Raw genomic sequence first — 57671 nt, 5'->3', positions numbered from 1 at the left:
GAGGATGCCGAAGGTGGCGTACTGCAGCAGGAAGTACATCGGGAACGCGATGACCAGCGTCGTGAGCGCTCCGAGCCAGACCACGCGGGCCGAGCCGATCCGGGTCGCCCAGAGACCGAACAGCGGGATGGTCACCAGCTGCAGCAGACTTCCGATCGTGGTCGCGGTGAAGACTTGCGTGTAGTCGAAGCCGAGCGACGTGACCCCGTAGTTCGTCGTGTACGTGTTCATCAGCGCGTAGGAGCCGATGCCGAGCAGCGCTGCGCCGATGGCGACGATCAGTGCGACCGGCTGTCGGCGGAAGACGTCGAGCACCGGCACCCTGTCGAGCTTCTTCGCAGTGGCGAGGTGCGAGAACACCGGCGTCTCATCGATCGAGATGCGCAGGTACAGCGACACGGCGAGCAGCGGGAGCGCGATCAGGAACGGTATCCGCCACCCCCATGCCGCCATGTCGGCCTGGCTCAGGGTCGCGCTCAGCACGAGGAAGAGCACTGAGGTCACGATGGTGCCGATCGGCGAGCCCAGCTGGGGTATCGCGGCGTAGAAGCCGCGGCGCTTCGCGGTGGAGTGCTCGACGCCGACCAGGATCGATCCGCCCCACTCGCCTCCGAGCGAGATGCCCTGGATGACCCGAAGCGTCACGAGCAGGATGGGCGCCGCGATGCCGATCGTGGCGTATCCGGGCAGAAGGCCGATCAGCGTGGTGGCGACACCCATGATGCCGATCGTCCAGATCAGGGTCGCGCGGCGGCCGATCCGGTCGCCGAGGTGCCCGAAGATGATCGCGCCGATGGGGCGCACGAAATAGGAGGTCGCGAGCACGAGGAAGGCGTAGAGCTGCCCGGCCACCTTGTCTTCGGTCGGGAAGAACACGGCCGCGCTGAACACGGCGCTGAAGTAGCTGAAGACGTAGAAGTCGTAGGACTCCAACGACGTGCCGACCAGAGAGGCGAGGGTCACCCGCCAGGCGTTCCGGTCTGCTGTTCGAGAGGCGATGGCTGTGGAATCGGTCACGGGCTTCAAGTGTGGTGCCTGTGTGGCCTCGGGTGGTGGATGTTACCTCCAGCGTTACGTTCGCGACCTTGTGGATGCCAGCACCGTGGAACTCCTCGGCGTCGAGTCATCAGCCGGCGGAGTCGAGCCACGTGAGCACGGCGAGCACTCGGCGGTGGTCTGATCCGGAGTCGTCGAGGCCGAGCTTGACGAAGATGGCCGACACGTTCTTCTCCACGGCGCCGACGCCGACGTGCAGCCGATCGGCGATCGCCGCGTTGGTGCGTCCCTCCGCCATCAGCTGAAGGGTCTCGCGCTCCCGCGGGGTGAGGGCCACGAGAGGATCGGCTCGCCGGTCGACGAGTTGGGCGACGACCTCGGGATCGAGCACCGTTCCTCCCGCGGAGACCCTGACGACGGCATCCGTCAGCTCCTCGAGAGAGGCGACCCGGTCTTTGAGCAGGTACCCCATGCCGCCTGCGCCGGTGCCGAGCAGCTCCCTCGCGTAGGTGGTCTCCACGTACTGGCTGAGCAGCAGCACGCCGCAGGACGGATGCGCCGCGTGCAGCGCCAATGCAGCGCGCACGCCCTCGTCCCTGAACGTCGGCGGCATGCGCACGTCGAGCACGGCGACGTCGAACGCAACGCTCTCGGCTGCCGTGAGCAGAGCGTCGGCATCGCCGAACGCGCCTGCGGTGACGAAGCCCGCCTCCTCGAGCACGCGGATGAGCCCCTCACGCAGCAGCACGGAATCGTCCGCAAGCAGCACACGGAGGGGCTCGGTCACGCACTCACGATAACGGCACCGCGATACTCACCGTCGTTCCGGTGGCGTCGGAGGCGAGCTCGGTCGTGCCGCGCATCGCCGTCACCCGCTCCCTGATGCCGGAAAGGCCGTGGCCCTCAGCGAAGGTGGCTCCACCCCGTCCGTCATCCGAGACGGTGAGGAGCACAGAGCCGCCGACAGGGGCGATGCGCACCGAGGCGGAAGACGCGCCGGCATGCTTCGTCACGTTGGCCAGCAGCTCGGCTGCGACGAAGTAGAGGTTCCTCTCCACCTCCGACGGCAGCGGCGGCCGTTCTGCGAGGGAGTAGTCGACGGCGACCGGCACGGGGCTGCGCGCAGCGAGGGAATCCAGCGCCGCCTTGAGGCCACGGTCCTGCAGGATCGGTGGCGCGAATCCGCGGGAGAGCGCCCGCAGCTCGTCGAGAGCGTCCTGGGCCGTCGCCGAGGCTTCGTCGAGCAGTCGTGTCGCGGCATCCGGGTCATCGCGCAGGCGTCGCTGAGCGGCCGCGATGTCCATTCGCAGTCGGATGAGCCCCTGTTGAGGACCGTCGTGGATGTCCCGCTCGAGACGCCGCAGCGTGCGATCCTCTGCGGCGACGGCCGCCGCACGCGACTCCGAGAGCTCTGTGACCTCCCTGCGGAGTTCCTGCGACGACCAGGCGCCGAGCAGGCCGCGTGCGACCGCCCAGTTCAGACGGATCAGGCCGCGGGTCACGAACGGAAGCGTGAAGAGGAAGATCAGGCCGACGACGCCGAAGAGCACGATGTTGCCGAGGCGAGGGTCGAACGTGGCAGGACTTCCGGTCGCCCACTGCCACACGATGTGCGAGATCCACACCGGACGGTTGCCCGTCGGAAGGAACCCGCCCCAGATCCAGTAGGTGACTCCGCTCAGCGAGGTCGAGACCCAGGCGATCATGATGCCCCAGGTGACGGTGGTCACGACGATCTCCGCGACCATGGCGTCGAACAGATACAGCCAGTAGCGACCGTCGGCGAGGGGACTGAAGACGCGTCCGATGAAGCCCGTGCCCACTCGTCCGCGCCACTCGGGCCGCGGAATGCGCGGCTGTCCCGTCGCCTCCAGAAGCGCGATGGTGAGCGTGCCGTATCCGCGTGCGATGTAGAGCGAGGCGAGCACGAGGAAGAAGCCCACGATCAGCACCAGCAGACCCACGCCCGTGAAGAAGAGCGACCACAGCACGCTCACGGCGATGACGGCGAGCGGGAACGCCACGAAAAGAACGCCCACTTCGATCGGAACGCGACGCCAGAGTGCACCGTAGCGAGCCCAGAACCCCTGAGGGGACGAGGGAGCGACGTGCGTCAGCGCGCGGTCGGTGGTCATCGCTCCCATGATCTCAGCCATAGTGCATCTCCTCTTCTCGGTCGCAACAGGGCCCTTGCGCTCATCAGCCAGACTCGCCGGCGGGGGTCGGGCGCTCCATCCGGTGGCTTCCCGAATGCGTTCGGGGGTTATCCCCACGGTGACGATCCGGACCCCGCCGACGAGTCGCGCCGTTTCATTGCCACGGCAGGGACGCGTCGATAGGCTGCCCACAGAATCCGCGCAGCTCGTGAGACCGTGAAGGGGTCGGCATGGCTCAGCAGTTCAAGGGACACATCAACGTCGACATCCGGGATTCCGAGCCCGACTGGTCGCCGTACGAACCTCCGAAAGCCCCGAGTGGTGCGCCGAGCGTCGTGATGGTCGTGCTCGACGATGTGGGGTTCTCGGCGATGAGCTGCTACGGCGGCCCGATCGAGACCCCGAACATCGACCGCCTTGCCGGAACGGGTGTGCGGTTCACGCAGTGGCATACGACCGCGCTGTGTTCGCCGACTCGCGCTGCTTTGCTGACCGGTCGGAATCACACGCGCAACTCCATGGCGTGCATCACCGAGGCGGCGACGGGTTTTCCCAACGCGAGCGGCACCATCCCACAGGAGAACGGCATGCTGTCCCAGATTCTCGGGGAGAGCGGCTGGAACACCTATGCGGTCGGCAAGTGGCACCTTTGCCCATCGGACGAGATGAACCTCGCGTCGACGCGACGCAACTGGCCGACCGGTCGCGGGTTCGAGCGGTTCTACGGATTCCTCGGCGCTGAGACCAACCAGTGGTACCCCGACCTCGTGTACGACAACCATCCAGTGGACCAGCCGAGCGATCCCGACCAGGGATATCACCTCACGGTCGACCTGACAGACAAGGCGATCGAGTTCATCGACGACGCCAAGGCGCTGGCACCTGAGAAGCCGTTCTTTCTCTACTACGCGCCTGGCGCCTGTCACGCGCCGCACCACGCACCTGCGGAATGGATCGAGAAGTTCCGAGACCGCTTCGACGAGGGCTACGAAAAGGTCCGCGAGGAGGTTTTGCAGCGACAGATCGCGCTGGGACTTGTGCCGGAGGGTACGGAATTGCCACCGATCAACCCGATCGGTACTCCGGACACCCGTTCGGGCCCGGATGGTGCGCCCTTCCCGCCTCTCGACTACACGAAGCCGTGGGATTCGCTGGGCGACGACGAGAAGCGGCTCTACGCTCGCATGGCGGAGGTGTACGCCGGCTTCCTCGCTCACGCGGATCACGAGATCGGCCGGCTTCTCGACCACCTCGACGAGATCGGTGCGCGCGACGACACGATCGTCATCCTGGTGTCCGACAACGGCGCGAGCGGTGAGGGCGGCCCCGACGGGTCCGTGAATGAGAACAAGTTCTTCAACGGCATCCCGGACGACCTCGACGAGAACCTCGCGCTGATCGACGAACTCGGCGGAACCAAGACCTACAACCACTACCCGACCGGGTGGGCGATGGCCTTCAACACCCCGTTCAAGATGTGGAAGCGCTACGACTACAACGGGGGAACCGCCGACCCGTGCATCATCTCGTGGCCCAAGCGCCTCGGGCACGGCGGCGAACTGCGGCACCAGTACCACCACGCCGTCGACATCGTGCCGACCATCCTCGATCTGCTCGATGTGACTCCGCCGGAGCAGATCGGCGGCTATGTGCAGTCGCACTTCGACGGCGTCAGCATGCGAAACGCCGTGCTCGACGCCTCGGCCCCCGGAGACCGTGACACGCAGTTCTACGCAATGCTCGGCTCTCGCTCGATCTGGCACGACGGCTGGAAGGCGGTTTCGACCCACCCCGTGATCAGCGGGTGGAGCCACTTCAACGACGACACCTGGGAGCTGTACCACACCGACGTCGACCGCTCAGAGAGTCACGATCTCGCGCACGAGAACCCTGACAAGCTGCGTGAGCTCATCAACCTGTGGTTCGCCGAAGCCGGCGCCAACCAAGCGTTCCCGCTGGACGACCGCTCGGCTCTGGAGATCCTCAAGACTCCGCGGCCACAACTCTCGCCGGCCCGCCATCGATACGTCTACCGTCCGAGCGGAGCAGAGATCCCCGAGACGCAGGCGGTGAACATCCGCAACCGGTCATATGCCATCGGCGCACTCGTCGACATTCCGGATGCCGGTGCCGAGGGTGTTCTCTTCGCCCACGGGTCCCGCTTCGGCGGCCACGCTCTCTATCTCAAGAACGGCCGTCTGCACTACGTCTACAACTTCGTGGGCAGCCTGGAGCAACGGATCGAAGCCGATCGGGACTTCCCCGTCGGCCAGGGGGTGATCCTCTCCGCGGCCTTCGAGAAGGACGGTGAGGAGAGCCCAGGCGTGGCGACGGGCACCTTGACGCTCTACCACGGAGACCAGGCCGTCGGCACCGGCCGCATCAAGACCCAGCCGGGCATGTTCAGCCTCGCAGGGGAAGGCCTCTGCATCGGCCGAGACGGTGGTGAGCCGGTCACCGATGACTACCCGGGCGAGCGTCCGTACCCGTTCACAGGAGGCACTCTGCACCGTGTCGCGTTCGACGTCAGCGGCGAGCCGTACGTCGACCTCGAACGCGAAGCATCCGCCATGCTTGCCAGGGAGTAGAGCAGAGCGCGCCCCGCCACAGTAGACTCGTCGGCAACGACTGCGATCCGGCCATCACCGGGGAGTCTTCGGAAGAACGGCGTCAGAGCTCCCGCTGCATCGGAGCGAGGCGCCAACTAGAACCGAACGGGTCAGCCCGTCACAGCGCAGATGAGTGGTCGCGCGCCGCCGACGGATGCCGGTGCGCGGCAAGCGGGGTGGTACCGCGTAACCGGCACGATGCTCACCGAGCCGGAGGCGTCCTCGTGCAGAAGAGGAATCCTGCCGGGAGAAGCATGCCGTACCCCAAGCCCGCCGAGAACAGTCGGCCAGACTCGCACGACGACACGGTCGTCCCTTCGCCGCGCTTTCCTCAGATCGAAGAAGACGTGCTCGCGTTCTGGAAGAGCGACGACACCTTCCGTGCATCCATCGACCAGCGTGAAGGATGCCCAGAGTGGGTGTTCTACGACGGCCCTCCGTTCGCCAACGGCCTGCCGCACTACGGGCACCTGCTGACCGGATATGCCAAGGATGTCTTCCCGCGCTACCAGACCATGCGCGGCAAGCAGGTGCACCGCCGGTTCGGCTGGGACACGCACGGGCTCCCCGTGGAGCTGGAGGTGGAGCGCCAGCTCGGCATCACCGACAAGAGCCAGATTGACGACATGGGCATCGCAGCGTTCAACGCCGCCGCGCGCCGGTCTGTCTTCACCTACAGCACCGAGTGGCAGGAGTACGTCACCAGGCAAGCGCGCTGGGTCGATTTCGAGAACGACTACAAGACGCTCGACGTCACCTTCATGGAGTCGGTGATCTGGGCGTTCAAACAGCTCTACGACAAGGGTCTCGCTTACGAGGGCCACAAGGTGCTGCCGTACTGCTGGCGCGACCAGACGCCGCTCTCGAACCACGAGCTGCGCATGGACGACGACGTCTACAAGACCCGTCAGGACCAGACGGTGACCGTCACGTTCCCCCTGGTGGGGGAGAAGGCCGAGGCACTCGGTCTCACCGCGGTGCGCGCACTCGCGTGGACCACGACGCCGTGGACCCTGCCGACCAACCTGGCGCTCGCGGTCGGGCCCGACATCGCCTATGCGGTGGTGCCCGCGGGGCCCAACGGCACGCCGGATGCCGAAGTAGACCGCGAGGGTGCGCCCTCCGCTCGCGAGGGAGCCGAGGTGCTCGGCGCCGAGTACCTGCTCGCGCTCGACCTGGTCGGCTCGTACGCGAAGGACCTCGGCTACGACTCAGCGGAGGATGCCAGAGCATCCGTCATCCGCACGGTCACCGGTTCCCAGCTGGCGGGCGTGCGCTACGACCGGCTCTGGGACTACTACGCGGATGCCGCAGCATTTGGCACGCAGAACGCGTGGCAGATCCTGGTCGACGACTACGTCTCCACCGAGGAGGGGACCGGCATCGTTCACCAGGCGCCCGCATACGGTGAGGATGACCAGCGCGTGTGCGCGGCTGCAGACATCCCTGTCATCCTCTCCGTCGATGAGGGCGGTCGGTTCCTCGCCGACGTCTCGGACGTCGTCGGACTGCAGGTCTTCGAGGCGAACAAGCCACTCACGCAGGCGCTTAAGGCGCAGGGGCGGCTGTTGCGCCAGGCGTCGTACGAGCACAGCTATCCGCACTGCTGGCGGTGCCGCAACCCGCTGATCTACAAGGCGGTGTCGAGCTGGTTCGTGCGCGTTCCCGAGATCCGCGATCGCATGGTCGAGCTCAACCAGCAGATCGACTGGGTGCCGGAGAACGTCAAGGACGGTCAGTTCGGCAAGTGGCTCGCGGGTGCGCGCGACTGGTCGATCAGCCGCAACCGGTACTTCGGATCGCCGATCCCGGTGTGGAAGAGCGACGATCCGAACTATCCGCGCATCGACGCTTACGGCTCGCTCGCCGAGCTGGAGCGTGATTTCGGGCGGCTGCCGCTCGGGCCGGACGGCGAGCCCAACCTGCACCGGCCGTACATCGACGACCTGGTGCGACCGAACCCCGACGACCCGACAGGGCAGTCCATGATGCGGCGCATCCCCGAGGTGCTCGACGTGTGGTTCGACTCCGGTTCGATGCCATACGCGCAGGTGCACTATCCGTTCGAGAACCGCGAATGGTTCGACACGCACAGCCCCGCCGACTTCATCGTCGAGTACATCGGTCAGACCCGCGGCTGGTTCTATCTGCTGCACGTGCTCTCGACCGCGCTGTTCGACCGTCCCGCGTTCCGTCGGGCAGTGAGCCACGGCATCGTGCTGGGCAGCGACGGACAGAAGATGTCGAAGTCGCTGCGCAACTACCCCGACGTGGCCGAGGTGTTCGACCGTGACGGGTCGGATGCCATGCGCTGGTTCCTCATGTCGTCCTCCGTGCTGCGCGGCGGCAACCTCATCGTCACCGAAGAGGGCATCCGCCAGGGCGTGCGTGAGGCCCTGCTGCCGCTGTGGAGCACCTGGTACTTCTTCTCGCTGTACGCCAACGCGTCGAACTACGACGCGAGGCGCAGCACCGGGTCGACCGACGTTCTCGACAGGTACCTGCTGGCCAAGACGCACGAGCTCGTCGAAGCGGTGACGACAGACCTCGACAATTTCGATTCGACGCTCGCGTCCGCGAAGATCCGCGACTTCGCCGACGTGCTCACCAACTGGTACGTGCGCAGGTCGCGCGACAGGTTCTGGGAGGGCGTGACGCCCGACGGCGGCAACGCCGAGGCTTTCGACACCCTGTACACCGTGCTCGAGACGCTCACGCGGGTCGCGGCCCCGCTGCTCCCGCTCGTCAGCGAGCGCATCTGGAGGGGCCTCACCGGCGGGCGCAGCGTGCACCTGACCGATTGGCCGAAGGCGAGCGAGTTCCCGCGTGACGACGAGCTGGTGGCCGCCATGGACCGCGTGCGCCAGGTGAGCTCCGTCGTGCTGTCGCTGCGCAAGCAGGCCGGTCTTCGCGTTCGGCTGCCCCTCGCGGAGCTCACCGTGGTCACGGATGCCGCAGAGTCTCTCGCGCCGTTCGAGGGCATCCTTCGCGACGAGCTGAACGTGAAGGCCGTGCGGCTGGTCGGGCTCACCGAGAACAGCCCGGCCGAGTACGGCATCAGCAAGCGGCTAACGGTGAACGCTCGTGCAGCGGGCCCGAGGCTCGGAAAGACCGTGCAGGTGGCGATCAAAGCCGCGCGCGATGGCGACTGGATCGAGGCCGACGGCGTCGTCACGGCGGGTGGCGTTGCTCTGCAGGACGGCGAGTACGACCTCGTCCTCGAGGCGACCGATGCCGCGGCATCCGGTCGCGCGATCGCGCTGCTCCCCGGCGCCGGCTTCGTGCTGCTCGACACGGCGACCACCGACGAGCTCGAGGCCGAGGGTCTGGCCCGCGACGTGGTGCGGGTCGTGCAGGAGAGCCGCAAGCAGGCGGGCCTCGACGTGAGCGATCGCATCCGGCTGCGTCTCGTGCTCGACCGGGTGGGTGTCGACGCGGTGCGCGCCAACGCCGAACTGGTCGGGTCGGAGACCCTGGCCGTCGAGCTCGATGCGGATGTCGATGACCTGGTCGCCAGGGCGGAGGACGCCGTCGCTGTCGGAGCCGCGTCAGCGCTGCTCGTCAGTCTCGAGAAAGTGGAGGTGGTGAAGTGACCGACGAGGACGAGGCCTTCCGCGACGCAGCGGACGCCGTCTACGAGGCGCTGCTGGAGAGGCTGGGAGAGTCCAGCCCGCGCCCACGGCTCGCTCCGACGAGGCGAGCGGTGGAACTGCTCGGCGATCCGCAGCGCGCCTACCCGATCATCCACATCACCGGCACGAACGGCAAGACGTCGACGAGCCGCATCATCGAGAGCATCCTGCGCGCCTACGGGTTGCGTGTCGGCCTGTTCTCCAGCCCGCATCTGCTGCGCTTCAACGAGCGCTTCATGGTCGACGGCCAGCCGATCAGCGACGAGGCACTTGCCCGCAACTGGGAAGACATCGAGCCGTACGTGGAGATGGCCGACGCGGAGCTCGAAGCGGATGGCGAGCCTCGGCTGACCTTCTTCGAGGTCGTCACGGTGCTCGCGTTCGCGATCTTCGCCGATGCCCCCGTCGACGTCGCGGTGATCGAGGTCGGGATGGGCGGCGAGTGGGACTCGACGAACGTCGGCGACGGTCAGGTCGCCGTGTTCACCCCGATCTCGCTCGACCACACCGCTCGACTCGGCTCGACCATCGCGGAGATCGCCCGCACCAAGAGCGGCATCATCAAGCCGGCGGCGACGGTGGTCAGCGCGGCGCAGACCGAGGAGGCCATCGCCGAGCTGCGCAGAGCGGCCAAGCTGCGGGAGGCGTCCATCGCGTTCCAGCCCGACGAGTTCGATGTCGAGCGCGACGCGGTGGCGGTCGGTGGCCAGCTGGTGACGATTCGTGGCCGGTCCGCGACCTACGCCGACCTGTTCCTTCCGCTGTACGGCGCGCACCAGGCGCAGAACGCTGCCGTCGCGGTGGCCGCCGTCGAGGCGTTCCTCGGGGGCGGTGAGAAGGCGCTGCGCGAGCCGCTCCTCGAGGAGGCCTTCGCCACAGTCACCTCGCCCGGCCGCCTGCAGCTCGTCGGCACGGAGCCGACGGTGCTCGTGGATGCCGCGCACAACCCTGCCGGAGCGCTCACCCTCGCCGCCGCACTTCCGACATTCTTCGACTTCGACGAGTTCGCATTCGTGATCGGCATCCTGCGGGACAAAGACGCCCACGGCATCATCGACGCGCTGGCACCCCTTGCCGCGCGCATCTTCGTGACGCAGTCCCACTCCGAGCGCTCGACCTCGTCGGACGAGCTCGCCGATCACATCGAGGAATGGACCCACGAGCACGTCGAGTCCTTCCCCGACCTCGGCGACGCTGTCGAGGCTGCGCGAGAGTGGGCGAGCGCCGAGCAGCGCCGCGCTGTCGTCGTCACCGGGTCGATCGCGCTCATCGGAGAAGCGCTCGGGCTCGCACAGGAGCGCGAGTGGAAGGCGACCGAATGACCGAGCCCGCGACCGATCCCCAGCCGCGGCAGCGCAGACAGCGGTCGGCGCAAGAGAGCCTCGGCTCGATCGTGCTGGGCTTCGAGCTGGTCGTGGTCTTCCTCGGCGCGCTCGTCGTGTTCGGGCTGCACGCCCTGCCCGCCGTGGAGGCGCTCGGCGGTGGCGCGATCCTCATCGTGTTGATGATCGTCGCGATCCCACTGCTTCGCTACCGTGTCGGCTACTGGATCGGCTGGTTCGTTCAGCTCGTCGTCATCGCCTCAGGATTCCTGGTCGGCATGCTGTTCATCGTCGGCGCCATCTTCACTGCCATCTGGGCCTATGCGATGATCGCCGGCGCCAGGCTCGACCGACGCACTGCGGCCTATCGGGCCGCGGTCGCGAACCCCGACACCTCTGCCACTCCAGACACCTCTGCCACCCAAGAGACCACCGACAAGGAGAAGGAATGACCACCATCGAAGAGACCCTCGTGCTCGTCAAGCCCGACGGCGTCGCCCGCGGCCTCACCGGCGAGATCCTGCGCCGCATCGAGGCGAAGGGGTACGCGCTCGTCGACCTCAAACTCGTCGAGGCCGACCGAGACCTCCTCGCCAAGCACTACGAAGAGCACCAGGGCAAGCCGTTCTACGAGCCGCTCGTCGAGTTCATGGAGTCGGGCCCGATCGTGGCCATCCGTGTCGCAGGCAACAGGGTCATCGAGGGCTTCCGTTCCCTCGCCGGCGCGACCGACCCGACGACAGCGGCCCCCGGCACCATCCGTGGAGACCTCGCCCGCGACTGGGGTCTCGCCGTGCAGCAGAACCTCGTGCACGGCTCGGACTCACCCGAGAGCGCAGCTAGAGAACTAGCACTCTGGTTCTAGTGGGCGCCGGACCCCGCCCGGTGCCCGCAGTCGGCCGGGCGGGTGGTCGGGACCGGCGGCGGCACAGCCCCCGCCTAACTAGAGCGTCTCTCGCGAGTTGACTGCTCCCGCTGGTCGAGTAGCGCGCGCCGAAGGCGCACGCGTATCGAGACCCGACGACCCGGATCTGGGCAGGTCTCGATACGCGTGCCGCCACGCGGCGCGCTACTCGACCAGCGGTAGAACGGCTATCTGAAGGCGTTCGGGATCCACTGCACCTGGATCTGCGCGAAGACCGCGACGATCACATAGCAGATGAAGGTGATCAGCGGAATCCAGGCGTAGGCGGCGTCGAAGAACGCGCGCGTGCGCTCGCCCACCGGGATGTTCCCCTCTTTGAGGTTGTAGAACGTCACGACGAAGAAGGTCGGGATCGTCACGATCCACGTGATCATGCAGTACGGGCAGAGCACGTAGAGGTCGTAGAGGCTCGAGTAGATCAGGAAGATCACGAGCACCAGCGCGCCGAGCACGCCGAGGTTGAACAGCATCCAGAACCAGCGCTTGAACCGTGCGCCCGCCAGGATGCCGACGCCGACCGCGATCGGCGCGACCCAGCACGCGATGCCGATGATCGGGTTCGGGAAGCCGAGCACCGCTCCCTGCCAGGAGGCCAGGTTCTTCGCGCACCCGACGAGCGGGTTGATGTTGCACGAGAGGTTCGCGTTCGGATGCTCCAGCACCGTGAACTTGTCGAGCGTGAGCGCGAAGGCGGCGAGCCATCCGATCACCCCCGCGACGATGAGGAAGATCGCCAGCCCGATGGGCCGCTTGGTTTCGGTGGGGGAGTCGAGCGACACCATCGCATTATGGCAGAGCGAGTAAGCGCCCCAGCTGGGACATCCGGTCGTGTGCATCCACCCGGTGGTGCGCGCCTGGCGGGGTCGCGCAGGCACTCGTGCGATAATGGAGGACGATCGCGCGGGCTGGCTCGCACGGTCGCAGAGAAGCTTGCACGGGTTCCGCAGACGCGAGCCCGGTCGTCGAGTCGCGCGCGACTCGACGGAACGAGACGTTATAGACAGACGTGACAGACAGGGACGAGCGAACGAAAGCGAGAGCCGCGAACCTCTTCATCGCAAGATCTTCTGAGCCGCAGGGCGGACCGGAAGTGACCGACGTCGAGGGCCGAGCGCCACGAAGCGCACTGCACATCGCGCACCCTTTCGAGCGACGAGCCGAGGATTGGCGGGTGCGTGCCGAGCGCGCCGCCCGCATGAGTACAGCCGTACGGGACGCGCGTGTCCACGGTGCGGCCGAGGAGTGCACCAGCGATGGTGGAGAACGATCAGAATGCATGGGACGAGTCGGGACGGAACGCAGACGGCAACGCGCCGCGTAAGCGCAGCAGGCTGTTCGGAGGGCGTCGCGTAACCCGCAAGGCGGGTGCGGCCAACGACAGCGCTGCACAGCAGGCGTCGGCGGTCGAGGTTCCGGCCACCCCGGCCGCCGAGCAGCAGCAGACGGCTACGACCGGGGCTCAGCCGGAAGCACAGGCACCGGCCACAACGCCCGTCGAGCAGGAGCCGGCTGGGGCATCCGACACCACGGTCGAGCAGCCCGCCGTCGCGACGCAGTCCGGCGAGGCACCCGCCGCCGCGACGCCCACTGCGCACGCCGACGAGCCGCAGGCCGCTGAGGATGCCGCGCAAAATCAGACCGCTGTTGCACCGACCGCCCAGGAGCAGGCAGCCACGGCGCACGCGGCACAGGCACCAGGACTGCCGAGCACCGCGCTGTTCTTCCAGGCGCCTCCCGTGCTCCCCGCACTTCCCGCCGCTCAGGGTGACGACGACACTCAGACCGCCGAGGAGACCACGACCACCTCTCGCCGCCGCACGCGCAAGCGTGGTGGCTCCGGAGACGGTGCTCAGGACGAGTCGGGTCAGCCTCGCCAGCGTCAGCAGCGCGAGCCCGAGCTGATCACCGAGCCGCAGAAGGTCAAGGGTTCGACGCGTCTCGAGGCGAAGAAGCAGCGCCGTCGCGACGGCAGGGATGCCGGGCGTCGCAGGCCGGTCATCACCGAGGCCGAGTTCCTGGCGCGACGCGAGGCCGTCGACCGGCAGATGATCGTGCGCTCGAAGGGCGGACGCATCCAGATCGGCGTGCTCGAAGACGGAGTGCTCGTCGAGCACTACGTGGCCCGCTCGCAGGAGGCATCGCTCATCGGCAACGTCTACCTCGGCCGCGTGCAGAACGTGCTCCCGAGCATGGAGGCAGCGTTCGTCGACATCGGCCGCGGCCGCAACGCGGTGCTCTACTCGGGCGAGGTCGACTGGGATGCCGCGGAGACCGGCAACCAGCCGCGTCGCATCGAACTCGCACTGAAGCCCGGCGACAAAGTGCTCGTGCAGGTCACGAAGGACCCCGTCGGTCACAAGGGCGCAAGACTGACCAGCCAGGTCAGCCTGCCGGGCCGCTATCTCGTGTACGTGCCGAACGGCTCGATGAACGGCATCAGCCGCAAGCTGCCCGACACCGAACGCGCCCGCCTGAAGAAGATCCTCAAGGAGGTGCTTCCCGAGAACACCGGCGTCATCGTGCGGACGGCCGCCGAGGGAGCCACCGAGGATCAGCTCACGGTCGACGTCAACCGTCTGACCGCTCAGTGGGCTGACATCTCCAAGCAGACCGAGACGGTTCAGGCGCCCGCGCTGCTGCACAGCGAGCCCGACCTGCTGATCAAGATCGTTCGGGATGTCTTCAACGAGGACTTCCAGAAGCTCATCATCGCCGGCGATGACGCGCGCTCCACCATCGAGAGCTACCTGCGGCAGGTGGCGCCCGACCTGCTGGATCGCGTCGAGCCGTATGACGGCGCGCGCGACGCCTTCGACGAGTTCCGCATCACGGAGCAGATCGAGAAGGCGCTCGACCGCAAGGTCTGGCTTCCCTCTGGCGGTTCACTGGTGATCGACCGAACAGAGGCCATGACGGTCATCGACGTCAACACGGGCAAGTTCGTCGGATCGGGCGGCAATCTCGAAGAGACCGTCACGAAGAACAACCTCGAGGCGGCGGAGGAGATCGTGCGGCAACTCCGCCTGCGCGACATCGGCGGCATCATCGTCGTCGACTTCATCGACATGGTGCTCGAGTCCAACCGCGACCTCGTGCTGCGTCGACTTGTCGAGTGCCTCAGCCGTGACCGCACGAAGCACCAGGTCGCAGAGGTGACCTCGCTCGGCCTCGTGCAGATGACCCGCAAGAAGCTCGGTCTCGGCCTGCTGGAGACCTTCAGCGAGCCGTGCGAGGTATGTGCAGGGCGTGGCGTCATCGTGCACCACGACCCGGTAACCAGGCACCGCGCTCCGCAGCCGCCGGAGCGTCGCCGTGGCGCCAAGGGCGGCAACGCCCCCGCGCAGCCGGGCAACGGCAACGGGAATGGCAGCGGCAACGGCAACGGCGGCCCGCACACGGGCACTCACGCCATCACCGACGACGCGAAGAACGCTCTCGCGCAGATCGCTGCGAGCACGCTGCACCCGCACCACGAGTCTCCGGACGTTCAGGTCGAGGCGCCGGCAGCCGAGGTTGCACCCGTCGCGGCTGAGCCAGAGTCCTCCTCGACCGAGCAGTCGCAGCAGGCGCCCAAGTCGGACACGCCACGCACCCGGCGCGGGAGCCGCGGCCGTGGAGGCTCGCGTCGCGCTGCCGAGCATGAGCCGTCCGACCAGGGCGCCACATCGGTCGAGCCGGCTCCGGAGGCAGTCGCACCGGTCGCCGCTGAGACGTCGGATGACGCGACGGGGCGTGACGAGGAGGCGGGGGAGCAGCACGTCGAGAACGTGGCGGTGTCCATCCTCGACATCCCGTTGGAGGCGCACTCCGAGGCGAAGCCGAAGGTCGATCTCGTTCAGGCGCAGGAGCTCCTCGGCTCGGTGCTCGACTCTCTCCCGGAGCCCAAGCAGCCCGGACAGGGTCGGTCTCGCCGCCGTGTGACGACCGCAGGACTCACCGGGGGCGTCATCCCGTCTCAGGACGACTCGCAAACGGGCTGAGAGTCAGCGCGCCTTGCGCTGGGCTGCGGTGACGCGAAGCCCGCTGGCTCTGAGTCGCTCGACGAGTTCGCGGCCGGTGACGGGTATGGCACCGGCCGCGATGAGATCGTCGTGGCGAGCGGCAGGCACGTCGTAGTGGTCGAGATCGAACGCCCGCTCCGGCACGTCATGGAGTGCGGCGAACTCGTGCAGCTCGGCCAGCGATGCGTCGCTGACCAAGTGAGACCAGAGGGTGCCGTGGTTCGGCCACATCGGGGTGTCGATCAAGACGGCCATGACCGCGAGTCTACGGCCGCGGCCCATTTGACCCCCTCCGAGTCATCCGGTAGGCTAGACCGTCGGTGTGCGTCGTCTTATCGCGGCTTTCGCCCTTTCGTTTTCTGGCTCGAACCCTTCTCCCACTTGGGGGCGTGACCAGCGACAATCAACGTCAGTTACGGGATTTCATCAGTCCCTCCTTCAGATAGGTACGAGTAGTGGTTTACGCAGTTGTGCGCGCCGGCGGTCGGCAGGAGAAGGTCGAGGTCGGCACCATCGTGACGATGGACCGCGTGAAGTCGGAGAACGGCACCATCGAGCTCCCCGCGGTGCTCCTCGTCGACGGTGACAAGGTCACCAGCGACGCGAAGTCGCTCGCCAAGGTGAAGGTGACCGCCGAGGTGCTCGGTGACCTCCGCGGCCCGAAGATCGTCATCCAGAAGTTCAAGAACAAGACCGGTTACAAGAAGCGCCAGGGCCACCGTCAGGAGCTCACGCGCGTCAAGGTCACCGGCATCAAGTAAGCGCGAGGAGAGACACTCATGGCACACAAAAAGGGAGCGAGCTCCACTCGCAACGGCCGCGACTCGAACGCGCAGCGCCTCGGCGTGAAGCGCTTCGGCGGCCAGGTCGTGAACGCGGGCGAGATCATCGTTCGCCAGCGCGGTACGCACTTCCACCCGGGCGCGAACGTCGGCCGCGGTGGCGACGACACGCTGTTCGCCCTCGAGGCGGGCGCGGTCGAGTTCGGCACCAAGGGCGGCCGCAAGGTCGTCAACGTGGTGGCAGCGAACTGACCGTTCGTCAGAACGTAAGCCGATGGGCGGGCCGCGTGCCCGCCCATCGGCTATTTCAGCTCCGGTGCCGACTCGCGGCATCCGGATAGCGTAGACAGAAGCTCGCAACGCGGGCGGTGAGGAGCATCGTGGCGACGTTCGTCGATACCGTGACGCTGCACCTGCGTGCCGGCCACGGTGGCAACGGCTGCGTGTCGGTGCGTCGCGAGAAGTTCAAGCCGCTGGCCGGTCCCGACGGCGGAAATGGCGGCGACGGCGGCGACATCGTTCTCGTCACCGATTCGGGTGTGACGACTCTGCTCGGCTATCACCGTCATCCGCACCGTTCCTCCGAGAACGGAGGGTTCGGCATGGGCGACCACCGCAGTGGCACCACCGGTGAAGATCTCGAGCTGCAGGTTCCGATCGGGACCGTCGTCAAAGACGCGTCGGGCGAGCTGCTCATCGACCTCGATCAGCCGGGCATGCGATTCGTCGTCGCGCCCGGCGGCCAGGGCGGGCTCGGCAACGCCGCACTCGCCTCACCCAAGCGCAAGGCGCCGGGGTTCGCCCTGCTCGGCACGCCCGGCTGGGAGGGCGACGTCGTCCTCGAGCTGAAGACCGTCGCGGATGTCGCACTCGTCGGCTTCCCGTCCGCAGGCAAGTCAAGCCTGGTGGCCGCACTCTCAGCAGCGAAGCCGAAGATCGCCGACTATCCGTTCACCACACTGCACCCCAATCTCGGCGTGGTGCAGGCCGGCGACATCCGCTACACGATCGCGGACGTGCCCGGACTCATCGAGGGAGCGAGCGAGGGCAAGGGGCTCGGGCTCGAGTTCCTGCGTCACGTCGAGCGCTGCAGCGCGCTGCTGCACGTGCTCGACTGCGCGACCCTCGAGCCGGGGCGCGACCCGATCAGCGACCTCGACGTCATCCTCGCCGAGCTCGCCGCCTACCCGGTGCCGGACGGCCAGGTGCCTCTTCTGGAGAGGCCGCAACTCGTCGCGCTGAACAAGATCGACGTTCCCGATGCTGCAGAGCTGGCCGCGTTCGTACGCCCAGAGCTCGAGTCCCGCGGCTATCGCGTCTTCGACATCTCGACCGTGAGCCACGAAGGGCTTCGCCCGCTGTCGTTCGCGCTCGCAGGGCTCGTCGAGGATGCGCGTGTGAAGGCCGCGGCTGAGGCCGAGGTCAAGCCGCGCATCGTCATCCGCCCGCGCGCCGTCGACGAGGCCGGGTTCACCGTTCGTGTCGACGGAAGCTCGGACGGCCCGATCTACCGCATCATCGGCGGCAAGCCCGAGCGCTGGGTCGCGCAGACGGACTTCGCCAACGACGAGGCCGTGGGATTCCTCGCGGACCGGCTCGCGAAGCTCGGCGTCGAGGACGAACTCGTCAAGGCGGGAGCCGTCGCGGGTTCCACCGTCGTGATCGGCGCCGACAACGGCGTCGTGTTCGACTGGGAGCCGACGCTCACGTCCACCGCGGAGCTGGTCACCTCGCCGCGCGGCACCGACTCGAGGCTCGACGCGAACGGACGCGCTACTCGCGGACAGCGGCGCATCGAGTATCACGAGCGCATGGACGCGAAGGCTGAGGCGCGTGCAGAACTGCTCCGTGAACGCGACGCAGGGCTCTGGCACGACGACGGTGAGTTCGACGAGGACGACGCGTAGATGGTGATCACGGACCGTTCCCTGGTGCCCTCTGCCCGCCGCATCGTCGTGAAGGTGGGGTCGTCGTCGATCAGCGGCGAGAACGCGCACCAGATCGGTCCGCTCGTCGATGCGCTGGCATCGGCGCACGCTCGTGGAACGCAGGTCGTGCTGGTGTCGTCGGGTGCGATCGCGACAGGCATTCCCTATCTTTCGCTCACCGCGCGTCCCACCGATCTCGCTACGCAGCAGGCAGCAGCAGCGGTCGGTCAGAACGTGCTCATCTACCGCTACCAGGACAGCCTCGATCGCTACGACATCGTCGCCGGACAGGTGCTGCTGACCGCGAACGACATGGACAACCCGACGCACCGCTCGAATGCGAAGCGCGCGATGGAACGTCTGCTCGACCTGCGCATCCTTCCCATCGTCAACGAGAACGACACGGTGGCGACGCACGAGATCCGCTTCGGCGACAACGACCGTCTTGCGGCCCTGGTCGCGACCCTGATCGGCGCCGACCTGCTCGTGCTGCTCTCGGACGTCGACGCCTTGTACACGAGACCCCCGCACGAGCCCGGCGCCGAACGCATCGACTTCGTTGCCGCCGACGACCCCCTGGCGGGAGTGGAGATCGGCTCAACAGGGCCGGCAGGCGTCGGCTCCGGTGGCGCGATCACCAAGGTGTCCGCCGCACGCCACGCTGCAGAGGCCGGCAGCGCGGTGCTGCTCACCTCGACGAGCCGTGTGCACGCGGCTCTGGCGGGGGAGCCGGTCGGCACCTGGTTCGCTCCAACCGTGCCCGGCGCACCCGTCGGACAGCACGGGGCGGCCGACTAAACTGAGGGGATGTCCTCCACCGTTCTCGACGAGGCGCCCGCGACCGCAGACTCGCCGGCGTTCCTCCGCAAGCTCGAGGCCGCGAAGCACGCGTCCAGGCCCCTCGCGACGGCGACGACCGCTCAGAAGAACGCTGCGCTCGACGCGATCGCCCGTTCGCTGGTCGACAACGCGCAGGACATCATCGCCGCCAACGCCGAGGATCTCCAGCGTGGACGCGACGGTGGCCTCTCCGACGGCTTGATCGACCGCCTTCGGCTCGATGAGGCTCGCATCGCGAAGCTCGCGGACGCCGTGCGCGATATCGTCGCGCTGCCGGACCCGGTGGGAACCTCGGTGCGCGGCAGCAGGCTGCCGAACGGTGTCTCCATCCAGCAGGTGCGGGTTCCGTTCGGCGTCGTGGGCGCCATCTACGAGGCCCGTCCGAACGTCACCGTCGACATCGCCGCTCTCGCACTCAAGAGCGGCAACGCGGCAGTGCTGCGTGGCGGACGTGCAGCCGAGTCCAGCAACCGCACGCTGGTGCAGCTCATCCAGCGGGCGATCGCGTCGACGGGCATCCCTGCAGATGCCGTGCAGACCGTCGACGAGTTCGGCCGCGAGGGCGGCACCCGGCTCATGCAGGCCCGTGGATACATCGACGTGCTCATTCCGCGGGGGAGTGCAGAGCTCATCCGCACCGTCGTGGAGTCCTCGACCGTGCCCGTGATCGAGACCGGTGCAGGTGTCGTGCACATCGTTCTCGACGAGAGCGCGAACGAGGCGTGGGCGGTCGACATCGTGCGCAACGCCAAGGTGCAGCGGCCGAGCGTGTGCAACGCCGTCGAAACGGTGCTGGTTCACAGCGCCGCGGCATCCAGGCTGCTCCCTCCCGTGCTGTCCGCACTCCGCACCGAGGGCGTGACGGTGCACGCGGATGACCGTGCCATGGCGATCTTCCCCGACTCGGTGCCCGTCACCGAAGAGGACTGGTCGACCGAGCACATGAGCCTCGACGTGTCGGTCGGAGTCGTGGATTCTCTCGACGAGGCGATCGACCACATCCGCAGGTACTCCACCCAGCACACCGAGTCGATCGTCACAGACGACCTGCTGAACGCCGAGCGCTTCCTCGCCGAGGTCGACTCGGCCGTCGTGATAGTGAACGCCTCAACGCGATTCACCGACGGCGGCGAGTTCGGGTTCGGGGCGGAGGTGGGCATCTCCACGCAGAAGCTGCACGCCCGTGGCCCGATGGGTCTGCCGGAGCTGACCAGCACCAAGTGGCTGGTGCGGGGCACCGGACAGGTCCGCGCGTAGCGGCGCGCCTCGTGGATGCCGCAGTGGGGCATCCGTTCATGGCTAGACTGAAGGTCTGGCATCCGCCACGGAAGGAAGAGTCGAATGTCGTTCATCGCAGCAGTCGCCGCCGCTCAGGAGTCCTCGAGCGCGGTCACCGTGCAGCCTTGGGTTCTCGGCATCGTCGTGCTGTGCGTCTTCGCTGCTCTTGCCTTCGTGACCTGGACCTACCGAGACGTCGCCAACAGGCACCACCGCAGCAACGACCCTGAGGCGGCCGTGCACGCGGCGGCCCCTGGCGCCTATCACCACGGTGCAGGCCACCCGGGACCCGAGCCGCACGAGCACTGACCCCGGGGCTTCATGCGGCCGTCTGAACCGCCTCGTCGGCGCGTCGGTGTGATGGGCGGGACGTTCGATCCCATCCACCACGGTCACCTTGTCGCGGCCAGTGAGGTCGCGCAATCGTTCGACCTCGACGAGGTCGTGTTCGTCCCAACCGGCGAGCCCTGGCAGAAGGGCAACGTCACCGAGGCGGAGCACCGTTATCTGATGACGGTGATCGCGACCGCGTCCAACCCGCGGTTCACGGTGAGCAGGGTCGACATCGACCGTGACGGGCCTACCTACACGATCGACACGCTGCGCGACCTGCAGGCCAGCAGGCCGGATGCCGACCTCTTCTTCATCACCGGTGCCGACGCGATCGCCCAGATCCTGAGCTGGAGAGACGTCGACGAGCTGTGGAAACTTGCTCACTTCGTCGCTGTGAGTCGTCCGGGACATCTGCTCGAGGTGACGGGTTTGCCCAACGGCGACGTAAGCTTGTTGGAGGTTCCGGCATTGGCGATCTCGTCGACCGATTGTAGGGACCGTGTCAGCCGGGGTTTCCCTGTCTGGTACCTCGTTCCCGATGGGGTTGTCCAGTACATCTCCAAGCACCATTTGTATCGGAGTAGTGTGGCATGACGTCGTGGCAAGACCAGCCGCCACTGACGCGGCGACAAGCAAGAGAGCATCAGCGCGCCGCGGAGGGCGTAGTCGATTCGGTTGAAGTCGAGTCCGCACCCGTTTCCCGCCGAGCAGTGACAGTGGCACCGACACCCGCGGGAGAAGTCCCCGATGTCACGACGCCGTTCTCGTCGACACAGCGTGACGCCGACTCGCGTCATCCTTCGTCGGATGCCCCGCCGATGCGACCCCGTGCCCCTCGCTACGACAGCCTCTCCTTCGATAACCTGCTTGCGGCATCCCATGCCGGCGAGCCTGCGAACGCTCCCGTGCTCGAAGACGACCGCCCGCCCGCGCCTGTGACGTACCTGCCGGGAGTGCAGCCGCCGACCTCCGAGCAGCCGGAGCCCTACCGGCCCGTCCCCGCTCCGGAGTCGGAGCAGCAGGCGTCCTCCGCACCGCAGCAGATCACCATGTCGAGTCAGGCCGTGTTGACGGCACCAGACGGACACCCGCTGACCAGGCGCGAATTGCGCGCGATGCAGCAGGCCCAGGCCGCCAACGACGCGGTGCAGACCGACGAGCAGGCATCCGGCCCCGTGCCGAACGCCCCCGCTGCGGCCGTTGAGACGCCGGAGACCGTGGTCGTACCGAGCGCGCCTGCCGTGGCGCCGAAGGTCGTCGCACCGTCAGAGCCCTCGCAGAAGGCGACGCCGGCACCGTCCTTCGCCGAGCTTCTCGACGGCTCGGCTCCCGGGGTGGCGCAGACCCAGCCCGAGGCTCCGACACGACGCGTCATCCCGCCCGCGCAGAGTGTGCAGCAGACGTCAGCCCAGCAGGCGGCGGTGCAGCAGACCCCGATCAGCACGGTCCCGGTTCAGAGCACCCCGACGCAGGCGGCGCCTGCGGCCGCGGCAGTCGCTGCGGAGCCGAGTGGTCCGACGACCGACCCGCAGCTTCTCGCTCGTTCGGCCGGCCACTGGTCGACGATGGGTGACGAGCCGGCGAGCGACACCGGGAACACACCGCGCTCATCGGTCGCCAGCGGAAGCGTCACCACCGCGAACGCCTTGATCCTGCCGTCGATCCCGTCGGCTGGAATGGCGACCACGCCGTTGACGAGCACGGGCGAGATCATCGTCACGGGATCCATCGATCTGCCGCGCTCCCTCGGCACGACGGGACAGCATCCCGACCACTTCGACTCGTCGGACATCGACCGCATCTTCGAAGAGTCGGATGCCGCTCCCACGACCTCGAGCGTCGCGCCGGTTCGCGCGAGCAAGGCCGTGGCGACGCACACGTCGACCCGTGGCATGATCACCCCGCCGAAAGCTCGCGGGAACAAGCTTCCCGTCACGCTGGCCGTGACCGCGGCCTTCCTGGCACTGGGTGTCGCCGCGCTGCTGGTGGCGGGCTACGTCTTCCATGCGTTCTGATCCACGCGGCGTTTCGGGTGCCGCCGGTGGCAGGCGCCGATTCCAAGATCACGAGGTGATGACTGCATGACCGCGTCCGAACGTGCGCGTGAACTGCTCCAACTGGCAGCAGAGGCTGCCGATTCGAAAGCCGCGACGGAGCTCGTCGCACTGGATGTCTCAGGACCGCTGCCGCTCGTCGACATCTTCCTGCTGGCGTCCGGCAACTCCGAGCGCAACGTCATCGCGATCGCTGCGGAGGTCGAAGACCAGCTGAACGAGGCGGGCTACAAGACACTCAGGCGCGAGGGCCGCTCCGAGGGACGTTGGATCCTTCTCGACTTCGGCGATCTCGTGGTGCACGTGTTCCACCAGGAGGACCGCACCTACTACGCGCTCGAGCGCCTCTGGAAGGACTGCCCGACGGTTCCGTTCCGCCTTCCGGTGGCCAACGAGGCCTGAGCCCGCGATTCGTACTCGTCCCGCGGAATGTAGTACGCTAGTGAGGTTGCTCCGCGAGAGTGGGGCGGCGCATCTGGGTCTGTGGCGCAGCTGGTAGCGCACCTGCATGGCATGCAGGGGGTCAGGGGTTCGAGTCCCCTCAGATCCACCAGGAATCCCCTGGAAAGCTCCGGCTTCCAGGGGATTTTTCGCGTCAGGCGGTGGGCAGCAGAACGGTCTTCCCAGGTGCCGTGGCGTGTCCACGGCTCTCGTAGGCGGCGCGGCCGTCCGCCAGCGGGTACGTGGCGGCGACGGCGACCTCCAGATCGCCGGCGGCGAGCAGCTCGCCCAAGCGGGCAAGTGTCGCCGGGTCGGTGCGCACGACGAAGAACCGGGCATCCACGCCGTACTTCGCGGCGAGCTCGTCCGACGGCGGCTCCTGAAGCGTGATGAGGCGTCCACCCGCGCGAACCCCGCGGTACAGCCATTCGGGTGTTCCCGCGCCGACCGTGTCGATCGCGGCGTCGTAGCTCGCCGTCTCGATCGACTCGGGTTCGCCGCCGACCAGTACGGTGTCGGCACCCAGTTCCTTCAGCCGCGCGACCGCCGAGTCCGAGCGCGAGGTCGCCGTCACCTGGATGCCGAGGCGTGCGGCGAACTGCACCACGAAGGCTCCGACTCCACCCGCGCCACCACGCACGAGCAAGCGCTGCCCCTCCGAGATGGCGAGGTGCTCGTCGACGGCCTCCATCGCGGTGAGCGCGGGAAGCACGGCGGCTGCCGCGGTGATGCCCGTGACACCGTCGGACAGATGGGCTAGCGCGGATGACGGCACCGCGACATACTCGGCGGCCGCGCCATCCCGATCGAACGGAGCGAGTCCGAACACCCGGTCACCGACGGCGAAGCCCGTGACGGAGGTACCCACCGCGACGACCACTCCCGCGAACTCGTGCGAGGGGATGATCGGGGTGCGGTCGACTCCGCCCGACTCCCACGTCTCCGGCCAGGTCAGCTCGTCGAAGGTGATCGATGCGGCCCCGACGCGCACGAGAACCTCGTCGTCGCCGCGCAGCGCGGGGACCGGCGCGTCTTCGTACACCAGAACCTCGGGGCCGCCGCGCTCATGTGCACGCAGTGCCCTCATCTGAACAGGAATCTCGACGTTGTCGGCGCTCATGTCTCCACAGCGTACGGGCTGGAGTCAGAGCCCGCTCGGGCCGCACCCGTGACGAAGCGCCGCTGCGGGGAGCTGCGGCGACCAGTCCGGAGTCGCGAGCGGTGCGCCGATCGGCGACCAGCCGGCATCCGTCAGCTCGTACTCGCCATCGGGGCCCGTCGTCACGATGTGCTCGACGGCGTCGATCAGCCGTGTGACGTCACTCATACGAGAACCGACGCCGACGCTCGCGCGAAGCGCGCCGCCACGGATGCCCAGTCGATCGAGCAACGGATGCGCGCAGAACCGTCCGTCTCGCACCCCGATGCCCCACTCGGCGGAGAGTACGGCGGCGGTGAGCGCCGGATCCAGCCCGTCGATCGTGAATCCGACGACCCCGACCCGATCGGTCGAATCGTCGAAGACGCGGATCGTCTCGACCCCAGGCACTGCTTCCAGTCCCTCCGCCAGCGCCGACCGCAGCCTGCGCTCGTGCGCGATCCACGCTGCCTCGTCTTCCGCGGCAAGGGTGGTGAGTGCCTCCGCGAGCGCGACTGCGCCGACCACGTTCGGCGAGCCGGCCTCGTGCCGGTCGGAGCCGGTGCGCCACGTGGTGCTGTCCAGCGTCACTCGTTCGACGGCGCCCCCGCCGCGCAGGTACGGGTCGGCCGCGTCGAGCCAGTCGCTCCTGCCGAGCAGCACGCCGGAGCCGAACGGCGCGTAGACCTTGTGGCCGGAGAACGCGAGGTAGTCGATACCCGATGCGGAGACGTCGACGCGACGATGCGGCACGAGCTGTGCGCCATCCACGACGATCCTGGCGCCGTGGCGGTGTGCCACCTCGGCGAAGCGCTCGATCGGCAGCACCTCTCCGCTGACATTGCTGGCTGCGGTGATCGCCAGCGCGGCAACCGGATGAGCGGCGAGCTCGGCATCCAGGCGCGAGAGCGTCTCCGCGATGGTGTGCGCGACGGGGACGATCCGGGAACCGGCATTCAGCCACGGGAGCAGGTTGGCGTGGTGCTCCAGGTCGAGCACGACCGTCTCTCCCGGCACGACGGATGCCATCAGGTTGAGTGAGTCCGTCGTGTTGCGGGTGAAGACCACGGAGTCGTCGGGGCCGCATCCCATCAGCTCGGCAACCGTGGCACGCGCACCCTCGTACGCCGCAGTCGAGACCTGGGACGCGTAGCCCGCTCCGCGATGCACGCTCGCGTAGTAGGGAAGCACCTCCGTCACGCGGTCGGCGACGCGCTTCAGCGCAGGGGCGCTGGCGGCGTAGTCGAGGTTGGCGTAGCGGATGGTGCCGCCGCGGAACAGCGGAGCCTGCAGATCGCCGCCCACGACGTCCACGAAGGGGGTGTCATCCTTCACCGTCCAGGCTTCGATGCCTCCGCGGAGGTCCTCGGCGGAGAAGCCGTGCGCGCTCAGATAGCTCGCCGCGACACCGGAGCGCCAGCCGGACTCGCAGTTGACCACGACGTGTCCACCGGCCGGGATCTCGTCGCGTCGGCGCCTGAGCTGCGCGAGCGGGATGTTCAGCGCGCCCGGAATCGCGCCCGACTCGAACTCGCCGGGGCTTCGCACATCGAGCAGGACCGTCGATTCACGTCGGCGGAGGGAGTCGAGCTCGATCGGCTCGACACGCGTGCCCGTGACGATCGGAACGCCGTACCCTGCAAGGTCGTCGGACGGCACGTAGCCGGCGACCCGGTCGAATCCGATCCTGGCCAGCTGGCGACGGCCCTCCGCCTCGAGCCCTGGAGGGGCGACCAGCACGACATCGGTCGAATAGTCGAGGAACATGCCGGCGGTCTCGGCGAACCGCCCGTCGAGCGGAACGTTCAGGGCCGACTGCAGGTGGCCGGAGGCGAAGTCGTCGACGTCGCGGGTGTCGAGCAGGATGGCGCGCGCGAGGCGCTCTGGGGTGAGGACGTCGACAAGCGGGAGCGGCTGGCTCGGGTCGAAAAGGGCGTGTCGCTCGCGGTTCAGCCGCGCATCCTCGGTGAAGTAGTCGGGCACGGGGAGCTGGCCGGTGGTGATCAGGCGGACGAACTCCGTCTCCGACATCGGGGAGCAGCTCGAGTTGGTCCTGCGCTCCCGCCCGATCGTCGATTCGCGATCCAGCGACAGGTTCTTGCCGCATGCCGATCCCGCGCCGTGCGCCGGGAGCACCCGCACGGCGTCGTGAAGCGCCATGAACCGGTGCTGGATGGTGTCGAACTGCTCGTGGGCGAGGGCGACCGGGTCCGCGCCGAAGATGGCCTGGAGGTCGACGCGCCCGACATCCCCCACGAAGAGGGAGTCGCCGGTCAGCACCGCCTCGGCGACGGTGTCGCCTGGGTGGCGGAAGACGAGGATGCTGATCGATTCCGGCGTGTGCCCCGGCGACGGCATGATCTCCAGCTCGACCTCACCCAGCGAGACGCGGTCGCCGTCGTCGAAGAGCGTTGCCGGGAAGCCCGGATTGGCGCGGCTGCCCATGCCGATCCAGGCGCCCGTCGCTGCAGCCAGTTCGAGATGTCCGGCGAGGAAGTCGGCGTGGAAGTGTGTGATGAACATCCCGACGATGCGGAGCTCGCGCGCCGTCGCCTCCTCGAGATACTGGTGCACGTCGCGCAGCGGATCGACGATCACCGCCTCGCCGCTGCTCTCATCACCGATCAGGTAGGTCGCCTGCGAGAGCGATTCGGTGTAGAGCTGCTCCAGGATCATGGGATGCCCCTTCCGGCCAGAGCGGTGCCCTCCGGCGACGTCGAAGGGCTCGACGCTCAGAACACGTCATGGTGTCTGAGAATCTAATCAGACTCCCCATGGCTGAGTTTTGCATGATCGAGGAATTGTCAGTGCGGATCTCCGATCCTCGGCAGGGTCCGAGAAGGGGAATCACTCCAGAGCCGGTTTGATGTCCCGGACGATGGACTCGAGGATGCGCGCATTGAAGTCGACGCCGAGCTGGTTGGGCACGGTGACGAGCAGCGTGTCGGCATCCATCACGGCGGCATCCTGCGCGAGTTCGCGGGCTATGACGTCGGGCGGGCCGATGTAGCTGCGGCCGAAGCGCGCCAGCTCATCGCCGATGTGGCCGACCTGGTCTTCGGAGTCCGCCTGAGCGCGCAGCCCGAAGTAGTAGTTGGTCTCGTCGTCGATGATCGGCAGGATGCTCCGCGACACCGACACCCGCGGCTCGCGTTCGTGCCCCGCGGCCTTCCAGGCGTCGCGGTACTGCTGGATCTGTTCGGCCTGCAGCTCGGAGAGCGGAACGCCGGTGTCTTCGGTGAGCAGGGTCGAGCTCATCAGGTTCATGCCCTGCTCTGCGGTCCACACGGCTGTTGCCCTGCTGCCCGCTCCCCACCAGATGCGGTCAGGAAGGCTCTCCGACCGCGGCTCGATCGCCAACGGCACGTGCTGACCCGTCATGCGTGGGTTGGAGTACACCAGACCGGCTCCGGCGATCGCCGCTCGGAAAAGCTCCGTGTGACGTCTGGCCAGGTCGGCATCCGTTTCGTTCTCGTCGGGTACGAAGCCGAACGCCTCGTACCCGTTCTCGGCCGTCTCTGGTGAGCCCCTGCTGATGCCGAGCTGCAGTCTGCCGCCCGAGATGAGGTCTGCTGCGGCGGCGGACTCTGCGGCGTAGAGCGGGTTCTCGTACCGCATGTCGATGACGGCGGTGCCGATCTCGATGCGCGAGGTTCGTGCGCCGATGGCAGCGAGCAAGGGGAAGGGTGACGCGAGCTGGGGTGCGAAGTGGTGCACCCGCACGAAGGCGCCGTCCGCACCGACATCTTCGGCCGCTTGAGCCAGGTCGATGGTCTGCAGCAACGCATCGGAGGCGCTTCGCACTTCGGAGCCGCGCGCCGGGGACCAGTGACCGAAGGAGAGGAAACCGATGCGTTTCATGACACTCTCAACCGTCGGAGGGCGGGTGTTATTCGCGCCTGGTGTTCGGACTCAGTACCAGTGCGGGTTCTCGGACATCTCGTGGTTCCAGGCGCCGCACGGTGTTCCGTAGGAACTCGAGATGTATGCGAGCCCCCACCTCACCTGCGTGTCACCGTTGGTCTGCCAGTCACCGCCCGCCGACGCCAGCTTGCTGGCGGGCAGCGACTGCGGAATGCCGTATGCGCCGCTGGAGGAGTTGTAGGCGTTCCACGACCAGCCGGACTCCATGTTCCACAGGTCGATGAGGCATCCCATCTGGTCCCCGCCCCAGCCGTAGCTGCCGAGGATGCTGCCGGCGTACGCCTGCGCCTCGCCGGCGGAGCAGCCGCCCGTGCATCCCGCGGAGGTGTCGATGTTGGCGTTGCTGCCACCGCCATTTCCGTTCGCTTCGGCTGCTGCCGCTGCCGCAGCGGCTCGTGCTGCGTCTGCCGCCAAGCCGTCATCGCGCTGCTTCTGAAGCGCTGCGGCCTTGCTGTTCAGCGATGCGGCCTGCGCTTGCAGCACCGCTCCCTGCTTCTGCTGTGTCGCGAGAGCCGCATCGGCCGACACCTTGGCCGCCTGCGCCTCCTGATACTTGGTGTTGGCATCCTGCTCGAGGCCGGTGCGCTCCGTCTCGGCGCTTTTCGCCTGCGCCTGCAGCGACGACACGACGTTCTGCTTCTGCTTGGCGTAGGCCTGCAACTGTGAGACGTGGTCTGTGAGCTGGCTCACGGTCCCGAGCTGGTCGAGCAGGTTGTCCACCTGACCATTGCTGAGCAGCAGCTTCGCGGTGAGATCGCCGCCGCCGGAGATGTAGAGCTGAGAGGCCAGCTTGCCGTACTGCGTCTTCGCGGTCGTTGCGCTCTTCTGCGCCGAGCTGACCTGGGTATTGATGGCGTTCAGCTTCGCGGTCTGTGCGTCGAGCGCGCTCTTCGCCTGCGAGTACTCGAACTCCTTCTTGAGTTCGTCGGCGGCAGCCGCCTCGGCCGCCGACTGCAACTGACCGATGAGGGCGGTGATCTTCTGGTACTCCGCCTGAGCGGCCGCGGCATTGTTCTTCGCGGCCTGCACATCGCCCCAGCTCGGGTAGTCGTCGGCGTGTGCAGGGGTGACGGACGCGAGTGGGATGACCACCGCCAGCGCAGCCCCGATGGCGGCGAGACGCCAGCGCCCGAGCGGGCGCGGCGTTCGCTCGGTGGCCCGAAGCCCGAACACAGTCACGGTCCCCACGATAAGCAGGCCCCTGCATTGGGGGCGGCGCACACGCCGAGCGATGCGGGATGCCCGGCACGGCTCTCTTCGCCGTCGATCCCGGCTTTCCTCGCCGATCGGGGCTCCTTATCGTCGATCAGACGAGCGGACGTCGGCGGTCGGTGTTTGACTGACACCGTGACCTCACTGCAACGCTCGGTCCTCGTCGTGGCGATCCTCGCGTCCCTCGTCGCCTTCCTCGACGGTTCCGTCGTGAACGTTGCGCTGCCCGCAATCGAACGCGAACTGGGCGGCGGCCTCGTGCTGCAGCAGTGGGTGGTTGACGCCTATCTGATCACCCTCGGCTCGCTCATCCTGATCGCCGGCTCGCTCTCCGACGCGTTCGGACGCAAGCGCATTCTCATGATCGGACTGTTCGGGTTCGGCATCACGTCGATCGCGTGCGCGCTCGCTCCCGACGGCATCTCGCTCGTCGTGTTCCGCGCCCTGCAAGGCGTCGCCGGTGCGCTGTTGGTGCCGAGCTCGCTCGCCCTGATCATTCAGGTGTTCAGCACCGATGACCAGCCGAAGGCGATCGGACGCTGGACGGCATGGACGTCGGCAGCCATGCTCGCCGGCCCCGTGCTGGGCGGGCTGTTCGTCGACACTCTGTCGTGGCGGCTCGTGTTCGCGATCAACCCCATACCCATCGCGGTGACGGTGGCGATCCTGTGGCGCATCAAGCTCGACCACACGCACGCGCACGGCCGTATCGACTATGTGGGAGCCGTGCTCGGGGCGGTGGGGCTCGGCGGCGTCGTGTTCGCGCTCATCGAGCAGGGCCAGGAGGGCTGGGCGAGTCCGCTGGTGTGGGGGAGCGCGGTCATCGGATGCCTGTGCCTCGCAGCATTCACCGTTGTGGAGTTGCGCACGAAGGAGCCCATGCTGCCGTTCTCGCTGTTCCGCATCCGCAACTTCGGTATCGGCAACCTCGCGACGTTCGCCATCTATGCCGCGCTCTCTCTCGGAACGCTCGTCGTCGGCATCTACCTGCAGGAGGTCGCGGGTTACCCGGCCACCCTCGCGGGTCTCGCGCTCATTCCCGCCACGATCGTCTCCCTGATTCTCTCGACGCGCTTCGGTGCGCTCTCCGGCAAGTACGGGCCCCGGCTCTTCATGGCTCTCGGCCCGGTGGTCGCCGCGGTCGGATACGCGCTGATGCTCATGATGGGCACCTCCGTCAACTACTGGCTCGAACTGCTCCCCGGCGTGATCGTCTTCGGCCTCGGCCTCTCCATCACCGTCGCTCCGCTCACCGCAGCGATTCTGGGCGCGGTGCCGCCCGAGCGCGCAGGCATCAGCTCAGCGATCAACAACGCCGTCGCACGCATCGCCGGCCTCATCGCGGTCGCGTGCGCCGGGTTGATCATCGCCGGTCCTCTCGATCAGGCGGGGCTGCAGCGAGTACTCATCGTCTGCGTCGTGCTCCTGCTCGTGGGTGGCGTGGTGTCGGCGATCGGCATCGTCAATCGAAAGAGGGCGGTCGTCTCGCCCCGTGACGCCGCGGCGTGCAGCGCCGGCGCCACCACCGTCGGTCCTGCCGTGACCGCACCGACTCCGGCGGCACCGTTCACGGGAGGAGCACAGGGCCAGCAGCGATCAGACCGATGACGATGACAACGGCGCTGGTCATGACGAGCCGCATGAGCCATCGCGAGCGGACTCCGCGGAGCGTCAGCACGATTCCAGCGATCGCGATCACCACGGTCAGCACTGCAGCTGTGATGGCGATCACGAGCGGTGGTCCCGTGAGGCCGCCGATCAGGGATGCGCCGAGAGCGACGTCGATGCCGGCCAGCGCAAGCACGACGAACGAGAAGACGCCGCCGGCGCGGGCGCCGAGGACGTGGCCGAACCCTCTTACCCCGGTCTCGCGATCGGTGTCGAGATCGGGCAGAACGTTGGTGACGTGCGCCGCGGCGCCGAGCAGTCCTCCCGCGACGATCACCCACCACGCCGGCCACTGCGGTGCCGCCAGGCCCAGGGTCACGATCGCGGGCAGGATGCCGAAACTCACGACATAGGGAACGATCGAAGCCAGCGTGCGTTTGAGCCAGACGTTGTAGGACCACGCGCTCGCAAGGGCGATCGCATGGGCGACGAGCGCCGCGACTCCCAGCAGGAGAGTGAGAACGAGAGCGCACACCAGTGCGACGGCTGCGGCGATTCCGACGGCACGACGGGAGACGAGGCCCGTCGCAATCGGTTTGTCGCTTCGGGCGACCCGCGAGTCCCTCGCTGCATCGATGGCATCGTTCGACCAGCCGACCGACAGCTGCCCGGCCAGCATGGCGGCACCGAGGAGAACGACGCGCAATGGGGAGTAGCCGACCGCCACGCTCAGCAGCACGGCGACGATCGTGACCACGAGAGCGGGTCCCGGATGACACGCGAGCGCCAGGCCCCGCAGCGCTTTCGGCATGCCGCAATGCTAGGCCAGCTGCCGACATCCTCAGTTCTTGCGGTGAACTGCAAGAACTTGCGTACACTTGGAGCATGGCGAAACGACTTGCCGAGGTCGCACGCAAGGTGGGGGTCAGTGAGGCCACCGTCAGCCGCGTGCTGAACGAAAAGCCAGGGGTCAGCGAGGCGACCCGTCAGGCGGTGCTCACCGCGCTCGACGTGCTCGGGTACGAACGGCCGACGAAGTTGCGCGGCGAGCGCGCGCGTCTCGTCGGCCTCGTGCTGCCCGAGCTCTCCAACCCGATCTTCCCCGCGTTCGCCGAGGTGGTCGGAGGCGCACTCGCGCAGAACGGGTACACGCCCGTGCTGTGCACGCAGACCGCAGGCGGCGTCTCCGAGGCCGACTACGTCGACCTGCTGCTCGAGCAGCACGTCTCGGGTGTGGTGTTCGCGGGAGGCCTCTACACGCAAGAGGCGGCCACGCACGATCACTACGAGAAGCTTCGCGAGGTGAATCTGCCGACCGTGCTCGTCAGCGCGCCGATCGACGGCATCGGCTTTCCGACGGTGTCGTGCGACGACGGGGTGGCGACCCAATTGGCCGTGCGCCACCTGGTGCAGCTGGGGCACGCGCGCATCGGTTTCGTGCTCGGACCGCGCGATCACGTACCGTCGAAGCGGAAGCACGAGGCCGCGCGGGCCGAGATGGAGCGAGCCGGGCTGGAGTTCGGCGACGACTCGGTCGTTCGCTCGCTGTACTCCCTCGAGGCGGGGCAGGCTGCGGCTACGAAGCTCATCGGCACGGGCGTGACCGCGATCGTGTGCGCGAGCGACCCGCTCGCGCTCGGAGTCATCCGAGCAGTGCGTCGCGCCGGTCTGCGGGTGCCGGAGGACGTCTCGGTCGTCGGCTACGACGACTCGGCCCTGATGGGATGCGTCGAGCCCCCTTTGACGACGGTGAGGCAGCCCATCGAGCCGATGGGCCGCATGGTGATGGAGCTGCTCACCGCGCAGATGACGGGGGAGCGCCCTGTCATCGACGAATTCCTCTTCGAGCCGGAGCTCGTGGTGCGGGCATCCACCGGTCCAGCGCCGCGGTGATGATGCTTGTGACCGATTTGTGATGTAATTCCGCGCAAGATGACGCAAGTAGATCGACATTTGTTTAGTTCTTGCGTCATTCTGTCGGCTTGGCTACTTTGACTGTGACGCCGGACGAGAGCTCGCCTCCCGCTCGGCGCGAACCAGCTCCGAGTCCGGCATCGTCGCCTTTCTGACGCGTGCCGCCGCGCCAGAAAGGCTCCATCAGTGGACCTCTCCTCCGTAGCCGACCAGCTCGAGGTCGACACCGCCGTCGACGCCACCTCAATCGAGGTCGCCGCGATCCCCGCGCCGTCGGTCTCCGACCCCCTGTGGTGGCGCAGCGCAGCCATCTACCAGATCTACCCGCGCAGCTTCGCCGACTCGAACGGCGACGGCGTCGGCGACTTGGCCGGCGTGCGTCGACACCTCGGCTATCTCAAAGACCTCGGCATCGACGCGATCTGGTTCACCCCGTGGTACGAGTCGCCTCTCGCGGACGGCGGCTACGACGTCGCCGACTACCGCTCGATCGACCCGCGCTTCGGAACCCTTGCGGAGGCGGAGGGCCTCATTCGGGATGCACTGGCCCTCGGCATCCGCACGATCATCGACATCGTCCCGAACCACATCTCCGACCGGCATCCGTGGTTCCAGGCCGCGCTGGCCGCGGGCCCTGGATCGCCGGAGCGGGAGCGCTTCTGGTTCCACCCCGGCAAGGGGCCGGATGGCTCGACGATGCCGACCAGCTGGGAGTCGAGCTTCTCCGGCGAGACCTGGACGCGCACCACGAATCCCGACGGCACGCCGGGGGAGTGGTACCTGCACCTCTTCACCCCCGAGCAGCCCGATCTCAACTGGAACCATCCCGACGTGCGGCGCATGCACGAGGACGTGCTGAAGTTCTGGTTCGACCGAGGTGTCGGCGGCGTGCGCATCGACTCGGCAGCTCTTCTCGTGAAGGACGGTGACCTGCCCGAGGTGCCGGAGAGCCCGCGCCCCGGCGGACATCCGACCCAGGACCGCGACGAGCTGCACGACATCTACCGCGGCTGGAGGCGCATCGCGGACTCCTACCCGGGAACCCGGGTGCTGGTCGGTGAGATCTGGCTGCCCGACATCGACAGGTTCGCGAAGTACCTGCGCAGCGATGAACTGCACACGGCGTTCAACTTCGACTTCCTCGCGAGGCCGTGGGATGCCCGCGAGCTGCGCGACTCCATCGATGCGACCCTCGCAGCGCACGCCCCGGTGGACGCCCCGTCCACCTGGGTGCTCTCGAACCACGACGTCACCCGCCCCGTGACGCGGTACGGGCGCGCAGACACCTCGTTCGCCTTCCTCAAGAAGCGTGCAGGCACCCCGACCGACCTCGGGCTCGGCCGGCGCAGAGCGAGAGCCGCCGCCCTCTTGACCGCCGCCCTGCCCGGCGCGCTGTACATCTACCAGGGCGACGAGCTCGGGCTGCCCGAGGTCGAGGACCTGCCGGCCGAGTTGCTCGAGGACCCGATGCACTTCCGTTCAGGCGGGGTCGACCCCGGCCGTGACGGATGCCGGGTCCCGCTGCCCTGGAGCGGCACGACTCCGCCGTTCGGGTTCAGCCCCGTCCTGTCGGACGCAGTGCCCTGGTTGCCTCAGCCGGAGAGCTGGGCATCGCTGACCGTGCAGGCGCAGCAGGCGGACCCCTCGTCGATGCTGTGGCTGTACCGGCAGGCCCTTCGCGTACGCAAGACGCTCAACGCGACATCCGACACCGGGTTCTCGTGGCGAGAGATCGGAGCGGACGTGCTCGCTTTCGACAGGGGACCGGACTTCCTCAGCGTCACGAACCTCTCGGCCGAGAGCGTCGAGCTGCCGGAAAACGGCGGAATCCTGCTCTCCAGCAGCCCGCTCGACGGCGGCAAGCTGCCCCCAGACTCCACGGCATGGCTACGAACACAGCTCGAGCCGCCGGAGATCCGCGCCTGACGCCCAAGGCCGGAAAAGCACGACACACCGAATGGAACACCTCGAAAGGAACATGACAATGAAGTCACCAGGAAAGATCGCGGTGCTCGCCACCGTGGCCCTGGCCGGCGTCGGCATTCTGAGCGGATGCTCGTCGAGCAGCGGAAGCGGCGGCGACGACAAGGTCCACATCGTCGTTGCACCTGTTCTGCCCGGCGCGACGAAGGAGGCGCTGCAGGCGCTGAGCCAGCGCGTGTCGCAGTTCGAGAAGAAGTACCCGAACATCGACGTCAAGGCGATCGAGTACCAGTGGACGGGAACGACCTTCGCGGCAGAGCTCGCCGGAGGAACGCTCCCCGACGTCTTCAACGTGCCCTTCACCGACTCGAAGACGCTCGCCAACAACGGCCAGCTCGCCGACATCACCAAGCCGTTCAAGCAGACGGCGACTGCCGACGAGTGGAACAAGACCGTTCTCGACGTCGCAACGGGAAGCAACGGCAAGGTCTACGGCATCCCGTGGGGTCCGTACGCGATGGCACTGTCGTACAACCGCGACATCTTCACCAAGGCCGGGCTCGACCCGAACAAGCCGCCGACCACCCTCGACGAGATCGAGCAGGACGCCAAGATCATCTCCCAGAAGGTGCCGGGTGTCGCCGGCTACATGCAGATGACCAGCGGCAACAACGGCGGCTGGGAGCTCGCGACGGCCACCCAGGCGCTCGGCGGCAGGCTGGAGAAGGTCGGCTCCGACGGCAAGGTGACCGTCGACACCGACAACGCCCAGACGAAGGATGCCCTGGCATGGCTGAAGAAGCTGCGCTGGGACGACAACTCCATGGGCAGCAACTTCATCTGGGACTGGTCTGGCATCAACCAGGGCTTCGCCTCGGGCAAGATCGCGATGTACATGAGCGGGTCCGACGTGATCGGCTCCCTCATGCAGGCCAACGGGTTCGACCAGAAGAAGTACGGCGTGACGACCTTCCCGATCGCGTCCGACTCGAAGGCGGGCATCCTCTCCGGCGGCAACGTCGATGTCGTGAACGTGAAAGACACGCCCGAGCAGGTCGCGGCCGCTGTGAAATGGATCAACTTCTACCGCACCGATCCGACGGTCGACAAGACGTCGGCGGTGAACAACGCCAAGACCCTCGCCGCGGGGAACCAGGCGGTCGGTGCTCCGACGCTTCCGGTCTTCAACAAGAGCATCTGGGAGCAGAACCAGGAGTGGATCAAGCCCTACGTGAACGTTCCGCCCGAGAACGTGAAGTCGTTCACCGACGGCATCTGGAACCAGCAGATCGTGCCGGAGCCGCCAGCGCACACGCAAGACCTGTACGGCGCCCTCGACCCCGTGGTGCAGGCGGTTCTGACCGACAAGAACGCCGACGTCGACGCGCTCCTGAAAGGCGTTGACACGAAGATCCAGGCGTTGATCGACGCCGACGGCCAGTAGCCAGAAAAGTCCAGAAGAACGAATCGGCATCCGTCGGGTCGTCGGCCACCTGGTCCGACGACCCGACGGCATGCCTCCATGTGAGAGCCGGCATCCATGACCGTTGACACCGCAGTCAGACCCGAAGGGGCGGTGCGCCCCGAACGCCCGAAGCGCAGGCACAACCCCGTCACGTGGGTGCGGCGCGGCGGGCTCACCACTCTGCTCTTCCTCCTGCCGCTGCTGATCATCTTCGGCGTCTTCTCGTGGACGCCGATCGTCGAAGCGGTGGTGATGAGCTTTCAGAAGACCAACCTGGTCACCCCGGCGACCTTCGTCGGCTGGGACAACTTTGTCGCAGTCTTCAACGACCCGTTGTTCTGGACGGCGATCCGCAACACCGCGTACTTCGCCGTGCTCGCCCTGCTCTTCGGCTACCCGATCCCGCTCGTGGCCGCCGTGCTGATGAGCGAGGTGAAGCGCATGAAGGGTTTCTACAGCGTTCTCGCGTATCTGCCGGTGATCATCCCGCCCGTCGTCTCCGTGCTGCTCTGGAAGATCTTCTACGACGCCAGCCCGTCGGGCGTCTTCAACTCGATCCTGGCCGTGGTGGGCATCCCGCCCCAGCCCTGGATCCAGAGCGCTGCGACCGCAATGCCCTCGCTCGTGCTCGAGGCGACCTGGGCGGGCGCCGGCGGAACGATCATCATCTACCTTGCCGCGCTCACGTCGGTGTCTCCCGACCTGTACGACGCGGCCGAGGTGGACGGGGCATCCATCTGGGGCAAGATCTGGCACGTGACGCTGCCGCAGTTGCGGGGCATCCTCTTCATCACCCTGATCCTGCAGATCATCGCGACCGCGCAGGTGTTCCTTCAGCCCTACCTCTTCACGGATGGCGGTCCGGTCAACTCGACGACGACCATCCTGCTGCTGATCTATCGGTACGCGTTCACCAACAGTCTCGGCGGAGCGTACGGACAGGCGACGGCGCTCAGTCTGATGCTCGCTGTGTTCCTCGCCGTGCTGTCCATCGTGTACTTCCGCGTCACCGCGAGATGGAGTGACAATTGACGACCACGATTCCCTCCGACCTGCCGCTCGAGGAGATCATCGAGCCCGAGCGAGCCAGACGAAAGAAGCGCAGCTCCGTCGCCGAGGAGGCCGACCGCGGCATCCTCTCCCACACCGACTGGCGCAGGCCGCACGTGCGCGTCGTCGGCACGGGGCTCAACGTGATCCTCGGCATCTGCCTCGTCATCGTCGGGCTGCTGCCGTTGCTCTGGCTGCTGAAGTCCGCCGTCACCCCGACCGAGGAGACGCTGACCCAGCCGCTCGCCCTCTTCCCGCACGGATTCACCTGGTCCAACCTCAGCCGAGCATGGAACGACGTTCAGATCGGGCAGTTCTTCTTCAACACCATCTGGATGGCGGCCGGCGAGTGGGCCGTGCAGCTACTCGTCGCGACGACGGGAGGCTTCGCGCTCTCGGTGCTGAAGCCCAAGTACGGCAAGATCATCAGCGGCCTTGTGCTGGCCACACTGTTCGTGCCCGCGGTCGTGCTGCTCGTTCCGCTGTACCTCACGATCCTGCACCCGCCGCTCATCGATCACTCGCTGATCAACACCTTCTGGGCGGTCTGGCTGCCTGCCGGCGCCAGTGCATTCAACGTGCTGCTGGTGATGAGGTTCTTCGACAACCTGCCCCGCGAGGTCTTCGAGGCGGCTCGCACAGATGGAGCGGGGACGTTCCGGCTGTTCTGGTCGGTCGTGCTCCCGATGTCGAAGCCCATACTCGGAGTCGTGTCGGTGTTCGCGATCAATGCGGCATGGGCCGACTTTCTGTGGCCCAACCTCGTGCTGACCGACATCGGCATCCAACCGCTCTCCGTGCGGCTCCCGCAGATCCAGTCGTCGACCGATCTCGGCGTCTATCTGGCGGCGCTCACCATCGCCACGCTCATCCCCGTCGTGATCTTCCTGATCTTCCAGCGCACGTTCCTGCGCGGCGGCGGGCTGGGCGGCGCGGTCAAGGGGTAAGCGCGGTCAGCGGGTCAGCGGGTCAGCGGGTCAGCGGGTCAGCGCGGTCAAGCGATGGGTGTCCCGTCGCCCGAGAACACCTCGAGCAACGGGACAGCGAGAAAGCGCGCATACCTGGCTGCCTCGCGCGCGAGTCGCTGGGCCGCACGCGACGACAGCGGAGCGAAGGGCGAGAGGATGACGCGGAGTCCGGCGGCTGAGGTCTCGGGGCGCCAGGTGCCTGCAACCACGCCGTCGAGCACGATGATGGGCTGGAACACGCCGTTGGCGGTGCCCATCACGAGCGCTTTGCGGTGTTCGCCGAGCACGGACGACCTGTCCTGATAGCCGAGAAGGTATTCGTCGAAGGCAGGGAGCAACGCCGCAGTGTTGCGGGGTTCGGGGCGATCGGCGGAGTCGACGGCTCCCGCAAGAGCCAGAAAGTCGACACCCGCGTCCGACGGGACGACTGAATCACCGGCCGCGGCAAGCGCACGCCGCGCCTCGGTGAGCGTGATGCCCAGCCACCAGGCGAAGTCCCGAACGGTCGCAGGCGATCGCAGCTCGAGGTATCGCAGCAGGATGAGGACGATGGCTTCGTCACGTTCGATCCGTGCGGTCGGCGGCAGCCACTGGTCGGTGAGCACAAGAGACTGCTGCGTACCGCTGACCGGACCCCAGACGACGAGCCCGCCGAGCGCTGCCTCCCTGATCAGGTGGTAACCCCGACCTCCCTCGGTGTTCACGCCGCCCGCATCCATCACGTCCATGGCGCGCTTGCGATCGAGGGGTCCTTGGTCGCCGATCGCGTCTTCCAGAGCGCGGAAGGCCCGCGACACCACGTCGGCGTCCATGCCGTCACGTCGCATGACGGGCTCCGCGAGATGGCGCTGCTTGTCCGCTGTGACGTTCAGCATCAGCATGGCATCCGCGGCGCTCACGATGTGCAGCGTGCCGCGCATGGTCCACGTGCGCACCAGCGTGCCGCCGTCGAAGAGCTCATTCACCTCGGCGAGGGTCGCCGTGCCGCTGCGCGCCCCGAGTGCCCATCTGGCCGGCCCGAACGCCTGAGCCTGGGTCGCGAGCAGGTGCGCTGCGACGGATGCCGGTCCGTCGTCGTCGCGCCGGGCGAGCAGGTGCGATAGCGCCCTCGCCCGCGCGACGGTCATCGCACGAGGCCGAGCTCGGAAAGCTGAGCCAGCAGTGCAGCGCCGTCCGCGCCGTACACCCACGGCACCCCGCTCACCTGCGAGTGCTTCTCCGCCGTCGAACGCCCGCCCGCGAGAACCGACTCGGTGTTCGAGAGCTGTCTGATCGCGACCGCTGCGACGCTCTGCGGATGCTCCGTCGCGAACTCGGCGTAGATCTGCTCGTCGTGCTGGCCATCGTCTCCGACGAGCAGCCACTTCACGCGAGGGAACTCGCGCGCGAGGCGCCGGAGATTGAACTCCTTGTGCTCCCTGCCGCTCCTGAACCACCGGTCGTGGGTCGGACCCCAGTCCGTGAGCAGCAGCGCACCCGGTGGAAAGAGGTTGCGAGACAGGAAACGGGTCACGGCCGGCGCGACGTTCCAGGCGCCGGTTGACAGATAGACCATCGGTGCACCGGCGTGCGACGAGGCGAGGCGTTCGAGGAAGACGGCCATGCCGGGCGTGGGAACGCGGGCATGCTCATCCAGCACGAAGGTGTTCCATGCCGCGAGCAGAGGACGGGGGAGCGCGGTGACCATCACCGTGTCATCCACGTCGGAGATCACCCCGAACGACGTGTCGTCGGCCACGACCTGGATGGGAGCCGTCGCGATGTCGCCAGCACCCTCGATGCGGAAGGAGATCCAGTGCGTGCCCGGCTCCAGCGAGACGGGAAGCACGGTGTCGATGACGCCGCCGCGGTCGGGCCGGACGCTGTGCTCGATGCCTTCGACCTCGACGATGACATCGATGTCGCTGAGCGGAACGCTGATGAAGCTTCGCCAGCCGCGCACGCTCTCCTCGCGTCTGCGGTTCGTGCGTGCGGCCCGCGACCCCGGGCGGGGACTCTTGGCCAGAACGACCCGGCCGAGCACGCGAACCCATGAGCTCGTGCCATAACCGGTGTACGACAGCACGGTGGGCAGGTGCCCGCGCTTGAGCGCTCGCCTGGCTCGGAAAGCGTGGAAGGCATCCTCGATGCGCGCGGCGCGATGCACCTTCGGCACAGGACGGATGCTGGACATCTGAACAGTCTTCCATGGGCGCAGGCGGCCCCGCGCGGCCTTTGAAAGGCGAGTGCGCGTCGGCTACGGTCTACTGCGCAGGCATTCGACTATCGTCGCGAGAGTGGTCGACGCTGATGGAAGGTAGAACGGAATGATCGAAGAGATCCTCGTCGGAGCGATCGAGGTATCTAATTCGGGAGCAGCGTTCCGTGTCGAACCGTCTCAAGAACGCAGCCTGGCACGCATCGACGCCCTGTTGGATGCCGCGGCCATCGTCGTCGACGAGGTCGGGTTCGACCGCCTGACCACCGCCCAGGTGGCGGAGGAGAGCGGCGCATCGATCGGAACCGTCTACCGCTACTTCCCCGACCGCATCGCGCTGCTCGTCGCACTGCGCGACCGGGCCGTGCGCCGCTACCGACTGGCGGCATCCGGGCAGGTCGAGCGCACAGCGCCATCGACCTGGCAGGCTGCGATCGGATGTCTCATCGAGACCTTCGCGGACATGTTCCGCACCGAGCCGGGCTTTCGCATCATGCGTTTCGAAGACGTACGCGGCGTCGACGAGTCGGGAACGACGCCGGACCACATCAGGGAGTTCGCCGCCAGGGTGGCCGAGATGCTGGTCAGCAACTTCGGCTTCAGGGCAAGCGACGAGCTCGTGTTCCACATCGACATCGCGGGGCAGATGACGGAGTCGTTGGTCGAGCGCGCGTACCTCCGGGATGCGGACGGTGACGAGCGGACTCTTGCCGAGGCACGGGTCGTCGCGACCGCCTATCTGGAGAAGTACTACGGCTGAGGGCTGATGCCCATTACGGCGTGTTTCCTGTTGATCCGGCCGAGTGTCGGTGGCGTGGGCCATAGTGGAAACCTGCGTTGCTCTCCCGAACGAGGCACAGACGTGCTTCGCTTGACGAGCATCTCGTTCGCAGCATCCGTCGACCGCATCCCTCAGGAATGAGCTTTCAGACGATGATCGAATTCCGATCGGTGACCAAGCAGTTCCCCGACGGCACCGTCGCGGTGAACGACTTCAGCCTCGTCATCCCTTCGCGCAAGATCACGGTGCTCGTCGGCTCGTCGGGCAGCGGCAAGACCACGATCCTGCGCATGATCAACCGCATGGTCGACCCGACGAGCGGCACGATCGAGATCGACGGCGACGACGTCTCGACCCTGCAGCCGGTCAAGCTGCGTCGCAGCATCGGTTATGTCATGCAGAACTCGGGGCTTCTCCCGCACCGCAAGGTCGCAGACAACATCGCGACCGTTCCGCTGCTGCGCGGTGTGAAGCGCAAGGATGCCCGCGCGCGCGCACTCGACCTGATGGACGCCGTCGGGCTGGACCGCTCGCTGGCCGACAGATATCCGAGCCAGCTCTCCGGTGGCCAGCAGCAACGCGTCGGCGTCGCACGTGGGCTCGCGGTCGACCCGAACATCCTGCTGATGGACGAGCCGTTCGGCGCCGTCGATCCGCTGGTGCGCGCTGAGCTGCAGCAGGAGCTCCTTCGCCTGCAGCGCGAGCTCGACAAGACAGTCGTCTTCGTCACACACGACATCGACGAAGCGTTCCTGCTCGGGCACCAGGTCGTGATCTTCAAGACGGGCGGCATCGTCGCCCAGATCGGAACCCCGGAGGAGATCCTGGCCGAGCCGGCAGACGACTTCGTCGCTCGGTTCGTCGGCGCAGACAGGGGCAAGCGTGCACTGTATGTGAGCAACAGGTCGGGGCGCGACGTGCTCGTCGACGCCGAAGGGCGCCCCGCAGGCGTTCTGGTCGCCGACCACGATGAGGCCGGAGCCGTCGCGGCGGCTTCGGGTGCTTCGGCGCAGGGTGATCAACCGCGGTGAACTGGCTGATCGAGAACGCCGGCCAGATCTGGCAGCTCACGCTGATCAATGCGTGGCTAGCCATTCCTCCGATCATCATCGGGTTCGTACTCGCCATTCCGATCGGATGGGTTACGAACCGCTACCGCGCCAGTCGCGGAACCGTGCTCGCCATCGTCGGCATCCTGTATGCGATCCCGTCGTTGCCGCTCTTCCTGGTGCTCCCGAGCATCATTGGCACCAAGGTCATCGCTCCCACCAATGTCGTCGTCGGGCTCACCATCTACGCGGTAGCGATCATGGTCCGAACGGCTTCCGACGCCTTCGCTGCGGTGGATGTCGACATCCTTCTCGCTGCCAGCGCTGTCGGCTTCTCCACCTGGCGCCGGTTCTGGTCCGTCGAGCTGCCGCTCGCAGGGCCCGTGCTGCTCTCCGGCGTTCGCGTGGTGTCGGTGAGCACGATCAGCCTGGTCAGTGTGGGATCGGTCATCGGCGTCCCAAGCCTCGGCTACTTCTTCCTGCGCGGATTCCAGGTGAGCTTCCCACTCGAGATCCTCGTCGGCATCGTCGGCACGATCGTGATCGCGGTGGTCTTCGACCTCGTCATCGCGGGTCTCGGACGCCTCTCGATGCCGTGGACGAGAGGCCGGTCGCGCAAACGCCGTTCAGGAACACACGATGAGTCCGTCGAGCTGGTGAGCATGGCATGAACAGCTGGAACGACGCCTTCGTCTGGATCCTCGATCCCGCCAACTGGGTCGGACCGGGCGGCATCCCCGTGCGCATCGAGGAACAGCTCGTCTACACGATCGTGACGATCATCTTGGCGTGCGCTATCGCGCTGCCGGTCGGCCTCGCGGTGGGGCACACGGGCAAGGGCCGCGGCATCGCGGTGCAGCTCTCCGGCGCTCTGCGCGCCCTGCCTACTCTCGGCGTCGTCCTCTTGCTGGCGACCTGGTTCGGTCTCGGCCTCGGCCCGCCGCTGATCGCCATGGTGCTGTTGGCGCTCCCGCCGCTCATCGCCGGGGCTTACGCAGGGGTGGATGCCGTCGACAGGCAGACCATCGACGCCGCTCGCTCCATCGGAATGACCGGCTGGCAGGTGTTGTTCAAGGTAGAGCTGCCGCTCGCGCTGCCCATCGTCATCGGGGGAGTGCGGTCCGCGTTCCTCCAGGTCATCGCGACCTGGACCGTGGCCGCCTATCTCCCGCTCGGCGGGCTCGGCCGGTTCATCTACGACGGATACGCCGTGCAGAACTACGCCGAGATGCTCGGCGGCTCCATCCTCGTGATCATCCTCGCTCTCGTCGCCGATGGCGTTTTCGCCATCGTGCAACGACTCGTCGTGCCGCGCGGGGTGGTGCTCGGAAGAGCATCAGACGTGCGCGTGCGCTCGTCCCGGTCCCTTGCCGGGGCATCGCAGTCCACCACAGCAGGCTGAAAGGCCGAAGAAGAGAAAGCGAAGCACCATGGCACTGAAATCCCGCATCATCAGCGCTGCCGCCGTTGCGGCGCTGAGCGCGCTCGCGCTTGCAGCGTGCTCCTCAGGCAACCCGCTCGACAACTCCAGCACGTCGTCAGCGAAGGCCGGCGGCCCGATCGTCGTCGGCTCCGCCAACTTCCCGGAGTCCGAGATCATCGCGCAGATCTACACGCAGGCGCTCAACAACAACGGCGTCAAGGCGTCGATCACGCCGAACATCGGTGCTCGCGAGGCCTACCTCAAGGCGCTCCAGGACGGCTCGATCGACCTGGTTCCCGAGTACTCGGGCAGCCTGCTGCAGTACTACGACGCGAAGACGACGGCGCAGTCCAGTGCCGACGTCTACGCCGCCCTGAGTGACGCACTGCCGAAGGGCTACGAGGTGCTCAACCAGTCGTCGGCGCAGGACGCTGACTCGTACAACGTGACCAAGGAGTTCTCCCAGAAGTACAACGTGACGAGCCTGTCCGACCTGAAGAGCGTGCCCGTGCCGATCACGGTCGGCGCCAACCCAGAGCTGGCCGACCGCCCGTACGGCATTCCCGGCCTCAAGTCGGCGTACGGCGTGAACGCGACACTCGACCCGATCAACGACGGCGGTGGCCCGCTCACGGTCAAGGCGCTGCTCGACAACACCGTGCAGATGGCCGACATCTACACGACGAGCTCGGCCATCAAGGACAACGGTCTCGTCACGCTGAAGGACCCGAAGCACATCATCATCGCTGAGAACGTGGTGCCGGTGATCGCATCGGCCAAGGTCGACGACAAGGTGAAGAGCGTGCTCAACAAGGTCAGCGGTGCACTCACCACCGATGACCTGGTGACCCTGAACGAGAAGGCGGCGGGCAGCTCCAAGGAGTCCGCGCAGCAGATCGCTCAGGAGTGGCTGTCGCAGAAGAACCTCTTCCAGTAGTCGACCTCGTCCCGTAGGCAGGGCGTGGACGTCGAGTCGTCGTCAGGGGAGTCGCTCGCGATGCCCGGTGCTCAGGCACCGGCGCGGAGGGAGCGCCTCCCCTTCGGCGTCGACCCCGAGCTCGTGTTCGAGGCGTTGTTCGCCGACGAGAGCCACGCGTTCTGGCTGGATGCGCGCATCCGCGACGGAGGCGTGAGCAGACTCGGAGCCGCGTCACGGCAGAGGCCGAGCTACATCGTCTCCGAGGGCGTTGCCAGAGAGGTAGTCGCCGGGCACGCCCTCGACATCGCGGTCGACCTCACGCGGGTCATCCGCGATGCGGTCGCTGCCGCCGACACCTCGGTCAACGGCTCGCCACTGGGGTGGGTCGGATGGTTCGGATACGAGCACGGAGCACGGGCTCTCGGCATCCCCGCTGCGGAGTCGCCGTGGCCGGATGTCGCACTCATCGCCGCCGATCGCGTCGTCGAGGTCGATCACGGCTCCGGCGAGCTGAGCCTGTGGTTCGTCGACGACGAAGACGGTCGCGCTTGGGCGTCGGCGACGCGAGACCTGTTGGCCTCGCTTGCACCACAGGCGTCCACGGAGGATGCGCCGTCACCGCGGGCTGAGGCGAGTGGCGCAGGGTCCCGGACTCATCCACAGGCTGCCGAACCCGTGTGGCGGCACTCGGATGCCGACTACCTGCGGATGATCGAGCACTGTCAGCTGGCGATCCGTGCCGGTGATGCGTACCAGCTGTGTCTCACGAACGCCATCCGCGTGCAGACGGATGCCCGGCCGCTCGACGTCTACCGACGGCTTCGCCGAGACTCGCCTGCGCCGCACGGCGGGTTCGTGCAGTTCGGCGACATCTCCCTGCTGAGCTCGTCACCCGAGCTGTTCCTGCACGTCTCCGACGGCGTGGCCGTGACGAGTCCGGTGAAGGGGACGGCACGGCGGTTGCCGGACCCGGTCGACGACGCGAGGCTCAGGGACACTCTCGGCCGCGACGAGAAGGAATGTGCCGAGAACCTGATGATCGTCGACCTCATGCGCAACGATCTCAGCAGGGTCGCCCGGCTCGGAGGCGTCGTCGTCACCACACTGCTCGAGGTGGAGACCCACCGACACGTGCACCAGCTGGTGAGCACTGTCGCGGCGCAGCTGGCCGACGGCGTCGATGCGCTGAACGTGCTCGACGCGTGCTTTCCGGCCGGCTCGATGACCGGCGCGCCGAAGCTCAGCGCCATGGGCATCCTGCACGGTCTCGAGAAGGGCCCGCGCGGCATCTACAGCGGATGCTTCGGGTGGCTCGGACTCGACGGGTCGGCCGACCTTGCGATGGTCATCCGAAGCATCGTGATGCAGGGCGGAGAGGCCGCGATCGGAACAGGCGGCGGCATCACCGCGTTGTCTGTACCGGAGCGAGAGCTGGCCGAGATCAAGCTGAAAGCGGCAGCGTTGCTCGCGGCCCTCGACGCCTGATCCTTTCGCCGCAACATGGGCGAAACGAACGGGTAATCTTGATACACCCCTTTTTTCCCGGACGCCGGTGTTCCAACGCCGGGGTCCGCACGCGTTTTTGCGCAGACCCTTTCCACAGAGATTGAGAGCGACGTGCCAGATCACGACGAGCGAGACGGTTCTGAAGCCCGTTACGACTTCGCTGCCATTCAGGCCAAGTGGCTGCCTGTGTGGGAGCGGCTTCAACCGTTCCGCACCGACGCTCCCGGCGACAAGCGTCCGCGCAAGTACGTGCTCGACATGTTCCCCTACCCGTCGGGCGACCTGCACATGGGTCACGCCGAGGCGTTCGGCTTCGGCGACATCGTCGCGCGCTACTGGCGTCAGCAAGGCTTCAACGTGCTGCACCCGATCGGCTGGGACTCCTTCGGGCTGCCAGCGGAGAACGCGGCGATCAAGCGCGGCATCGACCCGCGCGGCTGGACCTACGACAACATCGCGCAGCAGAAGCGCAGCTTCCGCATCTACGCGCCGTCGTTCGACTGGAGCAGGGAACTGCACACCAGCGATCCCGAGTACTACAAGTGGAACCAATGGCTGTTCCTGAAGCTGTACGAGAAGGGGCTCGCTTACCGCAAGGACGGTACCGTCAACTGGTGCCCGAACGACCAGACGGTGCTCGCGAACGAGCAGGTCATCGACGGTCACTGCGAGCGCTGCGGCTTCGCCGTGGTGAAGAAGAAGCTGACCCAGTGGTACTTCCGCGTCACCGACTACGCCGACAGGCTGCTGGATGACCTGAACCAGCTGGAGGGCGCGTGGCCGACCCGCGTGCTGACCATGCAGCGCAACTGGATCGGACGCTCCATCGGCGCCGACGTGCAGTTCACCATCGAGGGTCGCAAGGACCCGATCTCGGTGTACACGACGCGCCCGGACACGCTGTACGGCGTGACCTTCCTGGTGGTGGCCCCCGACTCCGACCTGGCCGCCGAGCTGGTGATGGATGCCCCTGCGCACGTACGCGAGCAGTTCGACGGCTACCTGCGCCAGACGCAGGCGACCACCGACATCGAGCGCCTGAGCACCGAGCGCGAGAAGACCGGCATGTTCCTCGAGCGCTACGCGATCAACCCGCTGAGCGGTGAGCGGCTGCCGATCTGGACCGCTGACTATGTGCTGGCCGAATACGGCCATGGTGCCGTCATGGCGGTGCCGGCCCACGATCAGCGTGACTTGGACTTCGCGCGCACGTTCGACCTGCCGGTGCGGGTCGTCGTGGACACGAATGCACCGATCACGGGCACGATTCCGGTCATCCCGACCGACCCGGAGACGGGTGAGGCGCTGCTCCCCGAAGACCTGCCGCCGCTCGACCCGGCGTCGACCGGTGTGGCCCTGACCGGCGACGGCCGCCTGATCAACTCGGGTCCGTTCAACGGGCTGAGCAAGAGCAACGCCATCCACCGCATCACAGAGGCGCTCACCTCGTCGTCACTCGGTCATGCCGCGCGCAACTTCAGGTTGCGCGACTGGCTGATCTCGCGACAGCGGTATTGGGGTACGCCCATCCCGATCATCCACTGCCCGTCGTGCGGCGAGGTGCCCGTGCCCGAGGACCAGCTGCCCGTGCTGCTGCCCGATGCGGACGGCCTCGACCTGAAGCCCAAGGGCACCAGCCCGCTGGGCGCCGCGACCGAGTGGTCGACCGTCGACTGCCCGAGCTGTGGCGGCAAGGCCACACGTGACACCGACACCATGGACACATTCGTCGACAGCTCGTGGTACTACCTGCGATACCTGTCCGCGAACGACCACACCCAGGCGTTCGACCCGGCCGAAGTGGAGAAGTGGGCGCCGGTCGACCAGTACGTCGGAGGCGTCGAGCACGCCATCCTGCACCTGCTCTACTCGCGGTTCATCACGAAGGTGCTGTTCGACCTCGGGTACGTGTCGTTCACCGAGCCATTCACGTCTCTGCTGAACCAGGGGCAGGTCATCCTGAACGGCTCGGCGATGAGCAAGTCGAAGGGCAACCTCGTCGAGTTCGCCGACGAGCTGCGTCAGCACGGAGCGGATGCCCTGCGCGTGACGCTGGCCTTCGCGGGGCCCCCTGAGGACGACATCGACTGGGCCGACGTGTCGGCTGCCGGAAGCGCGAAGTTCCTGGCGCGCGCGTGGCGGGTCGCTCACGACGTCACCAGCTCACCCGACGTCGAGTGGCGATCGGGCGACGTGGCACTCCGCCGCGTGACCCACCGCCTGCTCGCGGATGCTCCGGGGCTCGTCGAGCAGTTCAAGTTCAACGTCGTCGTCGCACGGCTCATGGAGCTGGTGAACGCCACGCGGAAGGCGATCGACTCCGGCCCCGGGCCGAAGGATGCCGCGGTTCGCGAGGCCGCAGAGGTGGTCACGCTGGTACTCAACCTGTTCGCGCCGTACACGGCGGAGGACATGTGGCAGACGCTCGGGTACGAGCCGACCGTTGCCGCGCAGGTGTGGCGTCGCCCCGATCCGAGCCTGCTCGTCGAGGAGTCGGTGACGGCGATCGTGCAGGTCGACGGCAAGGTGCGCGACCGGGTCGAGGTGTCGCCGAAGGTCGGCGCCGATGAGCTCGAAGCGCTGGCGCGCGAGTCGGATGCTGTGCAACGGGCCCTTGGTGACCGTGAGATCGCGAGTGTGATCGTTCGGGCGCCGCGTCTGGTGAACTTCGTCACCGTGAGGTAGCGGCCTCAGCCGGCTCGTTCTCGTTCGACGGCTCTTCGTCCCCAGGGCGGAGCGCCGTCGGCGTCTTCACGGTCCGTGGGGAAGCGAGAACGAGGCCGCCGCGGTCTCCGTAGCGTCGCGAGGGTGGATGCCGACCCTCGCGATGTGCTCTCTCCCCGTTCTCGCGCCGTGCCGCGTGCCGTGAAGCTCCGGATCGGCCTCGGCGCAGCGGCCGTTCTGCTGATCGCGGCCTTTGCGACGGCCGTGCTGGTGGGCATGCTGGCGCCGCGCGGCGACAGCAGACGGGTTCCCGCGGTGACCGTGACGGCGGCGGGTGCGAACCGGGTCGCGCCGACCCCCGTTCCGACGACGGTGGTCTACGTGCACGTGCTCGGCGCTGTGGTGCATCCAGGTCTTTACACCCTCGCGGACGGCTCGCGGGTGGTCGATGCGATCGGCGCGGCGGGTGGGATGACCGACGACGCCGAACAGGCCGGCGTCAACCTCGCCCGCCCGCTGAGCGACGGCGAACAGCTCGCCGTACCGCACGTCAGCGACCCTGTTGCCGCTCCGGCGTCCGGCGGAGTGCAAGGAGGCGGTGGTGTCGTCGACGCAACGGGAGGCAAGGTGAACCTCAACACCGGCACGGAGGAGGAGCTCGACACCCTGCCACGTGTCGGGCCGGCGATGGCGGCGAAGATCATCGCGTGGCGCACCGAGAACGGCCGCTTCACGTCGATCGACGACCTGATGAATGTGAGCGGCATCGGTCAGAAGACGTTCGATGGGCTCAAAGACCAGGTGACCGTCTGATGATCGACCTCCGACTCGCGATCCCGGCGCTGGCAGCCTGGGCGGGTGGTGGAGTGTCCCTCGCGATACCCGGTGCGCCGATGTGGATGGCGATCGTGCTGTGGAGCGCGGCGGTCGCCGCGGCCGGGGCAGCAGTCGCGCTTCGGCTGAGCCGGGGAGAGCAGGAAAGCGAGCCTCGACGGTGGAAGCGAGCCGCCGTTGTGGCTGCCGCAGTGTGTGTTGCCGGGGCCGCCGCCGCACTGGTGTGCACGGCAGCGGCAGTTGCGCTGCCCGCTCGGCATCCCGATGCCGTCGCTCGTCTGGCGCATCACACCGTGACACTCCGCGCGAGCGTGACGTCGCTCCCCGTGCCGGCCGCCGCGTCGCCATACTCCGGCGGTCGCGTGCGCTTCTCGGCGACGGTGACCGCACTGACGGCGGGCGACGTGGCGACAACGGCGCGCATGCCCGTGCAGGTCTTCACGCCGACGGAAACAAAGGTGCAGATCGGTGAGACCGTGGCGATGACCGGAACGGTGATCATGCTGGAGCCCGGCTCGGAGACTGCGGCACTGGTCTACGCAAGCGCTCGGCCGCGTGTTGTCGCACCCGCACCTCCTCCGCTTGCCGCCGCCAACGCGATGAGGAGAACGTTCTCGCAGGAGGCGAGCGCGCTTCCAGGCGATGGCGGCGATCTGCTCCCCGGCCTCGCGATCGGCGACGTTCACGAGGTGTCGACCTCGTTGTCCGACGCGATGAAGCAGGCGAGCCTCACCCACCTCACCGCGGTCTCCGGTGCCAATTGCGCCGTGGTGGTCTCCCTGGTGGCGGCTGCGGCCGGCGCGATGGGGCTCGGGCGCGGCATCCGCTCCGCGTCGTCACTGGTCGCCCTTGCGGGATTCGTGGTGCTGGTTACACCGCAGCCCAGCGTGCTGCGTGCCGCCGTGATGGCCACGGTGATCGTCTTCGGCGCCTGGTCCGGGCGACCCGGCCGGGCCGTCCCTGCGCTCTCGCTGGCGATCATCGCTCTCCTGTGCATCGACCCGTGGCTTGCCGTCGACTACGGCTTCGCGTTGTCCGTGCTCGCAACCGGGGCTCTGTTGCTGCTCGCACCGCCGATGACGGAGCGGATGAGCAGGTGGATGCCGTCCCGGGTGGCCGCACTTCTCGCCGTCCCGATCGCCGCGCAGGTAGCCTGCCAGCCCGTACTGCTGCTGCTCAACCCCACGGTGCCGTTGTACGGCGTGGTGGCGAACCTCGTCGCCGAGCCTGCCGCGCCGATCGCCACGGTCCTCGGGCTCGTCTCCTGCGTGCTGACGCCGTTGTGGCCACTCGGCGGCTCCCTTCTCGCGCACCTCGCGTGGCTGCCTTCTGCCTGGATCGCCGCAGTGGCACGCGTGACGCAGACCCTGCCGGCGAGCGGATGGGGTTGGGTGGACGGCGCCGTGGGCTTCGCCTTGATGCTTGCGGTCACGCTGGCGATCGTGTTGGTCGTGATGCGCCCCGCCAGACGTGCGAGTCGTCTCGCCAGGGTGATCGCGCTGGCGGCATCCGGCGGCCTGATCGTGTGCTCCCTCGCTGGGATGGTGGGCGGGCGCGTCGCCGAGGCGCTCGAACGCCCGTCGAACTGGAGCATTGCGGCATGCGACATCGGACAGGGGGACGCTGTGCTGCTTCAGAGCAAGGGCGCTCACGCGCTGGTGGATGTCGGTCCCGACGCCGCGCCGTTGAAGAGCTGCCTGTCCGAGCTCGGCATCTCGCACATCGACCTGCTGGTGCTCACTCACTACGACCAGGACCACGTCGGCGGTGTCGGTGCGGTGATCGGCAAGGTCGGCGTTGCGATGGTCGGTCCGCCCACCGACGCCCACGGGCAGGCGGTGGACGCGGCCCTCAGCAGAGGCGGTGCTCAGGTCACGGTGGCGCAGACCGGAGACTCCGGGCGGCTCGGAGACCTCGACTGGCGCGTTCTGTGGCCCGACGCCGACCCCGGAGGCATGGATGACGGCAACGAGCGCAGCGTCGCGGTGGCCTTTGACGGGGACGGGCTGCGGTCGATCTTCCTGGGTGACCTCGACGAGCGCGCCCAGTCGGCCCTCCTCGCCACAGATCGCGTCCAGCCGGTGGACGTGGTCAAGGTCGCACATCACGGTTCTTCGGACCAGGACGAATCCCTGTACCAGCGGCTCGATGCCGCGGTCGCGCTCGTCTCGTGCGGCGCAGAGAACGACTACGGGCATCCCACCGCGCAGGCCCTCGGCATCCTGCGACGTGCGGGAACCCAGGTGATGCGCACCGATGTGCAGGGGATGCTGATGGTGACCGCCGCGTCCGATGGGAGTTTGCGCACCTGGACGCAGAAGCACGCTTCGACCAGGCAGCTCGCCGCTCCCGGGCGTTCTCGTGGTGTCGGCGGCGCCGATTAGGCTGATTGCGCTCCCAAGATTCGGCCACCGTGTGGCGGCCTTGGGCGGTGCAATTCCAGACGTCGTGCCTTCGGCTCGGCCCTGGCTATCGAGAGGAACGGTGTGGCGGCGACGGCGCGGAGTGCAGGGGCGCGATCCACCGGCGGACGGGCGTCGGCATCGCGTGGCGGCTCGACGCGGGGCGGTGGTCGTGCCGCAGCAGTGAAGACGGTCATCCCGCAGCTGAGCTGGTACGACGTGCGTGCGGCCCCCGTGGTGCTGGTGAGCGGTCCGGAGACCGTGCTCGCCGACAGGGCCATGCGCATCCTGCGCGATCGACTGCGAGAGACCGACCCGAGCCTCGAGATCACCGACATCATCGCTTCGGAGTACGTGCCGGGCGAGCTCGCCTCGGTCGCGAGCCCTTCCTTGTTCGGCGAGCCGCGGCTCATCCGGGTGAGCGGGGCCGAGAAGGCGAGCGACGCCTTCATCGACGACCTGGTGACCTACCTGGAAAGTCCGGCGGACGACACCACGGTGCTCGTGCGTCACGGCGGAGGGCAGCGGGGCAAGCGGTTCCTCGACGCGATCCGCGGCGGGTCCGGCGGGGGAGTTGAGGTGGTCTGCGCCGAGCTCAAGCGCGAGTCGGACAAGTACGACTTCGCGCAGGCGGAGTTCCGCATGGCGGGCAAGAAGGTCACGCCTGGTGCGTTGCGAGCCGTCACCGGCGCGTTCGCAGACGACCTCGCCGAGCTCGCGGCGGCCTGTCAGCAGCTCATCTCGGACACCGGAGCGGAGGTCACCGAGTCCACCGTCGATCGCTACTACGGCGGTCGCGTCGAGACGAACGCCTTCAAGGTCGCGGATTCGGCGCTGGCCGGTCGCTATGGCGAGGCGTTGATCACGTTGAGGCATGCGCTGGCGTCCGGCGCCGACCCGGTACCGATGGTTGCGGCCTTCGCCAGCAAGTTGCGCACGATGGCGAGGCTTTACGGAGCTCGCGGCAGCTCGGCTCAGCTGGCTTCCCAGTTCGGTCTGGCCCCATGGCAGGTGGATCGCGCCCGTCGCGACCTGCAGGGTTGGACGGAGGACGGGCTGGCGCGCAGCATCCAGGTCGTCGCGGAGACAGATGCCAGCGTCAAGGGCGCGGGCAGAGACCAGGTTTTCGCACTCGAGCGCATGATCGAGATCCTGAGCGCCCGTGGGGCGACGTCGCGCGCCTGAGTCGGCGGCCATTCCTCATTCGCTGGTTGAGGAGCTCGCGGCGTAGCCGCGCGCGTCTCGAAACCTGCAGCCGCAGACTCTCGGGTTTCGAGACGCGCGCCTTGCGGCGTGCTCCTCAACCCACGGTGAAGATGCCGGCGTCATGTACTTTCACGGGCAAGAGAAAACCCCGCCGGCAAGGGCGGGGTTCTCAAAGGTGAGGGCAGCTTCCGCAATCGCGGTACGTAACACGCTCCACGAGGCGGCGGCTATGCCGGCGCCGTACGCGACCAGGCGCGATGCCGACAGCGGCGCGCCCGGTAGGGACGGGCGCGCAAGGCGGCGCCGCGGGCGCGCAAAAACTACAGCGCTGCGACCTGCTTGGCGATGGACGACTTGCGGTTCGCTGCCTGGTTCTTGTGGATGACGCCCTTGCTGACGGCCTTGTCGAGCTTGCGGCTGGCGGTGGCCAGGGCGGTGGTCGCCTTGTCCTTGTCGCCCGCGGCGACGGCCTCGCGCGTGGTGCGGATGGCGGTCTTGAGCTCGCTCTTGTAAGCCTTGTTGCGCTCGCGCGCCTTCTCGTTCGTCTTGATGCGCTTGATCTGCGACTTGATGTTTGCCACGAGTGGTCTTGTCTTTCGTTCGAGGTGGAGTGTCAGGATGTGCCGCCGGACGAGAGAGGGCGTCTGACGGCGACGTGCGGCTGAGACCACACGCAAGCCAGCAAACAACTCTACCAGACGCCATTCGCTTCTCCGACCCGGACCCTGCTCCCAGGTGCCGAGGGGAGGCCGAACGCTCGCGCCCACCTGCCTAGGGTGGAAAACATGAATCAGGGAGAATCCGTCGCCGTCGTCGGCGCATATGTCGTGCCCGTCGCGGGCGAGCCCATCGAGAACGGGACAGTGGTCGTCGAGAACGGCGTGATCACCGCGGTCGGAGCGGACGTTGCGGTGCCGGAGGGCGTTCGGGTGGTGGATGCCGGGGGTCGCTGGCTGCTGCCAGGATTCATCGAGCCGCACGGCCACGTGGGCATCCACGAGGAGGGCGGCGGCAGCGCGGGCAATGACACCAACGAGATGACCGACCCGAACACCGCAGGGGTTCGCGCCCTGGACGCGATCGACATCGACGACGAGGGCTTCAGGGATGCCCTGAGCGGCGGCATCACCTCCGTGGTGGTGAAGCCGGGCAGTGGCAACGTGATCGGCGGACAGACCGTCGCCATCAAGACGTGGGGCGGCCGCACGATCGACGAGCAGCTGATCAGCGACTCGGTGAGCGTGAAGTCCGCCCTCGGTGAGAACCCGAAGCGCGTGTACGGCGAGAAGAAGCAGACGCCGAGCACGCGGCTCGGGGTCGCCTACGTGCTCCGTCAGGCGTTCGCGGATGCCCAGCACTATGCCGCGACCCGTGACGCGGCATCCGCCAAGGGCGAGCCCTTCGCGCGCGACCTGGCGAAGGAGACCCTCGCTCGGGTGCTCGCCGGCGAGCTGGCTTTGGATCAGCACGTTCACAGGCACGACGACATCGCGACAGCCATCCGCCTGGCCGACGAGTTCGGCTACCGCCTGGTGATCAACCACGGAACGGACGGGGCGAAGCTCGCCGATGTGCTCGCCGAGCGGGACATCCCGGTGATCTATGGGCCGATGTTCACCTCGCGATCCAAGGTCGAGCTGAAGGATCGCGCGATCGCCAACCTCGGCCGGCTGGCCTCCGCCGGCGTGCGGGTGGCGATCACGACCGATCATCCGGTGGTGCCGATCAACTTCCTCGTCTACCAGGCGGCTCTCGCCGTGAAGGACGGACTCGACCGCACGGTCGCTCTCGAAGCGCTCACCGTGAACCCCGCGTCGTTCCTGAGGCTGGATGACCGAGTCGGGGCCCTGCGCGTGGGACTCGACGGCGACCTCGTGCTCTGGTCGGGCGACCCGCTCGACGTGATGAGCCGGGCCGAGCAGGTGTTCATCTCCGGCTCCGAGGTGTACCGCTGGGAGAACGGCCGCGGCATCGTTGTCGAGCGCGCCGAACGCTTCGACCGCTAGCGCCTCGCGACGCGAGTCTGCACGCCCACGCCGAGACTGCGGGCGGAACCCTCTGCTGTGGCGTGGGGATGCAGCGTCGCGGGGTCGCGGTGAGCAGTGGCGCCGTCTCGTTCATGGGAGAATTGCCGAACGATGTCACCACGTGCCTTGACCGCTCTCGAGCCAGCAGCGACCGATCCGGCGCGCATCCGCAACTTCTGCATCATCGCGCACATCGACCACGGCAAGTCCACGCTCGCCGATCGCATGCTGCAGCTGACCGGTGTCGTTGAAGAGCGCGCGATGCGTGCCCAGTACCTCGACCGCATGGACATCGAGCGCGAGCGCGGCATCACGATCAAGAGCCAAGCGGTGCGCATGCCGTGGCAGTACGAGGGCGACACCTACGCGCTCAACATGATCGACACGCCAGGTCACGTCGACTTCACCTACGAGGTCTCACGCTCGCTCGCGGCCTGCGAGGGCGCGATCCTGCTCGTGGATGCCGCCCAGGGCATCGAGGCGCAGACCCTCGCGAACCTGTATCTGGCGCTGGAGAACGACCTCGCGATCATCCCGGTGCTCAACAAGATCGACCTGCCGGCGGCCGATCCCGAGAAGTATGCGCGCGAGCTGGCAGACCTGATCGGTGGCAGCCCGGATGACGTGCTTCGCGTCAGCGGAAAGACGGGCGACGGCGTCGAAATGCTTCTCGACCGCGTCACCGAGCTCGTCCCCGCGCCGGTCGGCGTGAAGGATGCCCCTGCAAGGGCCATGATCTTCGACTCCGTCTACGACAGCTATCGCGGTGTGGTCACCTACGTCCGCATGGTCGACGGACAGCTGACGGCGCGGGAGCGCATCCAGATGATGTCGACGAGGGCGACGCACGAGCTGCTCGAGATCGGCGTGAGCTCACCGGAGCCGACCCCGACCCGCGGACTCGGCGTCGGCGAGGTGGGGTACCTCATCACCGGCGTGAAGGACGTGCGTCAGTCGCGCGTCGGCGACACCGTGACCAACGCCGCGAAGCCGGCATCCGACGCTCTCGCCGGCTACACCGACCCCAAGCCGATGGTCTTCTCCGGCCTGTATCCGATCGACGGCAGCGACTATCCGGACCTTCGCGAGGCGCTCGACAAGCTCAAGCTGTCCGATGCAGCTCTTGTCTACGAGCCCGAGACGTCCGTCGCGCTCGGCTTCGGCTTCCGCTGCGGCTTCCTCGGCCTTCTGCACCTCGAGATCGTCACCGAGCGTCTCGAGCGAGAGTTCGGCCTCGACCTCATCACCACGGCTCCGAGCGTGATCTACGAGGTGACCACCGAGGACGGCAAGTCGGTCACGGTGACGAACCCGAGCGAGTACCCGACGGGCAAGGTGAACACGGTCAGCGAGCCGGTCGTTCGCGCGGCCATCCTGACTCCCAAGGACTACGTCGGCACCGTGATGGAGCTCTGCCAGTCGCGCCGCGGCACGCTGCTCGGCATGGAGTACCTCGGCGAGGACAGGGTCGAGATCCGCTACTCCATGCCGCTCGGCGAGATCGTGTTCGATTTCTTCGACCAGCTGAAGAGCCGCACGCAGGGCTACGCGAGCCTCGACTACGAGCCTTCAGGCGAGCAGGAGGCCGACCTGGTGAAGGTCGACATCCTGCTGCAGGGCGAGCAGGTGGATGCCTTCAGTGCGATCGTGCACCGTGACAAGGCCTATGCGTACGGCGTCATGATGACGGAGCGGCTGAAGAAGCTGATTCCGCGCCAGCAGTTCGAGGTGCCCGTGCAGGCGGCGATCGGTGCGAGGATCATCGCCCGTGAGTCCATCCGCGCCATGCGCAAGGACGTCCTGGCCAAGTGCTATGGCGGCGACATCACCCGCAAGCGCAAGCTCCTCGAGAAGCAGAAAGAGGGCAAGAAGCGCATGAAGATGGTGGGGCGCGTCGAGGTGCCGCAGGAAGCGTTCATCGCCGCTTTGAGCGGTGACGTCGAGAAGAAGTCGTAGGGCGCGCGCCAGCGGCCCGTTCAGGCCTCGTTGAGGTCGCCTTCGACGAACTCGGCTAAACTCGCTGGGCGAAGAGGGGGCAGATCGCAGGCGGCGGAACCGGAGACGGCGCGCCCGGCGATCGCACACGAAGGGTCGGACCAACGAACGTCATGCGGCGCAGTACCTTCACCGATCAACCGGTGACGTATGCCGCTGTTGGCGCCAC

Annotated in this window: 47 protein-coding genes and 1 tRNA gene (2 of these 48 only partly in view); 35 read left to right on the top strand and 13 right to left on the bottom strand. The window is 67.4% G+C overall.

Features of this window, described 5'->3' with window-relative positions; genetic code table 11:
• From ACYVDN_RS05295 to ACYVDN_RS05285, 3 genes are all read right to left on the bottom strand, one after another.
• Nucleotides 1-1017 carry the 5' portion of an MFS transporter gene (locus ACYVDN_RS05295; protein WP_460569149.1) on the bottom strand. 342 nt of this gene lie to the left of the window's left edge, so only the first 1017 of its 1359 coding nucleotides appear in the window; the start codon lies at nt 1015-1017; the stop codon falls past the left edge of the window.
• Nucleotides 1018-1126: 109 nt separating this feature from the next.
• Nucleotides 1127-1783, bottom strand: coding sequence for a response regulator transcription factor (locus ACYVDN_RS05290; protein WP_460569147.1), 657 nt, complete (start codon nt 1781-1783; stop codon nt 1127-1129).
• Between the two features lie 4 nt (nt 1784-1787).
• Nucleotides 1788-3152 carry a sensor histidine kinase gene (locus tag ACYVDN_RS05285; protein WP_460569145.1) on the bottom strand — a complete coding sequence of 455 codons (1365 nt, stop codon included), beginning with the start codon at nt 3150-3152 and terminating at the stop codon, nt 1788-1790.
• Nucleotides 3153-3382: 230 nt separating this feature from the next.
• On the opposite strand from ACYVDN_RS05285, the gene ACYVDN_RS05280 reads away from it, so the two are divergent.
• The 5 genes from ACYVDN_RS05280 to ndk all read left to right on the top strand — a co-directional run bounded on the left by ACYVDN_RS05280 (nt 3383) and on the right by ndk (nt 11580).
• Nucleotides 3383-5740 carry an arylsulfatase gene (locus tag ACYVDN_RS05280; protein ID WP_460569143.1) on the top strand — a complete coding sequence of 786 codons (2358 nt, stop codon included), beginning with the start codon at nt 3383-3385 and terminating at the stop codon, nt 5738-5740.
• 275 nt (nt 5741-6015) lie between these two features.
• Nucleotides 6016-9354, top strand: coding sequence for an isoleucine--tRNA ligase (gene ileS, locus ACYVDN_RS05275; protein ID WP_460569141.1), 3339 nt, complete (start codon nt 6016-6018; stop codon nt 9352-9354).
• A complete protein-coding gene (locus ACYVDN_RS05270) occupies nt 9351-10715 on the top strand; it encodes a bifunctional folylpolyglutamate synthase/dihydrofolate synthase (RefSeq protein WP_460569139.1) in 1365 nt (454 codons plus the stop codon). Before ileS ends, ACYVDN_RS05270 begins: the two co-directional genes overlap by 4 nt.
• The gene (locus tag ACYVDN_RS05265) at nt 10712-11167 is read left to right on the top strand and encodes a DUF4233 domain-containing protein (RefSeq protein ID WP_460569137.1); all 456 of its coding nucleotides are present in this window, start codon (nt 10712-10714) and stop codon (nt 11165-11167) included. Before ACYVDN_RS05270 ends, ACYVDN_RS05265 begins: the two co-directional genes overlap by 4 nt.
• The gene (gene ndk / locus ACYVDN_RS05260) at nt 11164-11580 is read left to right on the top strand and encodes a nucleoside-diphosphate kinase (protein WP_460569135.1); all 417 of its coding nucleotides are present in this window, start codon (nt 11164-11166) and stop codon (nt 11578-11580) included. Before ACYVDN_RS05265 ends, ndk begins: the two co-directional genes overlap by 4 nt.
• A gap of 227 nt (nt 11581-11807) precedes the next feature.
• On the opposite strand, the gene ACYVDN_RS05255 is transcribed toward ndk, so the two are convergent.
• A complete protein-coding gene (locus ACYVDN_RS05255) occupies nt 11808-12419 on the bottom strand; it encodes a vitamin K epoxide reductase family protein (RefSeq protein WP_460569133.1) in 612 nt (203 codons plus the stop codon).
• A 474-nt stretch (nt 12420-12893) separates the two neighbouring features.
• Between ACYVDN_RS05255 and ACYVDN_RS05250 the strand changes: the two genes are divergently transcribed.
• On the top strand, nt 12894-15620 hold the full coding sequence (locus ACYVDN_RS05250) for an Rne/Rng family ribonuclease (protein ID WP_460569131.1): 2727 nt from the start codon (nt 12894-12896) through the stop codon (nt 15618-15620).
• Nucleotides 15621-15623: 3 nt separating this feature from the next.
• Here the strand turns inward: ACYVDN_RS05250 and ACYVDN_RS05245 are convergent, their stop codons facing one another.
• Entirely contained in the window at nt 15624-15896 is a 273-nt protein-coding gene (locus ACYVDN_RS05245) for a DUF4031 domain-containing protein (RefSeq protein WP_460569129.1), read from the bottom strand.
• A gap of 200 nt (nt 15897-16096) precedes the next feature.
• Between ACYVDN_RS05245 and rplU the strand changes: the two genes are divergently transcribed.
• From rplU to ACYVDN_RS05195, 10 genes are all read left to right on the top strand, one after another.
• Nucleotides 16097-16402, top strand: coding sequence for a large ribosomal subunit protein bL21 (rplU, locus tag ACYVDN_RS05240; RefSeq protein ID WP_460569127.1), 306 nt, complete (start codon nt 16097-16099; stop codon nt 16400-16402).
• A gap of 18 nt (nt 16403-16420) precedes the next feature.
• Nucleotides 16421-16675 carry a bL27 family ribosomal protein gene (gene rpmA / locus ACYVDN_RS05235; RefSeq protein ID WP_460569125.1) on the top strand — a complete coding sequence of 85 codons (255 nt, stop codon included), beginning with the start codon at nt 16421-16423 and terminating at the stop codon, nt 16673-16675.
• Nucleotides 16676-16803: 128 nt separating this feature from the next.
• Nucleotides 16804-18330 carry a GTPase Obg gene (gene obgE / locus ACYVDN_RS05230; RefSeq protein ID WP_460569123.1) on the top strand — a complete coding sequence of 509 codons (1527 nt, stop codon included), beginning with the start codon at nt 16804-16806 and terminating at the stop codon, nt 18328-18330.
• Complete coding sequence (gene proB / locus ACYVDN_RS05225; RefSeq protein WP_460569121.1) at nt 18331-19149, top strand: glutamate 5-kinase; 819 nt, start codon at nt 18331-18333, stop codon at nt 19147-19149.
• A 9-nt stretch (nt 19150-19158) separates the two neighbouring features.
• On the top strand, nt 19159-20448 hold the full coding sequence (locus tag ACYVDN_RS05220) for a gamma-glutamyl-phosphate reductase (protein ID WP_460569119.1): 1290 nt from the start codon (nt 19159-19161) through the stop codon (nt 20446-20448).
• Nucleotides 20449-20532: 84 nt separating this feature from the next.
• Complete coding sequence (locus ACYVDN_RS05215) at nt 20533-20778, top strand: hypothetical protein (protein ID WP_460569117.1); 246 nt, start codon at nt 20533-20535, stop codon at nt 20776-20778.
• A 12-nt stretch (nt 20779-20790) separates the two neighbouring features.
• The gene (gene nadD, locus ACYVDN_RS05210) at nt 20791-21396 is read left to right on the top strand and encodes a nicotinate-nicotinamide nucleotide adenylyltransferase (protein WP_460569115.1); all 606 of its coding nucleotides are present in this window, start codon (nt 20791-20793) and stop codon (nt 21394-21396) included.
• Between the two features lie 122 nt (nt 21397-21518).
• On the top strand, nt 21519-22817 hold the full coding sequence (locus ACYVDN_RS05205; protein WP_460569113.1) for a hypothetical protein: 1299 nt from the start codon (nt 21519-21521) through the stop codon (nt 22815-22817).
• A gap of 66 nt (nt 22818-22883) precedes the next feature.
• Nucleotides 22884-23258, top strand: coding sequence for an RsfS/YbeB/iojap family protein (gene rsfS / locus ACYVDN_RS05200; RefSeq protein WP_460569111.1), 375 nt, complete (start codon nt 22884-22886; stop codon nt 23256-23258).
• 75 nt (nt 23259-23333) lie between these two features.
• Nucleotides 23334-23409, top strand: a tRNA-Ala gene (locus tag ACYVDN_RS05195).
• Between the two features lie 42 nt (nt 23410-23451).
• Here ACYVDN_RS05195 and ACYVDN_RS05190 read toward each other — a convergent pair.
• From ACYVDN_RS05190 to ACYVDN_RS05175, 4 genes are all read right to left on the bottom strand, one after another.
• Complete coding sequence (locus ACYVDN_RS05190) at nt 23452-24417, bottom strand: NADP-dependent oxidoreductase (protein WP_460569109.1); 966 nt, start codon at nt 24415-24417, stop codon at nt 23452-23454.
• A gap of 24 nt (nt 24418-24441) precedes the next feature.
• Nucleotides 24442-27111 (bottom strand): aminotransferase class V-fold PLP-dependent enzyme, encoded by a 2670-nt coding sequence (locus tag ACYVDN_RS05185; protein WP_460569107.1) that lies wholly within the window; start codon nt 27109-27111, stop codon nt 24442-24444.
• A gap of 171 nt (nt 27112-27282) precedes the next feature.
• Nucleotides 27283-28296: an LLM class flavin-dependent oxidoreductase gene (locus tag ACYVDN_RS05180; RefSeq protein ID WP_460569105.1), complete on the bottom strand. Its 1014-nt coding sequence runs from the start codon at nt 28294-28296 to the stop codon at nt 27283-27285.
• A gap of 51 nt (nt 28297-28347) precedes the next feature.
• Nucleotides 28348-29538 (bottom strand): coiled-coil domain-containing protein, encoded by a 1191-nt coding sequence (locus tag ACYVDN_RS05175; RefSeq protein WP_460569103.1) that lies wholly within the window; start codon nt 29536-29538, stop codon nt 28348-28350.
• Nucleotides 29539-29706: 168 nt separating this feature from the next.
• Between ACYVDN_RS05175 and ACYVDN_RS05170 the strand changes: the two genes are divergently transcribed.
• Nucleotides 29707-31179, top strand: a complete 1473-nt coding sequence (locus ACYVDN_RS05170; RefSeq protein ID WP_460569101.1) for a DHA2 family efflux MFS transporter permease subunit — start codon at nt 29707-29709, stop codon at nt 31177-31179.
• Here ACYVDN_RS05170 and ACYVDN_RS05165 read toward each other — a convergent pair.
• On the bottom strand, nt 31139-31990 hold the full coding sequence (locus ACYVDN_RS05165; protein ID WP_460569099.1) for a UbiA prenyltransferase family protein: 852 nt from the start codon (nt 31988-31990) through the stop codon (nt 31139-31141). The two genes, ACYVDN_RS05170 and ACYVDN_RS05165, sit on opposite strands and share 41 nt — an antisense overlap.
• A 74-nt stretch (nt 31991-32064) precedes the next feature.
• Between ACYVDN_RS05165 and ACYVDN_RS05160 the strand changes: the two genes are divergently transcribed.
• The 5 genes from ACYVDN_RS05160 to ACYVDN_RS05140 all read left to right on the top strand — a co-directional run bounded on the left by ACYVDN_RS05160 (nt 32065) and on the right by ACYVDN_RS05140 (nt 38478).
• A complete protein-coding gene (locus ACYVDN_RS05160) occupies nt 32065-33072 on the top strand; it encodes a LacI family DNA-binding transcriptional regulator (protein WP_460569098.1) in 1008 nt (335 codons plus the stop codon).
• A 267-nt stretch (nt 33073-33339) separates the two neighbouring features.
• Nucleotides 33340-35019, top strand: coding sequence for a glycoside hydrolase family 13 protein (locus ACYVDN_RS05155; RefSeq protein WP_460572254.1), 1680 nt, complete (start codon nt 33340-33342; stop codon nt 35017-35019).
• A 58-nt stretch (nt 35020-35077) separates the two neighbouring features.
• Nucleotides 35078-36460: an ABC transporter substrate-binding protein gene (locus tag ACYVDN_RS05150; protein ID WP_460569096.1), complete on the top strand. Its 1383-nt coding sequence runs from the start codon at nt 35078-35080 to the stop codon at nt 36458-36460.
• A gap of 96 nt (nt 36461-36556) precedes the next feature.
• Nucleotides 36557-37513: a carbohydrate ABC transporter permease gene (locus ACYVDN_RS05145; protein ID WP_460569094.1), complete on the top strand. Its 957-nt coding sequence runs from the start codon at nt 36557-36559 to the stop codon at nt 37511-37513.
• Nucleotides 37510-38478: a carbohydrate ABC transporter permease gene (locus ACYVDN_RS05140; protein WP_460569092.1), complete on the top strand. Its 969-nt coding sequence runs from the start codon at nt 37510-37512 to the stop codon at nt 38476-38478. The genes ACYVDN_RS05145 and ACYVDN_RS05140 overlap by 4 nt, the downstream gene beginning before the upstream one ends.
• 47 nt (nt 38479-38525) lie before the next feature.
• Here the strand turns inward: ACYVDN_RS05140 and ACYVDN_RS05135 are convergent, their stop codons facing one another.
• On the bottom strand, nt 38526-39626 hold the full coding sequence (locus ACYVDN_RS05135) for a winged helix DNA-binding domain-containing protein (protein ID WP_460569090.1): 1101 nt from the start codon (nt 39624-39626) through the stop codon (nt 38526-38528).
• A complete protein-coding gene (locus ACYVDN_RS05130; protein WP_460569088.1) occupies nt 39623-40672 on the bottom strand; it encodes an App1 family protein in 1050 nt (349 codons plus the stop codon). Before ACYVDN_RS05130 ends, ACYVDN_RS05135 begins: the two co-directional genes overlap by 4 nt.
• A gap of 133 nt (nt 40673-40805) precedes the next feature.
• Between ACYVDN_RS05130 and ACYVDN_RS05125 the strand changes: the two genes are divergently transcribed.
• The 10 genes from ACYVDN_RS05125 to holA all read left to right on the top strand — a co-directional run bounded on the left by ACYVDN_RS05125 (nt 40806) and on the right by holA (nt 53459).
• On the top strand, nt 40806-41456 hold the full coding sequence (locus tag ACYVDN_RS05125; RefSeq protein WP_460569086.1) for a TetR family transcriptional regulator: 651 nt from the start codon (nt 40806-40808) through the stop codon (nt 41454-41456).
• Between the two features lie 173 nt (nt 41457-41629).
• On the top strand, nt 41630-42508 hold the full coding sequence (locus ACYVDN_RS05120; RefSeq protein WP_460572252.1) for an ABC transporter ATP-binding protein: 879 nt from the start codon (nt 41630-41632) through the stop codon (nt 42506-42508).
• Nucleotides 42505-43197, top strand: coding sequence for an ABC transporter permease (locus ACYVDN_RS05115; RefSeq protein ID WP_460569084.1), 693 nt, complete (start codon nt 42505-42507; stop codon nt 43195-43197). The genes ACYVDN_RS05120 and ACYVDN_RS05115 overlap by 4 nt, the downstream gene beginning before the upstream one ends.
• Nucleotides 43194-43928, top strand: coding sequence for an ABC transporter permease (locus ACYVDN_RS05110; RefSeq protein WP_460569082.1), 735 nt, complete (start codon nt 43194-43196; stop codon nt 43926-43928). Before ACYVDN_RS05115 ends, ACYVDN_RS05110 begins: the two co-directional genes overlap by 4 nt.
• A 28-nt stretch (nt 43929-43956) precedes the next feature.
• The gene (locus ACYVDN_RS05105; protein WP_460569080.1) at nt 43957-44886 is read left to right on the top strand and encodes an ABC transporter substrate-binding protein; all 930 of its coding nucleotides are present in this window, start codon (nt 43957-43959) and stop codon (nt 44884-44886) included.
• A gap of 24 nt (nt 44887-44910) precedes the next feature.
• Entirely contained in the window at nt 44911-46353 is a 1443-nt protein-coding gene (locus ACYVDN_RS05100; protein WP_460569078.1) for an anthranilate synthase component I family protein, read from the top strand.
• Nucleotides 46354-46485: 132 nt separating this feature from the next.
• Complete coding sequence (gene leuS, locus ACYVDN_RS05095; protein WP_460569076.1) at nt 46486-49059, top strand: leucine--tRNA ligase; 2574 nt, start codon at nt 46486-46488, stop codon at nt 49057-49059.
• Nucleotides 49060-49182: 123 nt separating this feature from the next.
• Nucleotides 49183-49851, top strand: coding sequence for a helix-hairpin-helix domain-containing protein (locus tag ACYVDN_RS05090; RefSeq protein ID WP_460569074.1), 669 nt, complete (start codon nt 49183-49185; stop codon nt 49849-49851).
• Complete coding sequence (locus tag ACYVDN_RS05085; protein ID WP_460569072.1) at nt 49851-52256, top strand: ComEC/Rec2 family competence protein; 2406 nt, start codon at nt 49851-49853, stop codon at nt 52254-52256. Before ACYVDN_RS05090 ends, ACYVDN_RS05085 begins: the two co-directional genes overlap by 1 nt.
• 201 nt (nt 52257-52457) lie before the next feature.
• A complete protein-coding gene (holA, locus tag ACYVDN_RS05080; RefSeq protein ID WP_460572250.1) occupies nt 52458-53459 on the top strand; it encodes a DNA polymerase III subunit delta in 1002 nt (333 codons plus the stop codon).
• A gap of 341 nt (nt 53460-53800) precedes the next feature.
• On the opposite strand, the gene rpsT is transcribed toward holA, so the two are convergent.
• Nucleotides 53801-54061 carry a 30S ribosomal protein S20 gene (gene rpsT / locus ACYVDN_RS05075; protein WP_460569070.1) on the bottom strand — a complete coding sequence of 87 codons (261 nt, stop codon included), beginning with the start codon at nt 54059-54061 and terminating at the stop codon, nt 53801-53803.
• 204 nt (nt 54062-54265) lie between these two features.
• Here rpsT and ACYVDN_RS05070 point away from each other — a divergent pair, with 204 nt between their 5' ends.
• From ACYVDN_RS05070 to ACYVDN_RS05060, 3 genes are all read left to right on the top strand, one after another.
• A complete protein-coding gene (locus ACYVDN_RS05070; protein WP_460569068.1) occupies nt 54266-55486 on the top strand; it encodes an amidohydrolase in 1221 nt (406 codons plus the stop codon).
• 132 nt (nt 55487-55618) lie between these two features.
• Complete coding sequence (lepA, locus tag ACYVDN_RS05065; protein ID WP_460569066.1) at nt 55619-57463, top strand: elongation factor 4; 1845 nt, start codon at nt 55619-55621, stop codon at nt 57461-57463.
• 152 nt (nt 57464-57615) lie between these two features.
• On the top strand, nt 57616-57671 hold the beginning of the coding sequence (locus tag ACYVDN_RS05060; protein WP_460569064.1) for a DUF1990 family protein. Its footprint extends 730 nt past the window's final position; only the first 56 of its 786 coding nucleotides appear in the window; the start codon lies at nt 57616-57618; its stop codon lies off the right edge, out of view.

This window comes from Humibacter soli (genome assembly GCF_054779035.1).
Note: the sequence above shows the minus strand (reverse complement) of the source record. Positions and strands in the feature narration are given on the sequence as shown.

Excerpts from the sequence above, each read along its gene's own strand:
- ACYVDN_RS05285 (WP_460569145.1), bottom strand. The coding sequence starts at position 3,152 with ATGGCTGAGATCATGGGAGCGATGACCACCGACCGCGCGCTGACGCAC.
- ACYVDN_RS05280 (WP_460569143.1), top strand. The coding sequence starts at position 3,383 with ATGGCTCAGCAGTTCAAGGGACACATCAACGTCGACATCCGGGATTCC.
- ileS (WP_460569141.1), top strand. The coding sequence starts at position 6,016 with ATGCCGTACCCCAAGCCCGCCGAGAACAGTCGGCCAGACTCGCACGAC.
- ACYVDN_RS05265 (WP_460569137.1), top strand. The coding sequence starts at position 10,712 with ATGACCGAGCCCGCGACCGATCCCCAGCCGCGGCAGCGCAGACAGCGG.
- ndk (WP_460569135.1), top strand. The coding sequence starts at position 11,164 with ATGACCACCATCGAAGAGACCCTCGTGCTCGTCAAGCCCGACGGCGTC.
- ACYVDN_RS05250 (WP_460569131.1), top strand. The coding sequence starts at position 12,894 with ATGGTGGAGAACGATCAGAATGCATGGGACGAGTCGGGACGGAACGCA.
- ACYVDN_RS05245 (WP_460569129.1), bottom strand. The coding sequence starts at position 15,896 with ATGGCCGTCTTGATCGACACCCCGATGTGGCCGAACCACGGCACCCTC.
- rpmA (WP_460569125.1), top strand. The coding sequence starts at position 16,421 with ATGGCACACAAAAAGGGAGCGAGCTCCACTCGCAACGGCCGCGACTCG.
- proB (WP_460569121.1), top strand. The coding sequence starts at position 18,331 with ATGGTGATCACGGACCGTTCCCTGGTGCCCTCTGCCCGCCGCATCGTC.
- ACYVDN_RS05220 (WP_460569119.1), top strand. The coding sequence starts at position 19,159 with ATGTCCTCCACCGTTCTCGACGAGGCGCCCGCGACCGCAGACTCGCCG.
- ACYVDN_RS05215 (WP_460569117.1), top strand. The coding sequence starts at position 20,533 with ATGTCGTTCATCGCAGCAGTCGCCGCCGCTCAGGAGTCCTCGAGCGCG.
- nadD (WP_460569115.1), top strand. The coding sequence starts at position 20,791 with ATGCGGCCGTCTGAACCGCCTCGTCGGCGCGTCGGTGTGATGGGCGGG.
- rsfS (WP_460569111.1), top strand. The coding sequence starts at position 22,884 with ATGACCGCGTCCGAACGTGCGCGTGAACTGCTCCAACTGGCAGCAGAG.
- ACYVDN_RS05190 (WP_460569109.1), bottom strand. The coding sequence starts at position 24,417 with ATGAGCGCCGACAACGTCGAGATTCCTGTTCAGATGAGGGCACTGCGT.
- ACYVDN_RS05185 (WP_460569107.1), bottom strand. The coding sequence starts at position 27,111 with ATGATCCTGGAGCAGCTCTACACCGAATCGCTCTCGCAGGCGACCTAC.
- ACYVDN_RS05180 (WP_460569105.1), bottom strand. The coding sequence starts at position 28,296 with ATGAAACGCATCGGTTTCCTCTCCTTCGGTCACTGGTCCCCGGCGCGC.
- ACYVDN_RS05165 (WP_460569099.1), bottom strand. The coding sequence starts at position 31,990 with ATGCCGAAAGCGCTGCGGGGCCTGGCGCTCGCGTGTCATCCGGGACCC.
- ACYVDN_RS05160 (WP_460569098.1), top strand. The coding sequence starts at position 32,065 with ATGGCGAAACGACTTGCCGAGGTCGCACGCAAGGTGGGGGTCAGTGAG.
- ACYVDN_RS05150 (WP_460569096.1), top strand. The coding sequence starts at position 35,078 with ATGAAGTCACCAGGAAAGATCGCGGTGCTCGCCACCGTGGCCCTGGCC.
- ACYVDN_RS05145 (WP_460569094.1), top strand. The coding sequence starts at position 36,557 with ATGACCGTTGACACCGCAGTCAGACCCGAAGGGGCGGTGCGCCCCGAA.
- ACYVDN_RS05135 (WP_460569090.1), bottom strand. The coding sequence starts at position 39,626 with ATGACCGTCGCGCGGGCGAGGGCGCTATCGCACCTGCTCGCCCGGCGC.
- ACYVDN_RS05130 (WP_460569088.1), bottom strand. The coding sequence starts at position 40,672 with ATGTCCAGCATCCGTCCTGTGCCGAAGGTGCATCGCGCCGCGCGCATC.
- ACYVDN_RS05125 (WP_460569086.1), top strand. The coding sequence starts at position 40,806 with ATGATCGAAGAGATCCTCGTCGGAGCGATCGAGGTATCTAATTCGGGA.
- ACYVDN_RS05120 (WP_460572252.1), top strand. The coding sequence starts at position 41,630 with ATGATCGAATTCCGATCGGTGACCAAGCAGTTCCCCGACGGCACCGTC.
- ACYVDN_RS05110 (WP_460569082.1), top strand. The coding sequence starts at position 43,194 with ATGAACAGCTGGAACGACGCCTTCGTCTGGATCCTCGATCCCGCCAAC.
- ACYVDN_RS05105 (WP_460569080.1), top strand. The coding sequence starts at position 43,957 with ATGGCACTGAAATCCCGCATCATCAGCGCTGCCGCCGTTGCGGCGCTG.
- ACYVDN_RS05085 (WP_460569072.1), top strand. The coding sequence starts at position 49,851 with ATGATCGACCTCCGACTCGCGATCCCGGCGCTGGCAGCCTGGGCGGGT.
- ACYVDN_RS05070 (WP_460569068.1), top strand. The coding sequence starts at position 54,266 with ATGAATCAGGGAGAATCCGTCGCCGTCGTCGGCGCATATGTCGTGCCC.
- lepA (WP_460569066.1), top strand. The coding sequence starts at position 55,619 with ATGTCACCACGTGCCTTGACCGCTCTCGAGCCAGCAGCGACCGATCCG.